Annotated in this window: 35 protein-coding genes, 10 tRNA genes, 9 rRNA genes and 1 riboswitch (2 of these 55 cut by a window edge); of the genes, 45 read left to right on the top strand and 9 right to left on the bottom strand. The window is 45.8% G+C overall.

The features are described 5' to 3' along the window. Positions 1-80: the 3' end of a thiosulfate sulfurtransferase GlpE gene (gene glpE, locus L0992_15365; protein ID XGB67036.1), read on the top strand. Its footprint begins 241 nt before the window's first position; only the last 80 of its 321 coding nucleotides appear in the window; the start codon falls outside the window, past its left edge; it ends in the stop codon at positions 78-80. Between the two features lie 49 nt (positions 81-129). Continuing rightward, positions 130-972, top strand: coding sequence for a rhomboid family intramembrane serine protease GlpG (gene glpG / locus L0992_15360; protein ID XGB67035.1), 843 nt, complete (start codon positions 130-132; stop codon positions 970-972). 80 nt (positions 973-1,052) lie between these two features. Here glpG and fliL read toward each other — a convergent pair whose 3' ends face one another. Further along, positions 1,053-1,460: a flagellar basal body-associated protein FliL gene (gene fliL, locus L0992_15355; GenBank protein ID XGB67034.1), complete on the bottom strand. Its 408-nt coding sequence runs from the start codon at positions 1,458-1,460 to the stop codon at positions 1,053-1,055. 162 nt (positions 1,461-1,622) lie between these two features. On the opposite strand from fliL, the gene L0992_15350 reads away from it, so the two are divergent. Further along, positions 1,623-2,162 (top strand): chorismate lyase, encoded by a 540-nt coding sequence (locus tag L0992_15350; GenBank protein XGB67033.1) that lies wholly within the window; start codon positions 1,623-1,625, stop codon positions 2,160-2,162. Then, the gene (gene ubiA / locus L0992_15345; GenBank protein XGB67032.1) at positions 2,163-3,017 is read left to right on the top strand and encodes a 4-hydroxybenzoate octaprenyltransferase; all 855 of its coding nucleotides are present in this window, start codon (positions 2,163-2,165) and stop codon (positions 3,015-3,017) included. Between the two features lie 99 nt (positions 3,018-3,116). Here ubiA and plsB read toward each other — a convergent pair whose 3' ends face one another. Further along, a complete protein-coding gene (plsB, locus tag L0992_15340; GenBank protein XGB67031.1) occupies positions 3,117-5,540 on the bottom strand; it encodes a glycerol-3-phosphate 1-O-acyltransferase PlsB in 2,424 nt (807 codons plus the stop codon). A 220-nt stretch (positions 5,541-5,760) separates the two neighbouring features. Here plsB and L0992_15335 point away from each other — a divergent pair, with 220 nt between their 5' ends. The 4 genes from L0992_15335 (at position 5,761) to dinF (ending at position 9,288) form a co-directional block, all read left to right on the top strand. Further along, positions 5,761-6,123, top strand: a complete 363-nt coding sequence (locus L0992_15335) for a diacylglycerol kinase (protein ID XGB67030.1) — start codon at positions 5,761-5,763, stop codon at positions 6,121-6,123. A gap of 94 nt (positions 6,124-6,217) precedes the next feature. Further along, on the top strand, positions 6,218-6,838 hold the full coding sequence (lexA, locus tag L0992_15330; protein XGB67029.1) for a transcriptional repressor LexA: 621 nt from the start codon (positions 6,218-6,220) through the stop codon (positions 6,836-6,838). A gap of 97 nt (positions 6,839-6,935) precedes the next feature. Further along, on the top strand, positions 6,936-7,814 hold the full coding sequence (locus L0992_15325; GenBank protein XGB67028.1) for a class I SAM-dependent methyltransferase: 879 nt from the start codon (positions 6,936-6,938) through the stop codon (positions 7,812-7,814). Positions 7,815-7,932: 118 nt separating this feature from the next. Beyond that, positions 7,933-9,288 (top strand): MATE family efflux transporter DinF, encoded by a 1,356-nt coding sequence (gene dinF / locus L0992_15320; protein ID XGB67027.1) that lies wholly within the window; start codon positions 7,933-7,935, stop codon positions 9,286-9,288. Positions 9,289-9,468: 180 nt separating this feature from the next. Here the strand turns inward: dinF and sthA are convergent, their stop codons facing one another. Then, positions 9,469-10,869, bottom strand: a complete 1,401-nt coding sequence (gene sthA, locus L0992_15315; protein XGB67026.1) for a Si-specific NAD(P)(+) transhydrogenase — start codon at positions 10,867-10,869, stop codon at positions 9,469-9,471. A 327-nt stretch (positions 10,870-11,196) separates the two neighbouring features. Here sthA and fabR point away from each other — a divergent pair, with 327 nt between their 5' ends. Continuing rightward, on the top strand, positions 11,197-11,838 hold the full coding sequence (gene fabR, locus L0992_15310) for an HTH-type transcriptional repressor FabR (protein ID XGB67025.1): 642 nt from the start codon (positions 11,197-11,199) through the stop codon (positions 11,836-11,838). Then, complete coding sequence (locus tag L0992_15305; protein XGB67024.1) at positions 11,838-12,209, top strand: YijD family membrane protein; 372 nt, start codon at positions 11,838-11,840, stop codon at positions 12,207-12,209. The genes fabR and L0992_15305 overlap by 1 nt, the downstream gene beginning before the upstream one ends. An 81-nt stretch (positions 12,210-12,290) precedes the next feature. On the opposite strand, the gene trmA is transcribed toward L0992_15305, so the two are convergent. Then, positions 12,291-13,400, bottom strand: a complete 1,110-nt coding sequence (trmA, locus tag L0992_15300; GenBank protein XGB67023.1) for a tRNA (uridine(54)-C5)-methyltransferase TrmA — start codon at positions 13,398-13,400, stop codon at positions 12,291-12,293. Positions 13,401-13,554: 154 nt separating this feature from the next. After that, positions 13,555-13,759: riboswitch (cobalamin riboswitch) on the top strand. A 39-nt stretch (positions 13,760-13,798) separates the two neighbouring features. Here trmA and btuB point away from each other — a divergent pair. Genes btuB through murI form a run of 3 tightly spaced genes read left to right on the top strand, consistent with a single transcriptional unit; the run spans position 13,799 to position 17,215 of the window. Then, the gene (gene btuB, locus L0992_15295; protein XGB67022.1) at positions 13,799-15,634 is read left to right on the top strand and encodes a TonB-dependent vitamin B12 receptor; all 1,836 of its coding nucleotides are present in this window, start codon (positions 13,799-13,801) and stop codon (positions 15,632-15,634) included. A gap of 48 nt (positions 15,635-15,682) precedes the next feature. After that, a complete protein-coding gene (locus tag L0992_15290) occupies positions 15,683-16,348 on the top strand; it encodes an adenine nucleotide alpha hydrolase (protein ID XGB67021.1) in 666 nt (221 codons plus the stop codon). 60 nt (positions 16,349-16,408) lie between these two features. Next, positions 16,409-17,215 (top strand): glutamate racemase, encoded by an 807-nt coding sequence (murI, locus tag L0992_15285; GenBank protein ID XGB68744.1) that lies wholly within the window; start codon positions 16,409-16,411, stop codon positions 17,213-17,215. Here the strand turns inward: murI and L0992_15280 are convergent. Next, positions 17,178-17,630 (bottom strand): RNA-binding protein, encoded by a 453-nt coding sequence (locus tag L0992_15280; protein ID XGB67020.1) that lies wholly within the window; start codon positions 17,628-17,630, stop codon positions 17,178-17,180. The genes murI and L0992_15280 overlap by 38 nt on opposite strands. Positions 17,631-18,250: 620 nt before the next feature. On the opposite strand from L0992_15280, the gene L0992_15275 reads away from it, so the two are divergent. The 15 genes from L0992_15275 to L0992_15205 all read left to right on the top strand — a co-directional run bounded on the left by L0992_15275 (position 18,251) and on the right by L0992_15205 (position 34,977). Further along, a 16S ribosomal RNA gene (locus L0992_15275) occupies positions 18,251-19,805 on the top strand. 401 nt (positions 19,806-20,206) lie between these two features. Next, positions 20,207-23,098: ribosomal RNA gene (locus L0992_15270) — 23S ribosomal RNA — on the top strand. A 128-nt stretch (positions 23,099-23,226) separates the two neighbouring features. Continuing rightward, positions 23,227-23,342 (top strand): 5S ribosomal RNA (rrf, locus tag L0992_15265). A gap of 390 nt (positions 23,343-23,732) precedes the next feature. After that, positions 23,733-25,287, top strand: a 16S ribosomal RNA gene (locus L0992_15260). 67 nt (positions 25,288-25,354) lie between these two features. After that, positions 25,355-25,431 (top strand) — tRNA-Ile (locus tag L0992_15255). A 14-nt stretch (positions 25,432-25,445) separates the two neighbouring features. After that, positions 25,446-25,521 (top strand) — tRNA-Ala (locus L0992_15250). Between the two features lie 345 nt (positions 25,522-25,866). After that, a 23S ribosomal RNA gene (locus L0992_15245) occupies positions 25,867-28,758 on the top strand. A gap of 128 nt (positions 28,759-28,886) precedes the next feature. After that, positions 28,887-29,002: ribosomal RNA gene (rrf, locus tag L0992_15240) — 5S ribosomal RNA — on the top strand. 390 nt (positions 29,003-29,392) lie between these two features. Further along, positions 29,393-30,947: ribosomal RNA gene (locus tag L0992_15235) — 16S ribosomal RNA — on the top strand. 89 nt (positions 30,948-31,036) lie between these two features. After that, positions 31,037-31,112 (top strand) — tRNA-Glu (locus L0992_15230). A 2-nt stretch (positions 31,113-31,114) separates the two neighbouring features. After that, positions 31,115-31,190: transfer RNA gene (locus L0992_15225), tRNA-Lys, on the top strand. A gap of 32 nt (positions 31,191-31,222) precedes the next feature. Beyond that, a tRNA-Val gene (locus tag L0992_15220) sits at positions 31,223-31,298 on the top strand. 414 nt (positions 31,299-31,712) lie between these two features. Further along, positions 31,713-34,604 (top strand): 23S ribosomal RNA (locus tag L0992_15215). A gap of 135 nt (positions 34,605-34,739) precedes the next feature. Continuing rightward, positions 34,740-34,855 (top strand): 5S ribosomal RNA (gene rrf, locus L0992_15210). Together the 16S, 23S and 5S rRNA genes with 6 tRNA genes alongside form the textbook arrangement of a ribosomal RNA operon. A gap of 45 nt (positions 34,856-34,900) precedes the next feature. Continuing rightward, positions 34,901-34,977, top strand: a tRNA-Asp gene (locus L0992_15205). A gap of 950 nt (positions 34,978-35,927) precedes the next feature. Here the strand turns inward: L0992_15205 and pssA are convergent. Together pssA and L0992_15195 are read right to left on the bottom strand one after the other, a co-directional pair. Beyond that, the gene (gene pssA / locus L0992_15200) at positions 35,928-37,268 is read right to left on the bottom strand and encodes a CDP-diacylglycerol--serine O-phosphatidyltransferase (GenBank protein XGB67019.1); all 1,341 of its coding nucleotides are present in this window, start codon (positions 37,266-37,268) and stop codon (positions 35,928-35,930) included. Positions 37,269-37,359: 91 nt separating this feature from the next. Then, on the bottom strand, positions 37,360-37,791 hold the full coding sequence (locus L0992_15195) for a GNAT family N-acetyltransferase (protein XGB67018.1): 432 nt from the start codon (positions 37,789-37,791) through the stop codon (positions 37,360-37,362). A 66-nt stretch (positions 37,792-37,857) separates the two neighbouring features. Between L0992_15195 and murB the strand changes: the two genes are divergently transcribed. Next, complete coding sequence (murB, locus tag L0992_15190) at positions 37,858-38,904, top strand: UDP-N-acetylmuramate dehydrogenase (GenBank protein XGB67017.1); 1,047 nt, start codon at positions 37,858-37,860, stop codon at positions 38,902-38,904. Then, positions 38,901-39,866, top strand: a complete 966-nt coding sequence (birA, locus tag L0992_15185; protein ID XGB67016.1) for a bifunctional biotin--[acetyl-CoA-carboxylase] ligase/biotin operon repressor BirA — start codon at positions 38,901-38,903, stop codon at positions 39,864-39,866. The genes murB and birA overlap by 4 nt, the downstream gene beginning before the upstream one ends. Before the next feature lie 7 nt (positions 39,867-39,873). Here birA and coaA read toward each other — a convergent pair whose 3' ends face one another. Further along, a complete protein-coding gene (gene coaA, locus L0992_15180; GenBank protein ID XGB67015.1) occupies positions 39,874-40,797 on the bottom strand; it encodes a type I pantothenate kinase in 924 nt (307 codons plus the stop codon). A 210-nt stretch (positions 40,798-41,007) separates the two neighbouring features. On the opposite strand from coaA, the gene L0992_15175 reads away from it, so the two are divergent. From L0992_15175 to rpoC, 13 genes are all read left to right on the top strand, one after another. After that, positions 41,008-41,083, top strand: a tRNA-Thr gene (locus tag L0992_15175). A 44-nt stretch (positions 41,084-41,127) separates the two neighbouring features. Then, a tRNA-Tyr gene (locus L0992_15170) sits at positions 41,128-41,212 on the top strand. Between the two features lie 39 nt (positions 41,213-41,251). Beyond that, positions 41,252-41,326: transfer RNA gene (locus L0992_15165), tRNA-Gly, on the top strand. Positions 41,327-41,339: 13 nt separating this feature from the next. Beyond that, positions 41,340-41,415 (top strand) — tRNA-Thr (locus L0992_15160). Positions 41,416-41,509: 94 nt separating this feature from the next. Further along, positions 41,510-42,694, top strand: coding sequence for an elongation factor Tu (gene tuf, locus L0992_15155; GenBank protein XGB67014.1), 1,185 nt, complete (start codon positions 41,510-41,512; stop codon positions 42,692-42,694). A gap of 223 nt (positions 42,695-42,917) precedes the next feature. Beyond that, positions 42,918-43,295 carry a preprotein translocase subunit SecE gene (gene secE, locus L0992_15150; GenBank protein XGB67013.1) on the top strand — a complete coding sequence of 126 codons (378 nt, stop codon included), beginning with the start codon at positions 42,918-42,920 and terminating at the stop codon, positions 43,293-43,295. Between the two features lie 13 nt (positions 43,296-43,308). After that, positions 43,309-43,857, top strand: coding sequence for a transcription termination/antitermination protein NusG (nusG, locus tag L0992_15145; GenBank protein ID XGB67012.1), 549 nt, complete (start codon positions 43,309-43,311; stop codon positions 43,855-43,857). A 212-nt stretch (positions 43,858-44,069) separates the two neighbouring features. Continuing rightward, positions 44,070-44,498 (top strand): 50S ribosomal protein L11, encoded by a 429-nt coding sequence (rplK, locus tag L0992_15140; GenBank protein XGB67011.1) that lies wholly within the window; start codon positions 44,070-44,072, stop codon positions 44,496-44,498. Positions 44,499-44,502: 4 nt separating this feature from the next. After that, positions 44,503-45,207, top strand: coding sequence for a 50S ribosomal protein L1 (rplA, locus tag L0992_15135; GenBank protein XGB67010.1), 705 nt, complete (start codon positions 44,503-44,505; stop codon positions 45,205-45,207). A gap of 250 nt (positions 45,208-45,457) precedes the next feature. Further along, entirely contained in the window at positions 45,458-45,952 is a 495-nt protein-coding gene (gene rplJ / locus L0992_15130; GenBank protein XGB67009.1) for a 50S ribosomal protein L10, read from the top strand. 57 nt (positions 45,953-46,009) lie between these two features. After that, on the top strand, positions 46,010-46,378 hold the full coding sequence (gene rplL, locus L0992_15125; GenBank protein ID XGB67008.1) for a 50S ribosomal protein L7/L12: 369 nt from the start codon (positions 46,010-46,012) through the stop codon (positions 46,376-46,378). Between the two features lie 235 nt (positions 46,379-46,613). Then, positions 46,614-50,642 carry a DNA-directed RNA polymerase subunit beta gene (rpoB, locus tag L0992_15120; GenBank protein ID XGB67007.1) on the top strand — a complete coding sequence of 1,343 codons (4,029 nt, stop codon included), beginning with the start codon at positions 46,614-46,616 and terminating at the stop codon, positions 50,640-50,642. Positions 50,643-50,733: 91 nt separating this feature from the next. Continuing rightward, entirely contained in the window at positions 50,734-54,936 is a 4,203-nt protein-coding gene (gene rpoC, locus L0992_15115) for a DNA-directed RNA polymerase subunit beta' (GenBank protein XGB67006.1), read from the top strand. Between the two features lie 267 nt (positions 54,937-55,203). On the opposite strand, the gene L0992_15110 is transcribed toward rpoC, so the two are convergent. Continuing rightward, positions 55,204-55,701 carry an Rsd/AlgQ family anti-sigma factor gene (locus L0992_15110; GenBank protein ID XGB67005.1) on the bottom strand — a complete coding sequence of 166 codons (498 nt, stop codon included), beginning with the start codon at positions 55,699-55,701 and terminating at the stop codon, positions 55,204-55,206. Positions 55,702-55,865: 164 nt separating this feature from the next. On the opposite strand from L0992_15110, the gene nudC reads away from it, so the two are divergent. Then, positions 55,866-56,675 (top strand): NAD(+) diphosphatase, encoded by an 810-nt coding sequence (gene nudC, locus L0992_15105; GenBank protein XGB67004.1) that lies wholly within the window; start codon positions 55,866-55,868, stop codon positions 56,673-56,675. A 299-nt stretch (positions 56,676-56,974) separates the two neighbouring features. Then, a protein-coding gene (gene hemE, locus L0992_15100) for a uroporphyrinogen decarboxylase (protein XGB67003.1) crosses the window boundary here: on the top strand, positions 56,975-57,671 show its 5' portion. It continues 371 nt past the right edge of the window; only the first 697 of its 1,068 coding nucleotides appear in the window; the start codon lies at positions 56,975-56,977; its stop codon lies off the right edge, out of view.

Below are 57,671 nucleotides of genomic sequence, written 5' to 3'. Positions count from 1 at the left end.
AAGGCTTTGAAGAGGTATATAGTGTAGATGGCGGTTTCGAAGCTTGGCACCGTGCTGAACTTCCTGTGATTGCTGGTTAATCACCTTTATCGCTTCAAGCATCTCTCATAGCATGAATAGGAAGTAACAATGATTAGATTGATGGTGTTAGACAACCCACGTCTTGCTCAAGCATTTATTGATTATATGGCGTCTCGTCAGATCCCTATTCAGATGTCTCCTGAGGGGGAAGGGCGTTTTGCGCTTTGGCTTATTGATGGTCAATTTCAGGTTGAAACCGAAGCTGAGCTCAATCGTTTCTTGTCGGAACCCAATCATAAGCGCTATCAAGCGGCATCTTGGGACATGGCAGAGACCAGAAAGAGCAACTTTCATTATCACACACCAAGTTTCATGGGCATGATAAAAGCCAAAGCTGGCCCTGTGACACTCAGTATTATGCTGGTATGTGTGGTGATTTTTGCTCTGCAGCAGATAGGTTTCGGGCAGGCGATTTTTAACGCCTTACATTTCCCAGCGGTTGATGGACAGCAGTGGCAATTGTGGCGCTGGCTCAGTCACGCTGTTTTGCATTTCTCGGTTATGCACATCGCATTCAACATCTTGTGGTGGTGGCAACTGGGCGGAGATATTGAGAAAAAGTTAGGCGGCCTTAAGTTACTGCAGATCTTTGCTGTCTCTTCTGCGCTTTCTGGCGCGGGTCAGTATTGGGTGGAAGGTGCGAACTTCGGTGGCTTATCTGGGGTTGTATATGCCTTGGTTGGTTACCTATGGGTAGTTGGCGCCAAAGCACCGCAACTTGGTTTGGGTATTCCAAGACAGATCGTCGGCTTTATGTTGGTGTGGTTAGTACTTGGGTATATGCAGCCGTTCATGGCGATCGCTAATACCGCTCACTTAGCAGGTTTGGTCGCAGGTGTGATTATCGGCTTTGTAGATTCAATGAAAGCGCCGAAATCTGCAACAAACTAGCGTGTTAGTTACCGAGAATCGATAGATACAAAAAAGCGGCCAGATGAGCCGCTTTTTTATTGGGATTCGTTTTTAGATCATTACTGATAAAGATACTTGGTAAACAGTAAGTCAGCGATCAGGGTTTTGCCCGTCTCAGGCAGCAGAATCTTGTTGAGATGTTCAACCAAGGTCTTTCTCAAATCTTCACGGCCAGACAGAGATTTAATCGTTTCTTCGTTTTGTTTACCAAGTAATTCAATCACGGCATCGCGAATTAATGGTTGGTGATGCTCAATGGCCGCTAGATCATTGCTGTTCGCAACCATGATATCGAGGCGAACCTGAATGTAGCCCAGTTTTTTACCTTTAGTGTAAAAATTGGTGGTCAGGTCTGGCTCTAGCGTGAAGTAGGCTAGTTTGGGTGCCGATTCCTCTTCAGCTAAACTTGATGCTGAAAAGAGTAGGGTAATCGCAAGAATTATTTGGGCTACATAACGTTTGTGCATATTTGTGACTTTTCTTTAGTTTATTCGCGATATTCGAAACGCATTAGTCTTGTTACAATGAGCGGTCTAAATCTAAATACGTTTACAATTCGAAGAACGCTTTAATTTTGTTCGAAAGTTGAAGCTTTATTGTACGTGTAAAGTCACCTATTGAATACTAGTATGAATCAGCCAATATCGCTGTATCTTAATTCGTTAATGAATGTAGATTGGCAAAGTACAGAAACATTTGATTTTCCTAACGAAACCACCAAAGAGTGGCTTATGGAGCAAGGTTCTCTTTCCCGCAAGTTGGGTAAGAGCTGTCAGCACCTGTCTGTTGAGTTGCTTCATAATCAAGTTGTAGAACGCTCAAGGCTACAACAAGACGAGGAACATCTTTTATCATCGTTTGATTGCTTACTGCGTAAAGTGATTTTAAAGGGTGACGGCGAACCGTGGGTGTTAGGTCGAACCTTGATTCCCCGAGTTACGCTAGAAGATCAGCATTCCGACCTTTCTCAACAAGGTAATGTCCCGCTTGGATTAACCGTTTTCAGTGCTGAGAACGTGGAGCGAGATGCGCTGCAAGTCGGTTGGGTTATCGCAGGCGATGAGCGATTGCTCGCACGTCGTTCTCGATTATGGATGAACCATAAACCGATGCTTGTGGCAGAACTGTTTTTACCAACATCACCCATTTACTCTAAGGAGAGTGTGTAAATGCTTGCCACCAAAGCGAAGGCGTATTGGCAATTAACGCGAATGAATCGCCCGATTGGTACCCTATTACTTCTTTGGCCTACGTTATGGTCGCTGATTATCGCCGCACAAGGCATGCCGGACTTGGATGTCTTGGTTGTTTTCGTACTCGGTGTGGTGCTGATGCGTTCAGCTGGCTGTGTGATCAATGATTTTGCCGATCGCAAAGTGGATGGACACGTTAAACGTACCAAGCAGCGTCCATTGCCTTCAGGTTTGGTCTCCAGTAAAGAAGCGATAATCTTATTTTTAGTGCTCGCTGTGGTTTCATTCTTGCTGGTACTCACCATGAACCCGTTAACCATCAAGCTCTCTTTTATCGGCGTTGGCTTAGCATTCATTTACCCTTTCATGAAGCGTTTTACGCACCTTCCACAGTTGTTCCTTGGGCTGGCGTTTAGCTGGGCAATTCCAATGGCATGGGCAGCACAAACCAATGAACTACCAAGTGTGGTCTGGTTTATCTTCGTGATTAATGCGCTATGGACGATTGCCTACGACACACAATATGCGATGGTTGACCGAGATGATGACCTTAAGATTGGCATCAAGTCGACAGCTATTTTATTCGGGCGCTTCGATAAGCTGATTGTTGGCTTCTTGCAGCTTGTGACACTGGCGATGTTGATTGCATTGGGTATGCATTACCAACTGGGTGATACCTTCTATTGGGCATTGTTAGTGGCAGGTAGCTTGTTTGTGTATCAACAACACCTGATGCGTCATCGTGACCGTGATTTATGTTTCCAGGCCTTCCTGAATAATAACTACGTTGGAATGGCAGTTACCGTTGGCTTGTTCATTACCTTTTGGTAAGCAGTAGTTAAAGCTAAAGAGAACAAAAGTAGAAAGGCACCCATTGGGTGCCTTTTTTGATCGTTTCAGTCTAGCGATTAAAGCGAGCTAGCCAAGCGGTTACTCTACTTGGTGAATACTCTCTTGAATCGTCAAGCGTACTTCTGGGTAAAGCATTGAGTAAAGAAGCTTAGCGAATTGCTGAGTTTTTTCTAAATCGCAGTTACCGTCGTTATCTAAGTACTGTTGCTGCTTTAGCGTTGCAAACATCGATGCGAACACACCTTTGTCGAAGAACTCCGGCGCATTGATACCTTGTAAACGCCCCAATCGTTGTGCGATGTCTTGGCTCTTCTTCTCTAGGTCAGACTTATCCAGTTCAGGATTTTCTGCCAATAGGTTGAGAGCTATAGAGTAGCGCTGCAGTGTTTCTGAGATCGTACGACCTAGTAGCATCAGTGCTTGGCTGTTCGACTGGTTGATGGTGACTTCGTTGTCCGACACCATCAGCATACCTTGGCTGACAAGCTCATCAATGATGTTCGCAACCACAGTCTCAAGCTGATCTTCGTCGTAGCTTAAGAACAACTCTTTCTTCAAGAACGGGTAGATAGCTGCAACGTTCTCTTGAATCGCATCAATTGATAAACCGCGCTGACGAATGGTCATCTGAGCAATTAACGACGGCAGAGCAAATAAGTGAATGATGTTGTTACGGTAGTAAGTCATCAGAATCGATTGGTGACGATCAAGTGAAATGATGTCGCCCATAGAATCGGATTCAATCAGGAACTTGTTCAGTGATTCCGCATGTTTCACCAACTCTTCTGCGCTGTCTTTTGGTACCGTGAATGTGTCTGAGTAAGGCACATTCTTAAGCAAAGAAAGGTAGCAGTTGATCTGAGAAACCAAAGAGTCACGAGATAATGCACGCTGGCGTGATGCAAGCAGAGCGGTCGCACACAGTGTCAGTGCGTTGGTCGCGGCCGCATCATTAATGTGCGTCATCATCTTGGTGGCTAGATCATTCACCACAGGAGCCATCCATTGTGGTTTGCTGGTGCCCATTGGATCGATGTCTTTAGTCCACTCTGGTGAGTGCTCGTTCAGATATTGGTTTAGCTGAATTGGCTCACCGAAGTTCACGTAACCTTTACCAAAGTTACGCAGTTTACGGATAGTGCGAATCACTAGGCTCGCGTTTTCTTTCTCTTTACGTTTACCACGCAACTCTTTCGCGTAAGTCGCTACTTCCATTACGTGCTCGTAACCGATGTACACAGGAACAAGAGTTACCGGGCGGTTCATACCACGCAGCATTGCTTGGATTGTCATCGCGAGCATGCCCGTTTTCGCCTGCAACAGACGACCAGTACGAGAACGACCACCTTCGCTGAAGTACTCTACCGAGTAACCTTTAGCAAACAGTTCTGCTAGATACTCACGGAAAATCGTCGAGTAAAGTTTGTTGCCCTTAAAGCTACGACGAATAAAGAACGCGCCACCGTGACGGAAAATAGGACCGGCAGGGAAGAAGTTCAGGTTGATACCAGCAGCGATGTGCGGAGGTACCATACCTTCGTGGTAAAGCACGTAAGAAAGCAGCAAGTAGTCCATGTGACTACGGTGACACGGGACATAAACGATCTCGTGACCATCTTGCGCCAGTTTACGAACTGTTGAAGCGTTGCTGATGTGCAAGCCTTGGTACAGTTTGTTCCATAGCCAGCCAAGAATTTTCTCACCACGCTTGATCAGCGAGTAAGAGAAGTTCGCAGCGATCTCGTCCATGATGTCTTGAGCTTCTTTGCTCGCTTTTTCGATCGAGATGTTCTTTGATTTCGCTTCGTCTTCAATCGCCTTCTTGATCGCTTCTGATTTTAGTAGGCGATCGAACAGTGCTTGGCGGCTTGGCAGGTTAGGGCCAGAGGCAGCAAGTTTTTGACGAGAGAAGTGGATTCGAGCCACACGCGCCAGTTTGTGCGCGATGGTGCTGTCAGTACCGTGTGAGTTAGCCATGTAACCTAGAGAAACCACAGGGCTAAAGCGCACTAGGCAGTCGCGACCTGCAAGTAATACCGCTTTAGACTTCTCTAAGCCGTTCATTGCTTGTAGGTAAGGTTTCTGGTTATTCTCTTTACCAGGTTTACGTCCCCACAGTACAGTGGCTGGGATAACTTGAACATCGAGCTCAGAATCTTCGGCATGCAGTGAAAGCAGCTCAGAGAAAACTTCAATAGAAGAGCTTGGTACATAATCATCGTCTTGCAGCAGTGTTTTGCGAGAAGAGATAAAAACGTAGCGTTGCAGTGATTTGCCACTTATTTCAAGCTTGCTTAATGGATCAGGTAAGCCTAATTCCAGCGCATGCTTTTGTAGCGTCAGCAGATCGACACTTGAGCGAAATGGTAAGGCGTATACAATCGGTTTGCCTAAATCAATGTTCAAATCCTCAACTGGGTTTGAAGGGATTGATGTGCCTTTTACCAAAACGGATAAAGGTAGCTTCATTAATGAACGTGAAAAAGATTGTCCAGAAGACATATAGGTTCACTGCCTCAATAGTTATTTCAATGTGCTTAAGCGTATCTCTATTTCTATGATGAAAAGGATAAAACCTATGAGTGAAATAGGGATAGGCCTAGGCGTAAATTTAATCGATGCAAGAATACCAGAAACTGGTCTAACCTTTTAATGGAAATAGTCATATTGCCGTTAAGTTTGTGGAAAATCATTCATCGACTGATTGAGTATAGGGTTAAAAATGGCGAAAAAATCAAACACCGGATTCAAACGTATCGTGAAAGCGGCAGGCTTTTCATGGCAAGGCATCACGAGTTCGTTTAAAAACGAGGCCGCATTTCGACAAGAAGTGTTTATGGCAGCGGTGCTTATTCCGTTGGCGTTTTACCTAGACGTGAGCCAAGTAGAGCGAATCTTGATGATCTCGTCGGTTGTGTTGGTGATGGTTGTTGAATTGATTAATACCGCGATAGAGGCGGTCGTTGATCGAATTGGCAGCGAACATCATGAGTTATCTGGGATGGCGAAAGATGTCGGTTCAGCGGCTGTTTTCATCTGTTTGGCGCTCGCGGGTTATGTGTGGTTAGAGATCTTGTTTTTGTAATTCGTTAAAAATGAACTAAAAACAACCAATTGCTTTGCTTTTGTGCAGTTACTGGATATACTCACAGTCAACTGTATAAAAAGACAGGTGAATCATGAAGCCGTTAACGCCCCGCCAGCAACAAGTCTTTGACCTTATCAAAGGTAAGATCGAAGATTCCGGTATGCCACCGACACGTGCAGAAATCGCGCGTGAACTAGGCTTCCGTTCTGCTAATGCTGCAGAAGAACATTTGAAAGCTCTTGCTCGTAAAGAAGCGATTGAGATTATCCCGGGTGCGTCTCGCGGTATTCGTATTTTGCTTGAAGATGCAGCAAACGAAGAGCAAGGTTTACCATTAATCGGTCAGGTTGCCGCTGGTGAGCCTATTCTGGCTCAAGAGCATGTAGAAATGCATTACCAAGTTGACCCTGGCATGTTTAAACCACAGGCTGACTTCCTACTTCGCGTAAATGGCGAAAGTATGAAAGACATCGGTATTATGGACGGTGATTTACTGGCTGTTCATAAAACTCAAGATGTTCGCGATGGTCAGGTTGTCGTAGCGCGTGTCGATGATGATGTGACGGTAAAACGCCTAGAACGTAAAGGTTCAACTGTGCTGTTACATGCTGAAAATGAAGAGTTTTCTCCAATCCATGTCGATCTTGAATCTCAACACTTGTCTATTGAAGGCCTTGCTGTTGGTATCATTCGTAACACCGACTGGATGTAGTCATTACAAACAGCTTATTGATATTTATTCTCAATAACTTGTTATTGTAATTGATATTCATTATCATCTTCTTTGTCGAGATACAAGGAAGATGATGATGCCAAACCCAACCAAACCTCAAATAAAGCCGCTTACTCGTAAGCCGCGCGCCTCTGATCAAAGGGCTCCTTCTGATCAAGGGTCTGCTCATCAAGAATTTCAAGTTCCGACGAATCTCGTTCAACACCTTTGGTTTCGCAGCCGCGAAAGCCTTGCCGACGATGGCTTAGTTTATGACCCTATTGCAGCACAAGCCTGCAAGCGTTGCCAACTCGCACCTGAATGCCTTACCGGTGAACTCGACCAACAACAACTTCTTTACGCGACACTCACTCAACTTTGTGACTCTCAAGTTCAACAGTTTTTATCTCATAACCCAGATGCTTGGATTATTAACGTGGGAGCAGGGCTCGATACCCGTTTCTACCGTTTAGATAACGGCCGCTGTCATTGGGTCGAGCTCGATGTAACCGAGAATCTGCTTTGGCGCCAACGCTTGTTCCACAAAAATGAACGCTATCGTTTAGAGTGTGGCTCTGTTGATGACCTAACTTGGTTAGATGAACTAAACATCCCAGAGCAAGCATCGGTGATGGTGGTGTGTGAACATGCTCTGCTTGATTGTAATGAACAGCAGACCGCGCACTTTATTCAGTCTCTGAGCCGCTACTTTACTCATGCGCATGCGTGTTTAGTATTAGCGGGAGACAAAAGCTCAAGCACACTAGGCAAAAAGCTGGGTTCTGGTGACTATGCACATGGCTTATCTTCCCCAGTTGATAGCATTTTAAATTGGTTACCATGGACGCAATGGGTAAAAGCCTTTTCTCCACTAGACCAGCAATGTAACCGCTGGAAATTGTGGCAGCGATTATTGTGCAAAATATCCCAGGTTAAAAAGCGTTTAACACCGCAATTGGTGCTGGTGAAGTGGTAGCGTAGGAGCTGCACTATTTACACATACTCGAAGCCATATCAGTAATAAGCAAAATCTCACAACATAGTGAAAGCACACTCACTAGGTTAAACTATCGCCTCTAATCAAAGAGGTGATCGTGAAGCTATTTAATCCCCAAACTATTTTCCAAACGCTATCCAATCAGGCGATGCACAAGCAAGTGCTGTTGCTCGCGATCCCGATGGTACTTTCCAATATTACCGTTCCACTCCTTGGCTTAGTTGATGCCGCGGTTATCGGTCACTTAGAGCATTCTTGGTATCTCGGTGGTGTGGCATTAGGTGGCACCATGATCAGCGTGACCTTCTGGCTGCTCGGTTTCTTGCGCATGTCGACAACTGGGCTCGCAGCACAATCTTATGGTGCAGATGATGGCAAACAGCTCGGTTTGGTGTTCGTGCAGGGTGTTACCATGGCTTTAGGATTTGCTGGTGTCTTCTTACTTTTGCATAGCTTGGTTGCGGATCTGGTTTTCTCATTGAGTAGCGCCAGTGACCAAGTGAAACACTACGGTCAGCAGTATTTCTCTATTCGAGCATGGAGTGCACCTGCGGCGCTCACTAACTTTGTGATTTTAGGCTGGTTGCTAGGAACTCAGAATGCCAAAGCGCCAATGTGGATGGTGATTATCACTAATATCACCAACATCGTTTTGGATATCGTATTTGTTATTGGTCTTGGGTGGCAGGTTGAAGGTGCCGCGTTGGCATCAGTAATGGCTGATTATGCAGGCTTAACGTTTGGCTTAATCTGCGTTTATCGAATCTGGATTAAGAGACAACTTCCTTCACCGTGGGATTTGCTTAAGAAAACCAGTCAAGGCTTGAGCCGTTTCGTAAAACTGAATCGCGATATCTTTCTCCGCTCATTATGTCTACAAGCTACTTTTACTTTTATGACTTTCCAAGGGGCAAGCTTTGGCGATGATGTTGTGGCGGCTAATGCGGTATTGATGAGCTTTTTGATGATCATCTCTTATGGGATGGATGGCTTCGCTTACGCGATGGAAGCCATGGTCGGTAAAGCGATTGGCGCGAAAGATAAAGACGAATTAAACCAATCATTGATTGGCACTTTTTTCTGGAGCTTCAATATTTGTTTGGTGCTCACTATCGTGTTCGCGATTGCCGGGTCTAGCTTGATTAACATGATCACCACAATCCCTGACGTTAAGAGCCAAGCAGAAGTGTTTCTGCCATGGCTGATAGCGATGCCGCTAGTTTCTATGTGGTGCTTTCTGCTCGATGGGATTTTTGTCGGGGCAACCAAGGGCAAGGATATGCGCAATAGCATGTTCGTGGCGACCTGCAGCTTCTTTGCGATTTTCTACTTAGCATCAGGTTTAGAGAACCATGCACTGTGGCTAGCGATGCTGAGCTTTATGGCGATGCGTGGGATTGGTCTGGGTGTTCTATTTGTTTCCCAGTGGAAGAAGGGAGAGTTTCTCGCTTAGATAGCTAAGTTCAGGGAGCAACAAATAGAGGCTGTACAGGTAAAGGGATATTTAGAACATCATGATCTAATTACTCTAGATGCTATATTTTTCAGTGCCTTAAATGAAAACAGCAAGCTCATGGCTTGCTGTTTATGTATTTGGCCTATGGGTGGTCAAATACTCCTGTTGGTTTTTTATTTAGAACAAACGGTTAAGTCCGTTAAGTGCTGCAACACGATAAGCTTCTGCCATCGTTGGGTAGTTAAAGGTGGTATTCACAAAGTACTCGATGGTATTTGCTTCACCTTTCTGCTCCATAATCGCTTGGCCGATATGGATGATTTCAGCCGCACGCTCACCAAACACGTGGATACCCAAAATCTCTTTGGTTTCACGGTGGAATAGGATCTTCAAGCTACCAATATCTTTACCTGCGATTTGAGCACGAGCTAAGTGTTTGAATGAAGAACGTCCCACTTCATAAGGTACTTTCGCAGCCGTTAGTTCTTGCTCGGTTTTACCAACAGAACTGATCTCAGGGATGGTGTAGATACCGGTTGGAATGTCTTCAATAAGGTGGCGTTCAGCTTCACCTTTGACAATCGCTTGTGCAACGAATCGACCTTGGTCATAAGCCGCACTCGCTAGGCTAGGGTAGCCAATCACATCACCTACCGCGTAAACATGGTCAACATTGGTTTGGTAATTGGTGTTTACGGATACTTGTCCACGAGAATCCGCTTCTAAGCCAACCGCACCAAGGTTCAACTTATCGGTATTACCGGTTCGGCCATTGGCATACAGTAGGCAGTCGGCACGCATTTTCTTGCCGGATTCTAAGTGAATGATCACGCCATCGTCCGTTCCTTCGATTTTCTCAAAGGTTTCGTCGTTACGAATCACTACACCGCTGTTCCAGAAGTGGTAAGAAAGCGCATCAGAGGTTTCATTGTCTAAGAATGATAGTAGGCGGTCTCGAGTATTGATGAGATCGGTTTTAACACCTAAACCGCGGAAGATAGACGCGTACTCACAACCAATAACACCAGCACCATAAATGATGATGTGTTGAGGGTCGTGTTTAAGAGAAAGAATCGAGTCACTGTCGTAAACACGCTCGTGTAAGAAGTCGACGTTGTCTGGTTGATATGGGCGAGAGCCTGTCGCGATAACAAATTTGTCTGCACTGTAATGTTCTTCAGTGCCATCGCTTTGCATTACCGAGACAGTGTTGGTATCGATAAAACGCGCAGTACCAAATACTAGTGTGCATTGGTTACGGTCATAGAAGCCTTGGCGTAGTCGAGTCTGTTTATCGATGACTGATTTCGCGTGCCCCAAAATGTTAGAGAACGTTGAGTGAATGCTTTTGTTGTTCTGACAAAACAGTGGGTTGTTATTGAATTCAATAATACGGCTTACGGCATGACGCAGTGCTTTGGAAGGAATGGTTCCCCAGTGGGTACAACCACCACCAACGCTGCTCTCTTTTTCAATGATTGCAACGTTCAACCCGGCTTTGGTTAACCCCATCGCTGCCCCTTCGCCTCCGGGGCCACTACCAATTACGATTACATCAAAGTGGTTGGAGTGTGGCATAGATATCTTCCTTGTTATATTTGATTAACATTGCTTTAGCGAGATTTTAACTGATTCTGTTCTTGGGTACATGAAAAGGGCATCAGAGAGTCGGTGAGATCACGCAGTGTTACCGAAAAAATAATATTTGGTATGTCGTATGTCTCCAAATGACAGTGTGGATATTGAAATTTTTTCTTCGAACGTATTTACTTCGGTACGTGAACAAAGAGGCGTGTTGAGTGTCTTATATAACCGGAGTGCCTTATATAAATAAGTGATTCGCGTTATATTGAAGAGAGTATTAGACATGCCTGTTTAGGCTGTAAAAGAAGAAATTGATAAAGTATGAAACCAATGGGCATTCGCGCACAGCAAAAAGAAAAAACTCGTCGCAGCTTAATCGATGCAGCATTTAGCCAACTCAGTGCCGATCGTAGTTTTTCCAACCTAAGCTTGAGAGAAGTCGCTCGTGAGGCTGGAATAGCACCGACTTCCTTTTATCGTCACTTCAAAGACATGGATGAGCTTGGCTTAACCATGGTTGATGAAGGTGGCTTACTACTGCGCCAGCTCATGCGACAAGCTAGGCAACGCATAGTAAAAGAAGGCAGTGTGATTCGCACATCGGTTGAAACCTTTATGGAATTCATTGAAAGCAGCCCAAACGTATTCAGACTGTTATTACGAGAGCGCTCAGGAACCTCGTTTGAGTTTCGTGCGGCGGTAGCTCGTGAGATACAGCACTTCTCTGCTGAGTTAACCGAATATTTGATAACAACCGGCATGACACGAGACGAAGCTTTTACTCAAGCTGAAGCCTCCGTTATCTTGGTTTTCAATTCAGGGGCAGAAGCATTAGATTTAGATCGACGTCAGCGAGATGAACTGGCTGAACGCTTGATCATGCAATTGCGAATGATGGCCAAAGGGGCTTTTTGGTATCGTAAAGAACGTGAACGTAACCGATTAAAAGGCGGGATTGAATAATGTCGAATGAAAATAATACTGTAAACCGTGGTTCAGAAAGAAAGACACTCGTACTTGCTGTTATTGCCGGTGTGTGTGGTGATGCTCTGTTATCTTGGGTAACAATGAGCGAAGTGGGCTTCTCTATTTTCCCACTGATTGCTTTAGTCTTGGCTGTACAAGCACTTTACCAAGAGTACCTAACTAACCCAGTATCTGAAGATATTCCATTAGTAGGTTTAGCTTGTTTCTTTGTCGGCGCATTTGGCCACTCGGCTTTTGTGAAGGCACAACACCCTGATGCTGGCTCAAACTTCTTTGCGATTATTGTCGCGATGTTGCTTCTTGCATGGGTAGGTAAGAAGCTAGGCTTTATCGGTAAAACCGCTTAAGCTGATTTAGAAATTAAAAAAACGAGCCAATGGGCTCGTTTTTTTGTATCTGTTGTTTGGCTTAGACTTAGAAAGCGAGACTTACGCTTTACGCTCTAGGAATACGCCAGCTTCCATGTGGTGCGTGTAAGGGAACTGGTCAAACAGAGCAAAACGAGTGATGTCGTGTGTTTCGCTTAGGATCTCTAGGTTCTCTTTCAACGTTTCAGGGTTACAAGAGATGTACATGATGCGCTCGTAACCTTGAACCATCTTACAAGTATCAACATCCATACCTGAGCGTGGTGGATCAACAAAGATAGTGTTGCAGTTGTAGCTCTTAAGATCGATGTTCGCTTGCTGTAGACGGCGGAACTCACGCTTGCCTTCCATTGCTACGGTAAAATCTTCCGCAGACATACGAATGATCTGAACATTTTCAATCTTGTTCGCTGCAATGTTGTATTGCGCTGACTCTACAGATGGCTTCGCTAGTTCTGTTGCCAGTACACGCTCGAAGTTTTGTGCCAATGCTAATGAGAAGTTACCGTTACCACAGTAAAGTTCAAGCAAGTCGCCTTTGCTATCTTGAGTACAGTCGACAGCCCATTCCAACATTTTCTCTGCTACTTTGCCGTTTGGTTGAGTAAAGCTGTTTTCTACATGTTGGTAGATGTAGCTATCGCCATTTACGTCTAGTTTCTCAATAACGTAATCACGGTCTAAAACGATCTTCATCTTACGCGCACGGCCAATCAGGTTTAGATTAAAACCTTCATCGTTCAATTGCTGTTTTAGCGCTTTAGCATCTTGAATCCATTGCTCACCCAACTGACGGTGGTAAAGCAGTGACACCAAAATCTCACCGCTTAGCGTAGAAAGGAAATCTACTTGGAATAGCTTGTGGCGTAGAGAATGGTTGTTCTTCATTGCATCAGTTAATAGAGGCATCAAGTCATTGATAAGACGACTAGCAGCGGGGAACTGGTCTACACGGTATTTTTCTTTGGTCTCTTGATTGAACATGACGTAATACATATCGTCACCTTCATGCCACACGCGGAACTCAGCACGCATGCGGTAGTGTTGTTCTGGAGATTCATACACTTCCAGCTCAGGCACATTATATTCTGAGAACATTTCAGTAAGACGCTCAGTCTTTTCTGCCAGTTGTTCTTGGTAGCGTTGCGGGTTTACATCTAAATTCGCCATTGTTATGCCTTTTGCTGTCGTGCTTTTAAATCAAGAGCGCAGATTTTATTCAATCACAGGCGCTTGTCCAGTGTTGAGAGCCAATCAGTGTAAATAGGCCATGAAAACTATAGCTTATAACTATCTTAGACTAGACAAATGATTCAGAGGTCAATACTATCTTCGGCAAGCTGGTGCCATTTAGATGTATAGATGGCTGAAGAGGGAATCTGGTGTGAATCCAGAACTGACGCGCAGCGGTAAAAGAGAACAAGTATTCATAAGACACTGCAAATAGCTTTTTGTGGGAAGTCGAATATAAGGTAACCATAAGGTTGTACTCTTGAGTCCGAATACCTGCCAGTAGCTAAACCATAAGATGTGGTTTGGTAGGAATTTACGCGATTTAGGATAACAACATGAACAAATCCCTTTTAGCGATAGCTGTAGCATCGCTGCTTTCACCTATCTCCAATTTACACGCCCAAGAAGCCTCTGCCGACGAAACCATGGTGGTTACGGCTAATCGTTTTGAGCAAAGCACGGAAAGTGTTGTCGCTCAAGTTGAAGTAGTAACACGCCAAGATATCGATCGAATTCAAGCTAAGTCTCTAACAGATGTTTTTAGACGATTGACGGGTATTCAGGTTTCACAAAATGGAGGGCGAGGACAGCAAGCTTCGATCTTTGTTCGTGGTGCTAACTCTGATCAAGTACTTGTTCTAATTGATGGTATTCGTTTTGCGCGGGCTGCAAAAGGTGGAGTCGACTTTAGCCAGTTACCAATTACATTCGTTGATCGAGTGGAATACGTTCGAGGTGCCCGTGCTGCTATGTATGGCTCAGAAGCTATCGGCGGTGTTATTAACATTATTACCGTTGCAAATTCCGACAATGAAAAAACGGCGGTAAGTGCTGGTTTAGGAAGCTTAGATTACCAAGAGCTGAGTTTTGTTAGTGGTACTAAGGTCGGTGAAAATGGTCACTTAAACGTATCTGTTGGTTATGATTCGGATGAGGGTTACAACGTTCACCCAATGCCAGGAATAAATGATGGTGACCGCCATGGTTTTGAATCGCGCAACGCACTAATTGGTTATGTTCATAATTTTGATCAGCAATGGAGTGGTTTTGCTAACTTCCGCATGTTCGAGACTATCTCTCAATATGATGGTTCATATGTTGATTTTAATACCGGCAACCCAGTCCATTCTTACAAAGAAGCAGAGGTGCAAAACTCTACCTTTGCTACTGGTGTTAAATATAGTGGCAGTGAACTTAAGTCTGATTTCCTAGTTAACTATCAGAATCAAGATAACTGGAACTACGAACAGTCTTTAGGCAAGAACTCTGCGTCAGCAACATCTGATGAGCTTGAACAGCTAAATGTTCAATGGGTGAATTCATACAAACTGACGTCGGTACTGACTCTTAGTGGCGGTGTAGATTGGCGTGATGAGGCTTATATTGTTAAGCCTTCGAATACTGAATACGACAGAACGAATGTTGCGTACTTCGCTGCATTAAACGCTGATGCGGATAAAGTGTTTGGCGAGCTGAGCCTTCGTGTGGATGACAATGAACAGTTTGGTACCGAAACCACTTACAACACAGGGTTAGGCTATCGTTATGCTGAGTGGCTTGTCGTGAAAGCAGCTTATGGCACATCCTTCAAGGCACCTAACTTATATCAACTATACAGCTACTACGGTAATGCACAGTTAGAAGCTGAAAAGGCAGATTCATTCGAGCTGACTTTTGGTGGCTTAATCAAGGATGTTGATTGGTCGATTACTGGCTATGACACGAACGTTGAAGACTTAATTGATTACAACTACGCGACAAATAAGTACTACAATACCGATGGCGAAAGCCAACTACGTGGTGTGGAAATGGTCGTTGGATTTGATACTAGCTTTATTAATCACCAAGTGAGCGCGAACTTCCAAGACCCAGAAGATCAATCTGGTGAGCAACTGATACGCCGAGCTAAGAAGATTTACAAGTATAATGCAGTGGCTAGTTTCGATGAGGTTGATGTTTCACTAGGTTACCAATATGTAGGTGAGAGACCGGACTTCTCTGAAGATCTCGCAGCGTATAGCTTGTTTGATGTTTCAGTGAACTACTATGCGAATGAAAACCTTACTTTAAATGGTCGAGTGGATAACTTAACTGACGAAGAGTACGAGACTGCTGGTGGATATCCATCACCAGAGCGTACATATTACGTGAATGCTACTTACCAATTCTAATTAACACCTAAACCGCCTTCGGGCGGTTTTTTCTTATCGGGTATATCAATGAAAAAGAAAGTCGTCATAAGCTGGTCATCAGGTAAAGACTCCACCTTAACCCTAGAGCGCTTACTTGAGAGTGTCGAGTATGAAGTTGTTGCTCTCTATACTACGTATGTTGGAGATGAAGTCCCTTTCCAAGTGACTCCGATTGATGTCGTGGCTATGCAGGCGCAATTAATCGGTTTGCCACTCATCACCATAGAGCTTCCCGAAGTGTTCCCAAGTAATGAGATTTACCAAAGTACGATTGTCTCAGCATTGAAAGGGTCTGGCTTATCAATTGATGCGGTCGCATTTGGCGATATGTTTTGTAACGGCATAGCCGACTACCGCAAAAGCTATATAGAACCGGCTGGCTGGGAGTGTGTGTTTCCACTAATGGGAGAGAGTAGTCAGGCTCTAGCTAGTGAGATAATAAACAGAGAAATCGAAACCTTTCTCGTCACGGTTGATAGCGACGCATTGGATAAGAGCTACTGTGGGCAGAAATACACGTTAGAACTAATAGACAGTTTACCGAGTTATGTCGATCCATGTGGTGAAGACGGTGAGTTCCATACCTTAGTGACGTCAGCACCGTGTTTTAAAGGAAAGCTTGAGATAGAGTTACAAAATGTAGAGCAAGGTGAGCGTTTTGTTCATCAACGCTATCAAGCTTGCATTATATAGAGTGAAGATTGGCGAAAACTAAGCGAAGGAGTATCATTGCAGCGAAACTTATTATAGGTAATCGCTGTGTCGGATAGTCTACAAAAAAATATATTGGTCTTTGATTCTGGAGTGGGTGGTCTATCTGTATATAAAGAGATAAGTCAGTTACTACCGAATCATAACTATATCTATGTATTCGACAACGAGGCTTACCCTTATGGTGAACTCGATCAGCAAGTGCTCATTCGCAGAGTTCAAAGCATCGTGGCCAGTTTTGTAGCTAGTCACGCGATTGATATTGTAGTGATAGCGTGTAATACGGCGAGCACGATTGTCTTACCGACACTCAGAGCTAATAACCTTATCCCTATAGTTGGTGTTGTACCGGCCATTAAGCCGGCATCCCTGCTTGCTAATAAAGCAGTTGGTCTTATTGCTACTCCTGCGACGATCACTCGTCAATACACGCACGACTTAATCAAAAACTTCTCGAGTAATAAAAGAGTCGAACTTTTAGGTTCTACTCGGCTGGTGGATATGGCTGAAGAGAAACTCAGAGGTGAGGTGATTAATCTTCAAGAGTTACAGCAAATCCTTCATCCTATGCTCAACACTATAGATGTGGCCGTTTTAGGGTGCACACATTTCCCATTGATAAAGTCCGAGATTCAACAGGTCTTAGGTAGCAATGTTTTATTGGTTGATTCTGGTAAAGCGATCGCTAAGCGAGTACAAGATTTATTGGATTTGGAAAGTGGCAATAAAGAGGGGGGAGTGCGTGAGGTTTTTTGTAGTGCACTTCCTAAAAAAGAAAGTGCACTAAATAGCATGTTAAAGCAGTTAGGGTTTAGCTCAGTTCAGATTCGTCCGCTTCAGGATGTTTAGGATCATTTGCAACGCGTACTTTTAAAGTTCGTTGCATGTAATCTTTATCATTAAGTGCAGAGATTGCATGATTCACATCATTACTTGCCATAACAACAAATCCAAAGCCTCTTCTTTTACCAGTGCGTTTGTCTTTCATTAAACGTACTGCAAAGACTTCACCATGCTCTGAGAATAATTCACGCACATGTGATTCGTTTGCTTTGTATGGAAGGTTACCCACATAAAGTGTTTTTGTTGAAGCCTTAGGTTCTGAATCTGATTTTGAGTCGGTGCTTGAAAAGTTAACAACAAAAGCGGAAGCCAAGACACCAAGGATAAAGGTAATTGCAGGCGATATATCTACCTGAGAGAAAACAATGCCGCCTAATACAGCCAGTGCGACAATTAACAACATCGATTTTTTTGAGTTCATATCGGAATACTACATATTAATAAACGAAATAGACGCATCTACCATTAACAAAATAGACACATGAATCTTACGTTCATGGCTTCCATTTTTCCAATGTATTGCTGTGATACGTCTCAAATGTTTAGTTTTTATTCGAAAAATGCGGATCTGGTGGCTTTTTAGGCGAACAAAACTTTTATTTCAAAAAGCCCTTGTGCTCCCCTTCAATCTCTCTATAATGCCGCCTCACCGACACGGAGTGAGGCGAAAGTCACACAGCGAAATCGGTAGAGAAAAAGAGTTTGAAAATAACCCTTGACTCTCAAAGTGGTGCAGGTATAGTACGCACCCCTAGCGACTGAGATGTGAATCACAAAACGCTAGAGCTCTTTAACAATTTAAACCTATCAATCTGTGTGGGCACTCGTTGATGAATATCAAAACGTTTTATCGTTAGATAAAACAGATTCTTCGGAATCAAAATTGATTTCAATGAACTGAGTGACCAATACAAATAACCTCGGTTATTTGGCACAGTCAATTCATTATCATTCTGTTGGAATGGTAATAGCTTTAGAATTACATGTTTACTTAGGTAAATATTAGTTTTGAAGTCAGTATTCGTTGAGTCACAAAATCTTAAATTGAAGAGTTTGATCATGGCTCAGATTGAACGCTGGCGGCAGGCCTAACACATGCAAGTCGAGCGGAAACGACACTAACAATCCTTCGGGTGCGTTAATGGGCGTCGAGCGGCGGACGGGTGAGTAATGCCTAGGAAATTGCCTTGATGTGGGGGATAACCATTGGAAACGATGGCTAATACCGCATAATGCCTACGGGCCAAAGAGGGGGACCTTCGGGCCTCTCGCGTCAAGATATGCCTAGGTGGGATTAGCTAGTTGGTGAGGTAATGGCTCACCAAGGCGACGATCCCTAGCTGGTCTGAGAGGATGATCAGCCACACTGGAACTGAGACACGGTCCAGACTCCTACGGGAGGCAGCAGTGGGGAATATTGCACAATGGGCGAAAGCCTGATGCAGCCATGCCGCGTGTATGAAGAAGGCCTTCGGGTTGTAAAGTACTTTCAGTTGTGAGGAAGGGGGTGTAGTTAATAGCTGCATCTCTTGACGTTAGCAACAGAAGAAGCACCGGCTAACTCCGTGCCAGCAGCCGCGGTAATACGGAGGGTGCGAGCGTTAATCGGAATTACTGGGCGTAAAGCGCATGCAGGTGGTTCATTAAGTCAGATGTGAAAGCCCGGGGCTCAACCTCGGAACTGCATTTGAAACTGGTGAACTAGAGTACTGTAGAGGGGGGTAGAATTTCAGGTGTAGCGGTGAAATGCGTAGAGATCTGAAGGAATACCAGTGGCGAAGGCGGCCCCCTGGACAGATACTGACACTCAGATGCGAAAGCGTGGGGAGCAAACAGGATTAGATACCCTGGTAGTCCACGCCGTAAACGATGTCTACTTGGAGGTTGTGGCCTTGAGCCGTGGCTTTCGGAGCTAACGCGTTAAGTAGACCGCCTGGGGAGTACGGTCGCAAGATTAAAACTCAAATGAATTGACGGGGGCCCGCACAAGCGGTGGAGCATGTGGTTTAATTCGATGCAACGCGAAGAACCTTACCTACTCTTGACATCCAGAGAAGCCAGCGGAGACGCAGGTGTGCCTTCGGGAGCTCTGAGACAGGTGCTGCATGGCTGTCGTCAGCTCGTGTTGTGAAATGTTGGGTTAAGTCCCGCAACGAGCGCAACCCTTATCCTTGTTTGCCAGCGAGTAATGTCGGGAACTCCAGGGAGACTGCCGGTGATAAACCGGAGGAAGGTGGGGACGACGTCAAGTCATCATGGCCCTTACGAGTAGGGCTACACACGTGCTACAATGGCGCATACAGAGGGCAGCAAGCCAGCGATGGTAAGCGAATCCCAAAAAGTGCGTCGTAGTCCGGATTGGAGTCTGCAACTCGACTCCATGAAGTCGGAATCGCTAGTAATCGTAGATCAGAATGCTACGGTGAATACGTTCCCGGGCCTTGTACACACCGCCCGTCACACCATGGGAGTGGGCTGCAAAAGAAGTGGGTAGTTTAACCTTTCGGGGAGGACGCTCACCACTTTGTGGTTCATGACTGGGGTGAAGTCGTAACAAGGTAGCCCTAGGGGAACCTGGGGCTGGATCACCTCCTTATACGAAGATATTCACGATAAGTGTCCACACAGATTGATGGTTTAGATTTAGTTAAAGCCAGAGCTTTAATTAATAACGCAAGTTATTGATTAAAGCTTTTTGCTTTATGCTCTTTAACAATTTGGAAAGCTGACTGATTGATTACTTACGAGTAATTCAATCAAATTTAAAAGTTCTCAATGTTTATCTGCTCTTAGTTAATAAGAACGGTATAAACACAACAAACACATTCAAGTGTCTTGTATTCGAATCAAACTTAGTTTGATTCACATTGAGTCCGGCAAACAGTCATTGAGAATTAACCCTTCTTAATGACAACCAAAAACCTTGGTTAGTTGCCATACTAGTTTGTTTTCACTTTTCAAAAGTGAAAGTAAAACAGAGACCCTTTCGGGTTGTATGGTTAAGTGACTAAGCGTACACGGTGGATGCCTTGGCAGTCAGAGGCGATGAAAGGCGTAATAACTTGCGATAAGCCCAGATTAGGTAGTAATAACCTTTAAGTCTGGGATTCCTGAATGGGGAAACCCACTTACATAAGTAAGTATCCTGTTGTGAATACATAGCAACAGGAGGCAAACCGGGGGAACTGAAACATCTAAGTACCCCGAGGAAGAGAAATCAACCGAGATTCCGAAAGTAGCGGCGAGCGAAATTGGATTAGCCCTTAAGCTTTTAATGAGACAGATGAAGGCTCTGGAAAGTGCCGCAATAAAGGGTGATAGCCCCGTAATCGACATCTCATCATCAGTGAAAACGAGTAGGGCGGGACACGTGATATCCTGTCTGAATATGGGGGGACCATCCTCCAAGGCTAAATACTACTGACTGACCGATAGTGAACCAGTACCGTGAGGGAAAGGCGAAAAGAACCCCTGTGAGGGGAGTGAAATAGAACCTGAAACCGTGTACGTACAAGCAGTAGGAGCACCTTCGTGGTGTGACTGCGTACCTTTTGTATAATGGGTCAGCGACTTAATTTTAGTAGCAAGGTTAACCGTTTAGGGGAGCCGTAGGGAAACCGAGTCTTAACTGGGCGTACAGTTGCTAGGATTAGACCCGAAACCAGGTGATCTAGCCATGGGCAGGTTGAAGGTTGAGTAACATCAACTGGAGGACCGAACCGACTAATGTTGAAAAATTAGCGGATGACTTGTGGCTAGGGGTGAAAGGCCAATCAAACCTGGAGATAGCTGGTTCTCCCCGAAAGCTATTTAGGTAGCGCCTCGGACGAATACTACTGGGGGTAGAGCACTGTTAAGGCTAGGGGGTCATCCCGACTTACCAACCCTTTGCAAACTCCGAATACCAGTAAGTACTATCCGGGAGACACACGGCGGGTGCTAACGTCCGTCGTGGAGAGGGAAACAACCCAGACCGCCAGCTAAGGTCCCAAAGTATAGCTAAGTGGGAAACGATGTGGGAAGGCTCAGACAGCCAGGATGTTGGCTTAGAAGCAGCCATCATTTAAAGAAAGCGTAATAGCTCACTGGTCGAGTCGGCCTGCGCGGAAGATGTAACGGGGCTAAGCTATACACCGAAGCTGCGGCTACGTACCTTAGGGTGCGTGGGGTAGGGGAGCGTTCTGTAAGCCGTTGAAGGTGGTCTGTAAGGGCTGCTGGAGGTATCAGAAGTGCGAATGCTGACATGAGTAACGATAAAGGGAGTGAAAAACTCCCTCGCCGGAAGACCAAGGGTTCCTGTCCAACGTTAATCGGGGCAGGGTAAGTCGACTCCTAAGGCGAGGCCGAAAGGCGTAGTCGATGGGAAACGGGTTAATATTCCCGTACTTCTTACAATTGCGATGGGGGGACGGAGAAGGCTAGGTGGGCCTGGCGACGGTTGTCCAGGTTCAAGTATGTAGGCGGAAAGTTTAGGTAAATCCGGACTTTCTTAACGCTGAGATACGATGTCGAGCTACTACGGTAGTGAAGTCATTGATGCCATGCTTCCAGGAAAAGCCTCTAAGCTTCAGATTGTAAGGAATCGTACCCCAAACCGACACAGGTGGTCGGGTAGAGAATACCAAGGCGCTTGAGAGAACTCGGGTGAAGGAACTAGGCAAAATGGTACCGTAACTTCGGGAGAAGGTACGCTCTTATCAGTGAAGTCCCTTGCGGATGGAGCAGACGAGAGTCGCAGATACCAGGTGGCTGCAACTGTTTATTAAAAACACAGCACTGTGCAAAATCGTAAGATGACGTATACGGTGTGACGCCTGCCCGGTGCCGGAAGGTTAATTGATGGGGTTAGACTTCGGTCGAAGCTCTTGATCGAAGCCCCGGTAAACGGCGGCCGTAACTATAACGGTCCTAAGGTAGCGAAATTCCTTGTCGGGTAAGTTCCGACCTGCACGAATGGCGTAATGATGGCCACGCTGTCTCCACCCGAGACTCAGTGAAATTGAAATCGCTGTGAAGATGCAGTGTACCCGCGGCTAGACGGAAAGACCCCGTGAACCTTTACTACAGCTTGGCACTGAACATTGAACCTACATGTGTAGGATAGGTGGGAGACTATGAAACCGCGTCGCTAGATGTGGTGGAGTCGTCCTTGAAATACCACCCTTGTAGTTTTGATGTTCTAACGTTGGTCCCTGAATCGGGATTACGGACAGTGCCTGGTGGGTAGTTTGACTGGGGCGGTCTCCTCCCAAAGAGTAACGGAGGAGCACGAAGGTGGGCTAAACACGGTTGGACATCGTGTGGTTAGTGCAATGGCATAAGCCCGCTTGACTGCGAGAATGACAATTCGAGCAGGTGCGAAAGCAGGTCATAGTGATCCGGTGGTTCTGAATGGAAGGGCCATCGCTCAACGGATAAAAGGTACTCCGGGGATAACAGGCTGATACCGCCCAAGAGTTCATATCGACGGCGGTGTTTGGCACCTCGATGTCGGCTCATCACATCCTGGGGCTGAAGTCGGTCCCAAGGGTATGGCTGTTCGCCATTTAAAGTGGTACGCGAGCTGGGTTTAGAACGTCGTGAGACAGTTCGGTCCCTATCTGCCGTGGGCGTTGGAAAATTGAAGGGGGCTGCTCCTAGTACGAGAGGACCGGAGTGGACGAACCTCTGGTGTTCGGGTTGTCATGCCAATGGCATTGCCCGGTAGCTAAGTTCGGAATCGATAACCGCTGAAAGCATCTAAGCGGGAAGCGAGCCCTGAGATGAGTTTTCCCTGACGCTATAAGCGTCCTTAAGGGTTGTTCAAGACTAGAACGTTGATAGGCAGGGTGTGTAAGTGCTGCGAGGCATTGAGCTAACCTGTACTAATTGCCCGTGAGGCTTAACCATACAACACCCAAGGGGTTTTGTGGACTCAAAGACAGACCTTGAATGAGTTTGAAGAGACACTTTTAAATACAGTTTTCCAGATTATTTTGCCTTCAGTTTTAAAAAACTGAAAGTAAAAGCAAAATTTGCTTGGCGACCATAGCATTGTGGACCCACCTGATTCCATGCCGAACTCAGAAGTGAAACACAATAGCGCCGATGGTAGTGTGGGGCTTCCCCATGTGAGAGTAGGACATCGCCAGGCTTTAATTTCGACTTTGTTTACTAAGTAGACAAGTCACCATAGAGTTCTAAGTTTTCTTAGTATTTTATGTTGACTTTCAAAGTAGAAAGCGTATTATACGCGTCCTGCTTAAGTGCTAAGGCACTGAAAGCAAAGCTCTTTAACAATTTAAACCTATCAATCTGTGTGGGCACTCGTTGATGAATATCAAAACGTTTTATCGTTAGATAAAACAGATTCTTCGGAATCAAAATTGATTTCAATGAACTGAGTGACCAATACAAATAACCTCGGTTATTTGGCACAGTCAATTCATTACCATTCTGTTGGAATGGTAATAGCTTTAGAATTACATGTTTACTTCGGTAAATATTAGTTTTGAAGTCAGTATTCGTTGAGTCACAAAATCTTAAATTGAAGAGTTTGATCATGGCTCAGATTGAACGCTGGCGGCAGGCCTAACACATGCAAGTCGAGCGGAAACGACACTAACAATCCTTCGGGTGCGTTAATGGGCGTCGAGCGGCGGACGGGTGAGTAATGCCTAGGAAATTGCCTTGATGTGGGGGATAACCATTGGAAACGATGGCTAATACCGCATAATGCCTACGGGCCAAAGAGGGGGACCTTCGGGCCTCTCGCGTCAAGATATGCCTAGGTGGGATTAGCTAGTTGGTGAGGTAATGGCTCACCAAGGCGACGATCCCTAGCTGGTCTGAGAGGATGATCAGCCACACTGGAACTGAGACACGGTCCAGACTCCTACGGGAGGCAGCAGTGGGGAATATTGCACAATGGGCGAAAGCCTGATGCAGCCATGCCGCGTGTATGAAGAAGGCCTTCGGGTTGTAAAGTACTTTCAGTTGTGAGGAAGGGGGTGTAGTTAATAGCTGCATCTCTTGACGTTAGCAACAGAAGAAGCACCGGCTAACTCCGTGCCAGCAGCCGCGGTAATACGGAGGGTGCGAGCGTTAATCGGAATTACTGGGCGTAAAGCGCATGCAGGTGGTTCATTAAGTCAGATGTGAAAGCCCGGGGCTCAACCTCGGAACTGCATTTGAAACTGGTGAACTAGAGTACTGTAGAGGGGGGTAGAATTTCAGGTGTAGCGGTGAAATGCGTAGAGATCTGAAGGAATACCAGTGGCGAAGGCGGCCCCCTGGACAGATACTGACACTCAGATGCGAAAGCGTGGGGAGCAAACAGGATTAGATACCCTGGTAGTCCACGCCGTAAACGATGTCTACTTGGAGGTTGTGGCCTTGAGCCGTGGCTTTCGGAGCTAACGCGTTAAGTAGACCGCCTGGGGAGTACGGTCGCAAGATTAAAACTCAAATGAATTGACGGGGGCCCGCACAAGCGGTGGAGCATGTGGTTTAATTCGATGCAACGCGAAGAACCTTACCTACTCTTGACATCCAGAGAAGCCAGCGGAGACGCAGGTGTGCCTTCGGGAGCTCTGAGACAGGTGCTGCATGGCTGTCGTCAGCTCGTGTTGTGAAATGTTGGGTTAAGTCCCGCAACGAGCGCAACCCTTATCCTTGTTTGCCAGCGAGTAATGTCGGGAACTCCAGGGAGACTGCCGGTGATAAACCGGAGGAAGGTGGGGACGACGTCAAGTCATCATGGCCCTTACGAGTAGGGCTACACACGTGCTACAATGGCGCATACAGAGGGCAGCAAGCCAGCGATGGTAAGCGAATCCCAAAAAGTGCGTCGTAGTCCGGATTGGAGTCTGCAACTCGACTCCATGAAGTCGGAATCGCTAGTAATCGTAGATCAGAATGCTACGGTGAATACGTTCCCGGGCCTTGTACACACCGCCCGTCACACCATGGGAGTGGGCTGCAAAAGAAGTGGGTAGTTTAACCTTTCGGGGAGGACGCTCACCACTTTGTGGTTCATGACTGGGGTGAAGTCGTAACAAGGTAGCCCTAGGGGAACCTGGGGCTGGATCACCTCCTTATACGAAGATATTCACGATAAGTGTCCACACAGATTGATTAGGTTTAGAAAAGTTAAGAGACGATATTGGGTCTGTAGCTCAGCTGGTTAGAGCGCTCGCCTGATAAGCGGGAGGTCGGTGGTTCAAGTCCACTCAGACCCACCAATATCGACCTAGATGGGGCTATAGCTCAGCTGGGAGAGCGCCTGCCTTGCACGCAGGAGGTCTGCGGTTCGATCCCGCATAGCTCCACCATCTTTAAGGGTTTTTCCCTAAGAATCTTTAAAAATGGTTTCGAAAGAAATCAAGCTCTTTAACAATTTGGAAAGCTGACTGATTGATTACTTACGAGTAATTCAATCAAATTTAAAAGTTCTCAATGTTTATCTGCTCTTAGTTAATAAGAACGGTATAAACACAACAAACACATTCAAGTGTCTTGTATTCGATTCAAATTCGTTTGAATCACATTGAGTCCGGCAAACAGTCATTGAGAATTAACCCTTCTTAATGACAACCAAAAACCTTGGTTAGTTGCCATACTAGTTTGTTTTCACTTTTCAAAAGTGAAAGTAAAACAGAGACCCTTTCGGGTTGTATGGTTAAGTGACTAAGCGTACACGGTGGATGCCTTGGCAGTCAGAGGCGATGAAAGGCGTAATAACTTGCGATAAGCCCAGATTAGGTAGTAATAACCTTTAAGTCTGGGATTCCTGAATGGGGAAACCCACTTACATAAGTAAGTATCCTGTTGTGAATACATAGCAACAGGAGGCAAACCGGGGGAACTGAAACATCTAAGTACCCCGAGGAAGAGAAATCAACCGAGATTCCGAAAGTAGCGGCGAGCGAAATTGGATTAGCCCTTAAGCTTTTAATGAGACAGATGAAGGCTCTGGAAAGTGCCGCAATAAAGGGTGATAGCCCCGTAATCGACATCTCATCATCAGTGAAAACGAGTAGGGCGGGACACGTGATATCCTGTCTGAATATGGGGGGACCATCCTCCAAGGCTAAATACTACTGACTGACCGATAGTGAACCAGTACCGTGAGGGAAAGGCGAAAAGAACCCCTGTGAGGGGAGTGAAATAGAACCTGAAACCGTGTACGTACAAGCAGTAGGAGCACCTTCGTGGTGTGACTGCGTACCTTTTGTATAATGGGTCAGCGACTTAATTTTAGTAGCAAGGTTAACCGTTTAGGGGAGCCGTAGGGAAACCGAGTCTTAACTGGGCGTACAGTTGCTAGGATTAGACCCGAAACCAGGTGATCTAGCCATGGGCAGGTTGAAGGTTGAGTAACATCAACTGGAGGACCGAACCGACTAATGTTGAAAAATTAGCGGATGACTTGTGGCTAGGGGTGAAAGGCCAATCAAACCTGGAGATAGCTGGTTCTCCCCGAAAGCTATTTAGGTAGCGCCTCGGACGAATACTACTGGGGGTAGAGCACTGTTAAGGCTAGGGGGTCATCCCGACTTACCAACCCTTTGCAAACTCCGAATACCAGTAAGTACTATCCGGGAGACACACGGCGGGTGCTAACGTCCGTCGTGGAGAGGGAAACAACCCAGACCGCCAGCTAAGGTCCCAAAGTATAGCTAAGTGGGAAACGATGTGGGAAGGCTCAGACAGCCAGGATGTTGGCTTAGAAGCAGCCATCATTTAAAGAAAGCGTAATAGCTCACTGGTCGAGTCGGCCTGCGCGGAAGATGTAACGGGGCTAAGCTATACACCGAAGCTGCGGCTACGTACCTTAGGGTGCGTGGGGTAGGGGAGCGTTCTGTAAGCCGTTGAAGGTGGTCTGTAAGGGCTGCTGGAGGTATCAGAAGTGCGAATGCTGACATGAGTAACGATAAAGGGAGTGAAAAACTCCCTCGCCGGAAGACCAAGGGTTCCTGTCCAACGTTAATCGGGGCAGGGTAAGTCGACTCCTAAGGCGAGGCCGAAAGGCGTAGTCGATGGGAAACGGGTTAATATTCCCGTACTTCTTACAATTGCGATGGGGGGACGGAGAAGGCTAGGTGGGCCTGGCGACGGTTGTCCAGGTTCAAGTATGTAGGCGGAAAGTTTAGGTAAATCCGGACTTTCTTAACGCTGAGATACGATGTCGAGCTACTACGGTAGTGAAGTCATTGATGCCATGCTTCCAGGAAAAGCCTCTAAGCTTCAGATTGTAAGGAATCGTACCCCAAACCGACACAGGTGGTCGGGTAGAGAATACCAAGGCGCTTGAGAGAACTCGGGTGAAGGAACTAGGCAAAATGGTACCGTAACTTCGGGAGAAGGTACGCTCTTATCAGTGAAGTCCCTTGCGGATGGAGCAGACGAGAGTCGCAGATACCAGGTGGCTGCAACTGTTTATTAAAAACACAGCACTGTGCAAAATCGTAAGATGACGTATACGGTGTGACGCCTGCCCGGTGCCGGAAGGTTAATTGATGGGGTTAGACTTCGGTCGAAGCTCTTGATCGAAGCCCCGGTAAACGGCGGCCGTAACTATAACGGTCCTAAGGTAGCGAAATTCCTTGTCGGGTAAGTTCCGACCTGCACGAATGGCGTAATGATGGCCACGCTGTCTCCACCCGAGACTCAGTGAAATTGAAATCGCTGTGAAGATGCAGTGTACCCGCGGCTAGACGGAAAGACCCCGTGAACCTTTACTACAGCTTGGCACTGAACATTGAACCTACATGTGTAGGATAGGTGGGAGACTATGAAACCGCGTCGCTAGATGTGGTGGAGTCGTCCTTGAAATACCACCCTTGTAGTTTTGATGTTCTAACGTTGGTCCCTGAATCGGGATTACGGACAGTGCCTGGTGGGTAGTTTGACTGGGGCGGTCTCCTCCCAAAGAGTAACGGAGGAGCACGAAGGTGGGCTAAACACGGTTGGACATCGTGTGGTTAGTGCAATGGCATAAGCCCGCTTGACTGCGAGAATGACAATTCGAGCAGGTGCGAAAGCAGGTCATAGTGATCCGGTGGTTCTGAATGGAAGGGCCATCGCTCAACGGATAAAAGGTACTCCGGGGATAACAGGCTGATACCGCCCAAGAGTTCATATCGACGGCGGTGTTTGGCACCTCGATGTCGGCTCATCACATCCTGGGGCTGAAGTCGGTCCCAAGGGTATGGCTGTTCGCCATTTAAAGTGGTACGCGAGCTGGGTTTAGAACGTCGTGAGACAGTTCGGTCCCTATCTGCCGTGGGCGTTGGAAAATTGAAGGGGGCTGCTCCTAGTACGAGAGGACCGGAGTGGACGAACCTCTGGTGTTCGGGTTGTCATGCCAATGGCATTGCCCGGTAGCTAAGTTCGGAATCGATAACCGCTGAAAGCATCTAAGCGGGAAGCGAGCCCTGAGATGAGTTTTCCCTGACGCTATAAGCGTCCTTAAGGGTTGTTCAAGACTAGAACGTTGATAGGCAGGGTGTGTAAGTGCTGCGAGGCATTGAGCTAACCTGTACTAATTGCCCGTGAGGCTTAACCATACAACACCCAAGGGGTTTTGTGGACTCAAAGACAGACCTTGAATGAGTTTGAAGAGACACTTTTAAATACAGTTTTCCAGATTATTTTGCCTTCAGTTTTAAAAAACTGAAAGTAAAAGCAAAATTTGCTTGGCGACCATAGCATTGTGGACCCACCTGATTCCATGCCGAACTCAGAAGTGAAACACAATAGCGCCGATGGTAGTGTGGGGCTTCCCCATGTGAGAGTAGGACATCGCCAGGCTTTAATTTCGACTTTGTTTACTAAGTAGACAAGTCACCATAGAGTTCTAAGTTTTCTTAGTATTTTATGTTGACTTTCAAAGTAGAAAGCGTATTATACGCGTCCTGCTTAAGTGCTAAGGCACTGAAAGCAAAGCTCTTTAACAATTTAAACCTATCAATCTGTGTGGGCACTCGTTGATGAATATCAAAACGTTTTATCGTTAGATAAAACAGATTCTTCGGAATCAAAATTGATTTCAATGAACTGAGTGACCAATACAAATAACCTCGGTTATTTGGCACAGTCAATTCATTACCATTCTGTTGGAATGGTAATAGCTTTAGAATTACATGTTTACTTCGGTAAATATTAGTTTTGAAGTCAGTATTCGTTGAGTCACAAAATCTTAAATTGAAGAGTTTGATCATGGCTCAGATTGAACGCTGGCGGCAGGCCTAACACATGCAAGTCGAGCGGAAACGACACTAACAATCCTTCGGGTGCGTTAATGGGCGTCGAGCGGCGGACGGGTGAGTAATGCCTAGGAAATTGCCTTGATGTGGGGGATAACCATTGGAAACGATGGCTAATACCGCATAATGCCTACGGGCCAAAGAGGGGGACCTTCGGGCCTCTCGCGTCAAGATATGCCTAGGTGGGATTAGCTAGTTGGTGAGGTAATGGCTCACCAAGGCGACGATCCCTAGCTGGTCTGAGAGGATGATCAGCCACACTGGAACTGAGACACGGTCCAGACTCCTACGGGAGGCAGCAGTGGGGAATATTGCACAATGGGCGAAAGCCTGATGCAGCCATGCCGCGTGTATGAAGAAGGCCTTCGGGTTGTAAAGTACTTTCAGTTGTGAGGAAGGGGGTGTAGTTAATAGCTGCATCTCTTGACGTTAGCAACAGAAGAAGCACCGGCTAACTCCGTGCCAGCAGCCGCGGTAATACGGAGGGTGCGAGCGTTAATCGGAATTACTGGGCGTAAAGCGCATGCAGGTGGTTCATTAAGTCAGATGTGAAAGCCCGGGGCTCAACCTCGGAACTGCATTTGAAACTGGTGAACTAGAGTACTGTAGAGGGGGGTAGAATTTCAGGTGTAGCGGTGAAATGCGTAGAGATCTGAAGGAATACCAGTGGCGAAGGCGGCCCCCTGGACAGATACTGACACTCAGATGCGAAAGCGTGGGGAGCAAACAGGATTAGATACCCTGGTAGTCCACGCCGTAAACGATGTCTACTTGGAGGTTGTGGCCTTGAGCCGTGGCTTTCGGAGCTAACGCGTTAAGTAGACCGCCTGGGGAGTACGGTCGCAAGATTAAAACTCAAATGAATTGACGGGGGCCCGCACAAGCGGTGGAGCATGTGGTTTAATTCGATGCAACGCGAAGAACCTTACCTACTCTTGACATCCAGAGAAGCCAGCGGAGACGCAGGTGTGCCTTCGGGAGCTCTGAGACAGGTGCTGCATGGCTGTCGTCAGCTCGTGTTGTGAAATGTTGGGTTAAGTCCCGCAACGAGCGCAACCCTTATCCTTGTTTGCCAGCGAGTAATGTCGGGAACTCCAGGGAGACTGCCGGTGATAAACCGGAGGAAGGTGGGGACGACGTCAAGTCATCATGGCCCTTACGAGTAGGGCTACACACGTGCTACAATGGCGCATACAGAGGGCAGCAAGCTAGCGATAGTGAGCGAATCCCAAAAAGTGCGTCGTAGTCCGGATTGGAGTCTGCAACTCGACTCCATGAAGTCGGAATCGCTAGTAATCGTAGATCAGAATGCTACGGTGAATACGTTCCCGGGCCTTGTACACACCGCCCGTCACACCATGGGAGTGGGCTGCAAAAGAAGTGGGTAGTTTAACCTTTCGGGGAGGACGCTCACCACTTTGTGGTTCATGACTGGGGTGAAGTCGTAACAAGGTAGCCCTAGGGGAACCTGGGGCTGGATCACCTCCTTATACGAAGATACTCACGATAAGTGTCCACACAGATTGATTAGGTTTAGAAAGTAAAAGAGACGAAGAACTCCCAAGTTCTTCAATCCAGTGTCCCGTTCGTCTAGAGGCCTAGGACACCGCCCTTTCACGGCGGTAACAGGGGTTCGACTCCCCTACGGGATACCATTGGGTCGTTAGCTCAGTTGGTAGAGCAGTTGACTTTTAATCAATTGGTCGCAGGTTCGAATCCTGCACGACCCACCATTCTTTCTCCGCGAAGGAATTAAAACTATCGTGGGCGATTAGCTCAGTTGGGAGAGCACCTGCCTTACAAGCAGGGGGTCACTGGTTCGAGCCCGGTATCGCCCACCATTCTCTAAATATTCTTGGAAGTTAAAACTCCAAACCACTTCTTATGTCGCTGGTTGGATTTTTCGACTGTGAGAGTCTTTAGAAAATGTGAATTTTAGAACACTGGTTCTTAAAGTCTCATGCTCTTTAACAATTTGGAAAGCTGACTGATTGATTACTTACGAGTAATTCAATCAAATTTAAAAGTTCTCAATGTTTATCTGCTCTTAGTTAATAAGAACGGTATAAACACAACAAACACATTCAAGTGTCTTGTATTCGATTCAAACTTGTTTGAATCACAATTGAGTCCGGCAAACAGTCATCAAGAATTAACCCTTCTTGATGACAACCAAAAACCTTGGTTAGTTGCCATACTAGTTTGTTTTCACTTTTCAAAAGTGAAAGTAAAACAGAGACCCTTTCGGGTTGTATGGTTAAGTGACTAAGCGTACACGGTGGATGCCTTGGCAGTCAGAGGCGATGAAAGGCGTAATAACTTGCGATAAGCCCAGATTAGGTAGTAATAACCTTTAAGTCTGGGATTCCTGAATGGGGAAACCCACTTACATAAGTAAGTATCCTGTTGTGAATACATAGCAACAGGAGGCAAACCGGGGGAACTGAAACATCTAAGTACCCCGAGGAAGAGAAATCAACCGAGATTCCGAAAGTAGCGGCGAGCGAAATTGGATTAGCCCTTAAGCTTTTAATGAGACAGATGAAGGCTCTGGAAAGTGCCGCAATAAAGGGTGATAGCCCCGTAATCGACATCTCATCATCAGTGAAAACGAGTAGGGCGGGACACGTGATATCCTGTCTGAATATGGGGGGACCATCCTCCAAGGCTAAATACTACTGACTGACCGATAGTGAACCAGTACCGTGAGGGAAAGGCGAAAAGAACCCCTGTGAGGGGAGTGAAATAGAACCTGAAACCGTGTACGTACAAGCAGTAGGAGCACCTTCGTGGTGTGACTGCGTACCTTTTGTATAATGGGTCAGCGACTTAATTTTAGTAGCAAGGTTAACCGTTTAGGGGAGCCGTAGGGAAACCGAGTCTTAACTGGGCGTACAGTTGCTAGGATTAGACCCGAAACCAGGTGATCTAGCCATGGGCAGGTTGAAGGTTGAGTAACATCAACTGGAGGACCGAACCGACTAATGTTGAAAAATTAGCGGATGACTTGTGGCTAGGGGTGAAAGGCCAATCAAACCTGGAGATAGCTGGTTCTCCCCGAAAGCTATTTAGGTAGCGCCTCGGACGAATACTACTGGGGGTAGAGCACTGTTAAGGCTAGGGGGTCATCCCGACTTACCAACCCTTTGCAAACTCCGAATACCAGTAAGTACTATCCGGGAGACACACGGCGGGTGCTAACGTCCGTCGTGGAGAGGGAAACAACCCAGACCGCCAGCTAAGGTCCCAAAGTATAGCTAAGTGGGAAACGATGTGGGAAGGCTCAGACAGCCAGGATGTTGGCTTAGAAGCAGCCATCATTTAAAGAAAGCGTAATAGCTCACTGGTCGAGTCGGCCTGCGCGGAAGATGTAACGGGGCTAAGCTATACACCGAAGCTGCGGCTACGTACCTTAGGGTGCGTGGGGTAGGGGAGCGTTCTGTAAGCCGTTGAAGGTGGTCTGTAAGGGCTGCTGGAGGTATCAGAAGTGCGAATGCTGACATGAGTAACGATAAAGGGAGTGAAAAACTCCCTCGCCGGAAGACCAAGGGTTCCTGTCCAACGTTAATCGGGGCAGGGTAAGTCGACTCCTAAGGCGAGGCCGAAAGGCGTAGTCGATGGGAAACGGGTTAATATTCCCGTACTTCTTACAATTGCGATGGGGGGACGGAGAAGGCTAGGTGGGCCTGGCGACGGTTGTCCAGGTTCAAGTATGTAGGCGGAAAGTTTAGGTAAATCCGGACTTTCTTAACGCTGAGATACGATGTCGAGCTACTACGGTAGTGAAGTCATTGATGCCATGCTTCCAGGAAAAGCCTCTAAGCTTCAGATTGTAAGGAATCGTACCCCAAACCGACACAGGTGGTCGGGTAGAGAATACCAAGGCGCTTGAGAGAACTCGGGTGAAGGAACTAGGCAAAATGGTACCGTAACTTCGGGAGAAGGTACGCTCTTATCAGTGAAGTCCCTTGCGGATGGAGCAGACGAGAGTCGCAGATACCAGGTGGCTGCAACTGTTTATTAAAAACACAGCACTGTGCAAAATCGTAAGATGACGTATACGGTGTGACGCCTGCCCGGTGCCGGAAGGTTAATTGATGGGGTTAGACTTCGGTCGAAGCTCTTGATCGAAGCCCCGGTAAACGGCGGCCGTAACTATAACGGTCCTAAGGTAGCGAAATTCCTTGTCGGGTAAGTTCCGACCTGCACGAATGGCGTAATGATGGCCACGCTGTCTCCACCCGAGACTCAGTGAAATTGAAATCGCTGTGAAGATGCAGTGTACCCGCGGCTAGACGGAAAGACCCCGTGAACCTTTACTACAGCTTGGCACTGAACATTGAACCTACATGTGTAGGATAGGTGGGAGACTATGAAACCGCGTCGCTAGATGTGGTGGAGTCGTCCTTGAAATACCACCCTTGTAGTTTTGATGTTCTAACGTTGGTCCCTGAATCGGGATTACGGACAGTGCCTGGTGGGTAGTTTGACTGGGGCGGTCTCCTCCCAAAGAGTAACGGAGGAGCACGAAGGTGGGCTAAACACGGTTGGACATCGTGTGGTTAGTGCAATGGCATAAGCCCGCTTGACTGCGAGAATGACAATTCGAGCAGGTGCGAAAGCAGGTCATAGTGATCCGGTGGTTCTGAATGGAAGGGCCATCGCTCAACGGATAAAAGGTACTCCGGGGATAACAGGCTGATACCGCCCAAGAGTTCATATCGACGGCGGTGTTTGGCACCTCGATGTCGGCTCATCACATCCTGGGGCTGAAGTCGGTCCCAAGGGTATGGCTGTTCGCCATTTAAAGTGGTACGCGAGCTGGGTTTAGAACGTCGTGAGACAGTTCGGTCCCTATCTGCCGTGGGCGTTGGAAAATTGAAGGGGGCTGCTCCTAGTACGAGAGGACCGGAGTGGACGAACCTCTGGTGTTCGGGTTGTCATGCCAATGGCATTGCCCGGTAGCTAAGTTCGGAATCGATAACCGCTGAAAGCATCTAAGCGGGAAGCGAGCCCTGAGATGAGTTTTCCCTGACGCTATAAGCGTCCTTAAGGGTTGTTCAAGACTAGAACGTTGATAGGCAGGGTGTGTAAGTGCTGCGAGGCATTGAGCTAACCTGTACTAATTGCCCGTGAGGCTTAACCATACAACACCCAAGGGGTTTTGTGGACTCAATAGAAATACCAAACGCTTGAATGAGTTTGAAGAGAGACTTTTAAATACAGTTTTCCAGATTATTTTGCCTTCAGTTTTAAAAAACTGAAAGTAAAAGCAAAATTTGCTTGGCGACCATAGCATTGTGGACCCACCTGATTCCATGCCGAACTCAGAAGTGAAACACAATAGCGCCGATGGTAGTGTGGGGCTTCCCCATGTGAGAGTAGGACATCGCCAGGCTTTAAATTATGAACGACTTGTCAGCGACGACAAGTAGTCCACTGCGGAGTGGTAGTTCAGTTGGTTAGAATACCGGCCTGTCACGCCGGGGGTCGCGGGTTCGAGTCCCGTCCACTCCGCCACTTATTAGAAAAGCCCTGCTAGAAATAGCAGGGCTTTTTTACATTTGAATCATTGTATATTCCATTCGGTCGAAAGAGTTCTACTCGTGCTTGAGTCTGATGGAATGCCGGCTCAGCTAATTATCAGAAAGCCTAGTCTTACGACTAGGCTTTCGTCGTTTACGACTATAGATCATTTAGAGTTCGGCCAATGAGTTCCGCTCGCTAGAGACCTCAGCCACAACGCCACTTATTAAGAAGCTTCGCTAGAAAATAGTGAGGCTTTTTTGCGTCTAAATAATAGTATTTTTCCTTGGGTAGAAAGAATTCCGTATAGGGTTTACCTCGTAGCCCTGGGCTTTGCCACTAATCAGAAAGCCTAGTCTTACGACTAGGCTTTCATCGTTTCTAGACTAGGGTGAACCTGTCACTGAGTGCGGTTCTGGATGGGTACAGTTCACATCAACTCATTACTTATGATGAACACTTCCTCGAACTTCCGAAGCTTGTTTGCTCTTTAAGAATATATGATTATCTTTATTCTGATCGTTATTGAAGGTGTGAAAATCCAACTATTCGGTTACCTATTAGAAAAGCTACTCCCGTCAGCATGCTCCAAGTTTTATATGTCTCCTATCTGTACATGTCGTCATAAGAGTTTCGTGATACTTAAGACCATCCTGATATCGATTGAGTCTACTTAGCGTTATTTAGGAGAGGGAGGAAATGGTTGATTCGGTCTGTTTGATTGGAGTTTGGGTCATGAGATGTGTTGGATGAACTTATGTTCGCTCTAATCATTCCCGAGACCGATGAAGGAAGGAGTATGGAGTCTCTCTAGATTAGGCGATTATTCGAGCCTTAGCTAACGTTTGATAGTTTGTACCGGCTCAGAAAATATATCTCGTATTATTGATACAAAAACGCCTAGCGTTTGCTAGGCGTTGATTAATCGTATGAGCAGCTATTCGCTATAGAATCTGTTTGAGGACTCTGTCGGCTTTGACGCGAGTGATCTTACGAATCAGCTTCTGAACTTCCGTTGGATAGCTATCTACTTTATCTAATTGCTTATAAGTACAGATAAGCTGAGTGTGTTGAAGAATGTTGTCTACTTCAGCTTGGAACTTATCAGTTAGGTGATGGTAGTGATCTTGGATAAAGATACCGTTCTCTAAATCGAGTTTCCATGCACGAGGGTTTAGGTTATTGCCTGTTAGGAGCATATAACGCTTATCGACCCAGATACCCTTCAGGTGGAAGCTATTAGAATCGTGTTGCCAAAGTCGAATCGATAGATTGCGGCTAGCAATGTGAGCTTCATTGGCTTTAGCGAAACGGCGCAAGTTCAATTCGTAAAGGTATGGCAAGCCACCGATCGTTTTAAACTCTTCTTCTGGTGAGATAAAGAAATCGTTCGCTGTTTTATCGCCGACAACAATACTGACTTTTACACCACGCTTAAGCGCTTTCTTCACTTCTTTAGCTAGGCTAGGTGGGAAGTTGAAGTAAGGTGTGCAGATAAAGATCTCATCTTTAGCTTGAGCGACAAGTTGATTGATGCCTTGATTCAGACGGTTACGTCGTTTACCAATACCAACTAATGGCGTTACGGCTACTTGCTCTGGCGAAACATCCTGACCATCGAATTGGTATTGAGAGCGTGCTAGTGACGCACGGAACTGGCGAATCGCTGGTTTCAGCTCTTTGGTTACGGGCTTGTTCTTATCTGCCAAGTCGTAAACAGCGCTGTCTGAGATCATTTGCTCGTGCACGTAGGTAAACATCGAGTCAGCAAGTGCTGCGTTGTTTAAAACATGATAGCGATCAAAGCGATAGCGATCATGGTAATTCAGATAGATATTGTTAAGGCTTGCACCGCTGTATATCACGCTGTCATCGACGATAAAGCCTTTTAGGTGCAATACGCCAAAGACTTCTTTACCGCGAACAGGGATGCCATAGACAGGAACAGAGTGCTGATATTTTTCAGCAAACTCTTTATACATTGCCGCGTTGCCTTCTGAGGACTCTGCGCCAATCAATCCACGTTGTGCTCTGTGCCAATCGACACATACACTCACGTCTAGTTCTGGATTCTTTTGCTTTGCTTCATATAAGGCAGTTAGGATCTCACGGCCAGCCTCATCATCTTCAAGGTACAAAGCGACTAAACTAATACGAGTCGTTGCGCGAGATATCTCATCAAGTAAGCGAGTTCGAAACTCTTGCGCAGATAGTAGTACTTCAAACTTGTCAGGATTCTGCGCTATGGTTGGCAACTGTATGAATGGATTCCTACTGGCAATCATATTGACTGTTTTACCTTAAAAATATGCAAAATTGCGAACCTTTAATTTTACCAAAGGGATAGACCCAAATACTAGATAATCGAGGCATTCTCTAACAATTTTGCTGATAATGCATAGGAATGAGATCTTTTCCGCTATTCGAATAGCGCTCGTATAAAACTCTTAAGCCATTGGGTAGCTGTTCTGGAGCGATCTGTACGAACTTATGTCGTGAGTAAAAGCCGGTGAGATGAGCGTAGGCGAAGCAGTAGTCGTTTTCTGTCAGCGTATGCTGAGCACAATAATCCATAAGCTGAGAGCCTAATTGCTTACCACGATGTTCTTTTGATATAGCCATACCGGTAAGTAAGCGAGTATTTTCTATCGTCCGAAAACGCACGACACCACAAAGCTCGTTATCCATCAGTAATGTATAGATAAGCTCACTCTTATTGGCTTTCCCCGTTGGATAATGTTCCTTGTAAAAACGTTTTACGAGGGGAACCTTTACCGGGTCTAATTGGGTAATGATGACATTGTTCATTCAGTCACTGCGCCACTGGTTTATCTGCTGTAGAATGGCTGCAGTGTAAGTTAATTGAATATCGTCATGCAATTCCATCTCAATGCTAGTTTAAAAAACGTTCATACTTTTTCCATCGATCAGACATGTGATGCGTTGGTTGAAGTCACGACTATCGAAGAACTGATTACGGTTTATCAAGACCTTAAATGGTCAACCTTGCCTAAGTTAATACTGGGTAAGGGCAGTAATATGCTTTTTACTGAGCACTTTGCAGGCTTGATTATTGTGAACCAGTTAGCTGGGATTACGCTAACCGAGACAGATAGTCATCACCATCTACATGTTAATGGTGGTGAGGATTGGCCTAGCTTGGTTAAGTGGAGTGTTGATAAAGGGCTTGGCGGCTTAGAAAACCTAGCCATGATTCCGGGTTGTTCTGGCTCTGCACCTATTCAGAATATTGGTGCGTACGGCGTTGAACTGCAAGACGTCTGTGAATACGTCGATATCCTATCTCTGGATACTTATACAGTTAAGCGATTAAGCAAAGAGGAATGCCTCTTTGGTTACCGAGATTCCATTTTTAAACACGCGCTTTATGGCAAAGCGATTGTTGTCGCGATTGGCTTAACTTTACCGAAAGCATGGAAGCCATGTAACCATTACGGTCCGCTTAAAAGCCTGCCAGCAGAAACACTTTCCCCTAGCACGATATTCGATGAAGTATGTGCTATTCGTTCGAGCAAACTGCCAGACCCTTCGAAACAGGGCAATGCTGGAAGCTTTTTCAAAAACCCCGTGATCACCAAAGATCATTTTGATCGCTTGTCAGAGCTGTACCCAAACATCGTTGGTTACGAGAGTAACGACATGATCAAAGTTGCCGCAGGATGGCTGATTGATCAATGCCAGTTTAAAGGTGTAACTGAAGGCGGCGCTCAAGTTCACCCGAATCAAGCACTGGTTATCATCAATTATGATCAAGCTTCTGCTATCGACATTCTTAAGCTTGCAGACCGAGTTCGTCAATCTGTCTTGAACAAGTTCGATATTCAGTTGGAACACGAAGTCCGCTTTATGGGTAGAGATAGCGAGACAAACCTAGATAGAGCTTTGGAGGCATTTGTATGAGGGAACACAGTACTAAGCTAGCCCTGTTAAAATGCCTTTCCGATGGCGAGTTTCATTCCGGAGAAGACCTCGGCGAGATGATAGGCGTCTCAAGAGCGGCTATCAGTAAGCACATTAAAGGGATTCAAGAGTGGGGCTTGGATATCTATCGAGTGCAAGGCAAGGGCTACAAGTTAGCTAACCAGTTGGACATGCTTGACCAAGAGAAATTGTCAGTTCCAAGTCCTGACGCTTCACTTGAGCTGATCCCAATCATTGGTTCTACAAACCAGCACTTGTTAGAGCGTACGAACACTCTTGAGTCTGGTTCGGTTTGTATTGCTGAGTATCAAGCTGCTGGCCGCGGGCGTCGTGGAACAGAGTGGGTATCGCCATTTGGTGCAAACCTTTACCTCTCAATGTACTGGAGGCTTGACGCCGGTATGGCTGCTGCAATGGGCTTAAGCCTTGTGGTTGGCGTAGCCGTTGTTGAGGCTTTGGAAGAGATGGGCGTTGAAGGCATCAAACTTAAGTGGCCGAATGACCTATATCACAATGACAAGAAGCTCGCGGGTATCTTGGTCGAGCTCTCTGGACAGTCAGGTGGCGCAGCTCATATTGTTATTGGTTTAGGGCTGAACCTATCGATGGACCCAACAACATCAGGTATTGGTCAACCGTGGACTTCTCTTAAAGAAGTGTGTGACGGGAAGGTACCAGATCGTAACCAATTAGCACAGGCTCTGATCAATGCTTGGGACAAGTCTCTTGTGGATTATGAATTGAAAGGGATGTCTAACTTCGTAGAACGTTGGAATCGCTTAGATAATTTCTTAGGTCGCAATGTTAGGTTGATTATTGGACCTAGAGAAATTGAAGGTGTCGTTCAAGGCATCGATGAACAGGGGGCTGTGTTACTCAAAACCGAGAATGGCATCGAGAGTTATATTGGTGGCGAAATATCGCTACGAAAAGGGGATTAAGGCGTTACTATTTTCTGAGTAACACTTCTTCAACCATGTGATCTGCGCCTTTTCGCAAAATCAGATGCGCTCTTTCTCTTGTTGGAAGGATATTTTTTTCAAGGTTCAAGCCATTGATTAAACTCCAGATACCTTCCGCTTTGTCCAGTGCTGCTTGGTTCGATAACTTAGTGTAATGACTAAAATACGAGCCAGGCTTAGTAAACGCGCCATCGCGAAACTTCATAAAACGATTGATGTACCACTCTTTGATCTGCTGGCTGTCAGCATCAACATAGAGTGAGAAATCAAGGAAGTCGGAAATAAACACACGATGCGGTTCGTGTGGGTAGTTCATGCCACTCTGTAAGACATTAAGCCCTTCAATAATAAGCACATCGGGTAGGTCGACACACTTAACATCATCAGTAATGTTGTAAGTTAGGTGTGAGTATACCGGTGCTGTGACATTTCGTTTGCACGCTTTAACATCCGAGACAAAATTCACTAGACGCTTGATGTCGTAAGACTCAGGGAAGCCTTTCTTACTCATCAACCCTTTCTCTTCCAACACTTCATTTGGATATAAGAAACCGTCAGTTGTCACTAGCTCGACCTTTGGATGGTTTTCCCAACGAGAGAGTAGGGCTTTAAGCAGTCGTGCAGTCGTGCTCTTACCAACAGCAACACTACCTGCAATACCGATGATAAAAGGTGGTGCTTTCTCTTTCTTATCTAGGAACTCATGAAGTACTGAGTTTCTGTTTTGTCTGGCTGCTACATAGAGATTCAATAGGCGAGAAAGTGGTAGATAGATCTCCACAGCCTCTTCCATTGTGAGTTTTTCATTGATGCCTTGAAGCTCTTTTAAGTCGCTTTCAGAAAGTGTCATCGGAACTAAATTCCTTAGCTCAGACCAGCGTTCGCGGTCAAATGACATAAATGGGCTCATACAAAACTCTATAGTGGATAACAAAACAAGTGCATGGAAAATACATCAAGCGATAGATAAATAAAATATCTTCCTGTGCTAGATGCGGGTTAAAGATGGAAACCTTGAGCTAAATTGCCGTATGTAGGAGTTTGGTAAGAGAATTTTGCACTTTTTTTCAATTTACTATTGCAAGGTGGAAAATCATTCAATAAAATGCGCCCCACTTGTGCCGACTTAGCTCAGTAGGTAGAGCAACTGACTTGTAATCAGTAGGTCACCAGTTCGATTCCGGTAGTCGGCACCACTTTCTCCCTTCCTTTGAGGAAAGCGAGAGAAAGCTCAAAATTTGGAGAGGTTCCCGAGTGGCCAAAGGGAGCAGACTGTAAATCTGTTGGCACTGCCTTCGATGGTTCGAATCCGTCCCTCTCCACCATATTCTAAAGGTTAAATAGCTCAAACAGAGTTACGTGTCGCGTGCATCGTATAATGGCTATTACCTCAGCCTTCCAAGCTGATGATGCGGGTTCGATTCCCGCTGCACGCTCCAACTCATTTTGTGTGCTGATATAGCTCAGTCGGTAGAGCGCACCCTTGGTAAGGGTGAGGTCCCCAGTTCGACTCTGGGTATTAGCACCAGTCTAAAGCTTCTTCTCCTTTAATAAAGAAAACCATTTTTTTGGTTGCGTGGTCTTATTTTAAGCCACCTAATCCGTACCTAGAGGGACACCCCATGTCTAAAGAAAAATTTGAACGTACGAAACCGCACGTAAACGTTGGTACTATCGGCCACGTTGACCACGGTAAAACAACTCTAACAGCTGCTATCTGTACTACACTTGCAAAAGTGTACGGCGGTGTTGCTAAAGATTTCGCATCTATCGATAACGCTCCAGAAGAGCGCGAGCGTGGTATCACAATCGCAACTTCTCACGTTGAGTACGACACTCCAGCACGTCACTACGCACACGTAGACTGTCCAGGACACGCGGATTATGTTAAAAACATGATCACTGGTGCTGCACAAATGGACGGCGGTATCCTAGTTGTTGCTGCGACTGACGGCCCTATGCCTCAAACTCGTGAGCACATCCTACTTGGTCGTCAAGTTGGTATCCCTTACATCATCGTATTCATGAACAAATGTGACATGGTTGATGACGAAGAGCTACTTGAGCTAGTAGAAATGGAAGTTCGTGAACTTCTTTCTGAGTACGACTTCCCAGGTGATGACCTACCAGTTATCCAAGGTTCTGCACTTGGCGCACTAAACGGCGAGAAGCAGTGGGAAGACAAGATCGTTGAGCTTGCAGAAGCACTAGATTCTTACATCCCTGAGCCAGAGCGTGCAGTAGACCAACCGTTCCTACTACCAATTGAAGATGTATTCTCAATTCAAGGTCGTGGTACTGTTGTAACTGGTCGTATCGAGCGCGGTATCCTACGTGTAGGTGACGAAGTAGAAATCGTTGGTATCAAAGAGACTACTCTTACTACTTGTACTGGTGTTGAAATGTTCCGTAAACTGCTTGACGAAGGTCGTGCAGGTGAGAACGTTGGTGCACTTCTACGTGGTACTAAGCGTGATGACGTTGAACGTGGTCAAGTACTTTCTGCGAAAGGTTCTATCAACCCACACACTAAGTTTGAGTCTGAAGTATACGTACTTTCTAAAGACGAAGGCGGCCGTCACACTCCTTTCTTCAAAGGTTACCGTCCACAGTTCTACTTCCGTACAACTGACGTAACAGGCGACATCACTCTACCAGAAGGCGTAGAAATGGTAATGCCAGGTGACAATGTTCAAATGACTGTTGAGCTAATCGCTCCAATCGCAATGGACGAAGGTCTACGTTTCGCAATCCGCGAAGGTGGCCGTACAGTTGGTGCTGGTGTTGTAGCTAAAATCTTTGCATAAGATTTGACGAACCACTAGTAAAAAGGGCATCATTTGATGCCCTTTTTCTGCGCTGAAAAAAGAGTTGAGCGATTTGACATCAATTTCAGCTCTTAGCAAAGAATTAAACGGTCTTTTTGACTAAAATGACTGTTAGATGTGTTGTTTTGCAACGCAAAGGAATGTGCCCTGCAACAGCGGGGTTATTGTCGTCTATATTTAAGACTTATCACAGGTTGGTTTTATGAAAGCAAACGCTGAAACTCCTGATAGCTCAAGTGCAGCAGATACAATGAAGTGGATTGTCGCTTTTGTTCTGTTGGCTGCTGCTGTTGTGGGTAATTACCTGTATGGTGAATTGTCTGTTGTAATTCGCGCTGCAGGTGTAGTTGTGCTGATTGCTGCCGCACTAGGCGTTGCAGCAACAACAACTAAAGGTAAAGCTGCGATCGATTTTGCAAAAGAATCTCGTATGGAGATTCGTAAAGTTGTTTGGCCTACTCGCCAAGAAACTATGCAAACTACATTGATCGTTTTAGCTGTATGTATTGTTATGTCTCTAGTGCTTTGGGGAATTGACGGCATTATGGTCCGTCTAGTTTCTCTAGCAACTGGGGTGTAGAGGGTTCTGATTCATGAGTGAAGCTCCAAAAAAACGTTGGTATGTAGTTCAAGCCTTTTCTGGCTTCGAAGGTCGTGTTGCACAGTCGCTACGCGAGCATATTAAAATGCACAACATGGAAGAACTATTTGGCGATGTGCTAGTACCTACTGAAGAAGTAGTGGAAATGCGTGCAGGCCAACGTCGTAAAAGTGAACGTAAATTCTTCCCTGGCTACGTATTAGTTCAAATGATCATGAATGATGAATCATGGCACTTAGTACGCAGCATTCCGCGTGTTATGGGCTTCATTGGTGGTACCTCTGATCGTCCTGCACCAATCACTGATAAAGAAGCTGATGCTATCTTGAACCGTCTAGAGAAAGCGAGCGAGTCTCCACGTCCTAAGACAATGTTCGAAGCGGGTGAAGTGGTTCGTGTGAACGATGGTCCATTTGCTGACTTCAACGGTACTGTTGAAGAAGTAGATTACGAGAAAAGCCGCATTAAGGTATCTGTATCGATCTTTGGTCGTGCAACACCGGTTGAGCTTGAATTTGGTCAGGTTGAAAAACTGGACTAATACTCTTACCTTTTGAGCAAGTTGTGGATAAATAGTTCATAAGCTGTTCAAAATTAAAGAGTATAAAAAATCACCTTTTTAGGGTTGTTAAAGGCGCGAATTATGATTATAATTTCGCGCCTTTTTGCTTCTATGGAAGTAAAAAGCGTTAATTGAAATTATGGGGAGCTCGCCTTACGGCTGGCGCATGTACCCAAATATTAGGAAATATCATGGCTAAGAAAGTTGAAGCTTATATCAAACTGCAAGTTGCAGCTGGTATGGCAAACCCAAGTCCACCGGTTGGTCCTGCTCTAGGTCAACACGGCGTGAACATCATGGAATTCTGTAAAGCGTTCAACGCAAAAACAGAATCTGTTGAGAAAGGTCTACCTACTCCAGTAGTTATTACTGTTTACAACGACCGTTCTTTCACGTTCGTAACTAAGACTCCACCTGCTGCTGTTCTTCTTAAGAAAGCTGCTGGCGTTAAGTCTGGTTCTGGTCGTCCAAACACTGAAAAAGTGGGCACAGTAACTGACGCTCAAATCCAAGAAATCGCAGAAACTAAAGCTGCTGATATGACTGGTGCTGACATCGAAGCAATGAAGCGTTCTATTGCTGGTACTGCTCGTTCAATGGGCCTAGTGGTAGAGGGATAAGATCATGGCAAAACTTACTAAGCGTATGCGCGTAATCCGCGACAAAGTTGACTCAACTAAAGAATACGAAATCAACGAAGCTGTTGCTCTTCTTAAAGAACTAGCGACTGCTAAATTCGTTGAGTCTGTAGACGTTGCTGTTAACCTAGGCATCGATGCTCGTAAATCTGACCAAAACGTTCGTGGCGCAACTGTGCTACCTCACGGTACTGGCCGTGACATCCGCGTTGCTGTTTTCACTCAAGGTGCAAACGCAGAAGCTGCTAAAGCTGCTGGCGCAGATATCGTTGGTATGGAAGATCTTGCTGAGCAAGTGAAAAAAGGTGAAATGAACTTCGACGTAGTTGTTGCTTCTCCAGATGCAATGCGTGTTGTTGGTCAACTAGGTACAATCCTAGGTCCACGCGGCCTTATGCCAAACCCTAAAGTTGGTACTGTAACTCCTAACGTTGCTGAAGCGGTTAAGAACGCTAAAGCTGGTCAGGTTCGTTACCGTAACGACAAGAACGGCATCATCCACACTACTATCGGTAAAGCATCTTTCGAAGCTAACCAGCTTCAAGAGAACCTAGAAGCACTTCTAGTTGCTCTTAAGAAAGCTAAGCCTTCTTCAGCTAAGGGTACTTACCTGAAGAAAGTAAGCATCTCTACTACGATGGGTGCTGGTGTTGCTGTTGATCAAGCTAGTCTTGATACTCAAGCAAACTAATTTGCTTAGGCGCAGATTTAGTGTATACTTCTGCGCCTAATATTTGTGGTTGGGTGGTTTTAAAGCAATTTGAAATCATCTATCCCAAGACCGTAGGCGCTGTCGATTTTCATTAGATTATTGATAGCTTAATAAAACCTACGTAGGCGATGTTGTGGTTTGAAGTGGATTTATTCATTTTTAAATGACATCGTAAACGCTCAATACATTTTGTATTGGGTGCTGTAATCACAACCAGAGGTTAATCCAAATGGCTTTAAATCTTCAAGACAAAAAAGCAATTGTTGCTGAAGTCAACGAAGCTGCCAGTGGTGCACTTTCTGCAGTTGTAGCTGATTCTCGTGGCGTTGAAGTTGGCGCAATGACTTCTCTACGTAAACAAGCTCGCGAAGCGGGTGTTTACATGAAAGTTGTTCGTAACACACTAGCACGCCGTGCGGTTCAGGGTACAGACTACGAGTGTCTAGTAGACACTTTCACTGGTCCAACTCTGATCGCGTTCTCTAACGAGCACCCAGGTGCTGCAGCGCGTCTTTTCAAAGACTTCGCTAAAGAGAACAAAGATTTCGAGATCAAAGCTGCTGCATTTGAAGGCGCAGTTACTGATGCTGAAGTACTAGCGACACTACCAACTTACGACGAAGCTATCGCACGCCTAATGATGTGCATGAAAGAAGCTTCTGCTGGCAAGCTGGTTCGTACTATCGCTGCACTACGTGACCAAAAAGAAGAAGCAGCGGCTTAAGCCTTGCTTTTCACTGGTTGCAAATTAAACTTATTGTTGACTTAAAAGAGAATTGTTATGTCTATTACTAACGAGCAAATCCTAGACGCAGTTGCAGAAATGTCTGTAATGCAAGTTGTTGAGCTTATCGAAGCTATGGAAGAGAAATTCGGCGTTTCAGCTGCAGCTGCAGTTGTAGCTGGTGGCGCAGCTGGCGGCGACGCTGCTGCTGAGCAAACTGAATTCGACGTAATCCTAACTGCTGCTGGCGCTAACAAAGTACAAGTTATCAAAGCTGTACGTGGCGCAACTGGCCTAGGTCTTAAAGAAGCTAAAGGTCTTGTAGACTCAGCTCCTGCAGCGCTTAAAGAAGGCGTTGACAAAGCTGAAGCTGAAGCTCTTAAAGCACAGCTAGAAGAAGCTGGCGCTTCTGTTGAAATCAAGTAATTATTACTTAATTTCATAGCCGCAAGGCTAATGGCTGGTGGTTTATTAACCACCGGCCTTTTTGCGCTGTAGGGCTATGACGAAATTTCCGCTGTTTAACCGTCATAATCCGAGCAAAAAAACAGTCATTTTTTCGAAATGATTGTTCACTACCACTAAACAGCTGTTTGTCACCACCCCCTCTGAAGAGTGTTTTGGGTGGTTTGGGTCACTTATCAGCGAGCTGAGGAACCCCATGGTTTACTCTTATACCGAGAAAAAGCGCATCCGTAAGGATTTTGGTACTCGTCCACAAGTTTTGGACATTCCATACCTGTTATCGATCCAGCTTGATTCTTTCGACAAATTCATCGAACAGGATCCAGAAGGTCAATACGGTCTTGAAGCTGCTTTCCGTTCTGTATTTCCAATTCAGAGCTACAACGGCAATTCTGAGCTGCAATACGTTAGCTACCGTCTTGGTGAGCCAGTTTTTGACGTTAAAGAATGTCAAATCCGCGGTGTTACTTACTCAAAGCCACTACGCGTAAAACTACGTTTAGTTATCTTTGATCGAGATGCACCAGCAGGTACTGTAAAAGACATTAAAGAACAAGAAGTCTACATGGGCGAAATTCCGCTTATGACAGACAATGGTACTTTCGTAATTAATGGTACCGAGAGGGTTATCGTATCCCAGCTGCACCGAAGCCCAGGCGTGTTCTTCGACAGTGATAAGGGTAAGACCCACTCATCAGGTAAAGTTCTTTATAACGCACGTGTAATTCCTTACCGTGGCTCATGGTTAGACTTTGAGTTTGATCCTAAGGATAACTTATTCGTACGTATCGACCGTCGTCGTAAGCTACCAGCATCGATTATTCTTCGTGCACTTGGTAAATCGACTGAAGAGATCCTTGATCTGTTCTTCGACAAAGTGAACTTCGAAGTGAAAGACCAAACTCTTCTTATGGAGTTGGTTCCTGATCGTCTACGTGGTGAAACTGCGTCATTCGACATCGAAGCAAACGGCAAAACTTACGTTGAGACTGGTCGTCGTGTTACTGCTCGCCATATCCGTCAACTTGAAAAAGATGGCGTTGAGCACATCGAAGTACCAGTAGAGTACATCGTTGGTAAAGTTGCATCTAAAGATTACATCAATGAAGCAACTGGCGAGATCATCGTTGGCGCGAACCAAGAGATTAGCCTAGAAGCACTTGCTAACCTGTCTCAAGCAGGCCACAAGGCTCTACAAACTCTGTTCACGAATGACCTAGATCACGGTCCATTCATGTCAGACACTCTACGTGCAGATAGCACAGTAGATCGCATCTCTGCATTGGTAGAAATTTACCGCATGATGCGTCCTGGCGAGCCACCAACGAAAGAAGCTGCAGAATCTCTATTCGAAAGCCTATTCTTCTCTGAAGAACGTTACGACCTATCAACTGTAGGCCGTATGAAGTTCAACAGCTCTATCGAGCGTGAAGAAGAAGAAGAGCGCGGTACTCTGGATGAATCAGACATCATCGAAGTGATGAAGAAACTGATTGGTATCCGTAACGGTATTGGTGAAGTGGACGATATCGACCACCTTGGCAACCGTCGTATCCGTTCTGTAGGTGAAATGGCAGAAAACCAATTCCGTGTTGGTCTAGTTCGTGTAGAACGTGCCGTTAAAGAGCGCCTAAGCCTTGGTGACCTTGATGCAATCATGCCTCAAGATCTTATCAACGCTAAGCCGATCTCTGCTGCAGTTAAAGAATTCTTTGGCTCTTCACAGCTTTCACAGTTCATGGACCAAAACAACCCATTGTCAGAAGTTACGCACAAGCGTCGTATCTCTGCTTTAGGTCCTGGTGGTCTTACTCGTGAGCGCGCAGGCTTCGAAGTACGTGACGTTCACGTAACTCACTACGGTCGTCTATGTCCGATCGAAACGCCTGAAGGTCCAAACATCGGTCTAATTAACTCGCTATCTGCGTTTGCACGTTGTAACGATTACGGTTTCCTAGAAACTCCGTACCGTCGTGTAGTAGATGGTGTAGTAACAGAAGAAGTTGATTACCTGTCTGCAATCCAGGAAGGTCAATTCGTAATCGCGCAGGCAAACACTGTTCTTACTGAAGAAGGTACGTTTGCAGATGAGCTAATCACAGCTCGTCAAAAAGGTGAATCTGGTCTTCACCCTCGTGATCACGTTGACTACATGGACGTTGCGACAAACCAAGTAGTATCTATCGCTGCTTCGCTTATCCCGTTCCTAGAACACGATGATGCGAACCGTGCATTGATGGGTGCGAACATGCAACGTCAAGCTGTACCAACACTTAAGGCTGACAAGCCTCTAGTAGGTACTGGTATTGAACGTAACATCGCAGTTGACTCTGGTGTTACAGCGGTTGCTAAACGTGGTGGTCAAGTTCAGTCTGTAGACGCTTCTCGTATCGTAGTTAAGGTTAACGAAGATGAGTTGGTACCTGGCGAAGCTGGTATCGATATCTACAACCTAACTAAGTACACGCGTTCGAACCAAAACACATGTATCAACCAACGTCCAACTGTACTTCCTGGCGAACCAGTTGCACGCGGCGACGTTCTTGCTGACGGTCCTTCAACAGACCTTGGTGAACTAGCTCTTGGCCAAAACATGCGTATCGCGTTCATGCCTTGGAACGGTTACAACTTCGAAGACTCGATCTTAGTATCTGAGCGCGTAGTTCAAGAAGACCGTTTCACGACTATCCACATCCAAGAACTATCTTGTGTGGCTCGTGATACTAAGCTGGGTTCTGAAGAGATCACAGCTGATATTCCAAACGTAGGTGAGTCTGCTCTGTCTAAACTAGACGAGTCAGGTATCGTTTACATTGGTGCTGAAGTTAAGGGTGGCGACATCCTAGTTGGTAAAGTAACACCTAAAGGTGAAACTCAACTGACTCCTGAAGAGAAGCTACTACGTGCTATCTTCGGTGAGAAAGCATCTGATGTTAAAGATACTTCTCTACGTGTACCAAACTCTGTTTCGGGTACTATCATCGATGTACAAGTCTTCACTCGCGATGGCGTAGAGAAAGACAAGCGTGCACTTGAAATCGAACAGATGCAGCTTAAAGAAGCTAAGAAAGACCTAACTGAAGAGTTCCAAATTCTTGAGGGTGGCCTTCTTAACCGTGTTAAAGCTGTACTTCTGTCTGGTGGTTACTCTGAAGCTAAGCTTGATACTATCGGTCGTAAGCAATGGCTAGAGCAAGTTCTAGAAGACGATGCGCTACAAACACAGCTTGAGCAACTTGCTGAGCAGTGGGATGAGCTAAAAGCAGACTTCGATAAGAAGTTTGAAACTAAGCGTCGTAAAATCACTCAAGGTGATGATCTAGCGCCTGGCGTTCTTAAGATTGTTAAAGTTTACCTAGCGGTTAAACGTCGTATCCAGCCTGGTGATAAGATGGCCGGTCGTCACGGTAACAAAGGTGTAATCTCTAAGATTAACCCTGTTGAAGACATGCCATACGATGAGAAAGGTCAACCTGTAGACATCGTACTTAACCCGCTGGGTGTACCATCGCGTATGAACATCGGTCAGATCCTAGAAGTTCACTTAGGTTTGGCTGCGAAAGGTATCGGTGACAAGATCAACCAAATGGTTAAGGAACAACAAGAACTGCATAAGTTCCGTGAGTTCCTACAGAAGGTTTATGATCTTGGTGATACTCGTCAGAAAGTTGATATTGCTGAACTGTCTGATGATCAAGTTCGTACACTGATCAAGAACCTACGTGGCGGTCTACCGATTGCTACTCCTGTGTTCGACGGTGCTTCTGAGACATTAATCAAAGAACTACTTAAACTGGGTGATCTGCCTGAATCTGGTCAGCTTAAACTGTTTGATGGTCGTACTGGTGATTCGTTTGAGCGTCCTGTAACTGTAGGTTACATGTACATGCTGAAACTGAACCATTTGGTTGATGACAAGATGCACGCTCGTTCTACTGGTTCTTACAGCCTAGTAACTCAGCAACCACTTGGTGGTAAAGCTCAGTTCGGTGGTCAGCGTTTCGGTGAGATGGAAGTATGGGCACTAGAAGCATACGGTGCTGCATATACTCTACAAGAAATGCTAACAGTTAAGTCGGATGACGTTAACGGCCGTACTAAGATGTATAAGAACATCGTAGACGGTAACCATAGCATGGAACCTGGTATGCCTGAGTCGTTCAACGTACTGTTGAAAGAGATTCGCTCGCTAGGTATCAACATCGAGCTAGAAGACGAAGAGTAATCCCTCCTCTTTTTAAAAGAAGATAGGATTATTTGGTAAAAGGGAGCCCGCTGCAGTAGCGAGCTCCTTTAACTCCTTACAGGAGCTGAATGTGAAAGACTTATTAAACTTTCTAAAAGCACAGCATAAGACCGAAGAATTTGATGCAATCAAAATCGGTCTATCTTCACCAGACATGATCCGTTCATGGTCTTTTGGTGAAGTTAAGAAACCGGAAACAATTAACTATCGTACGTTCAAACCTGAACGTGATGGTCTGTTCTGTGCGCGTATTTTTGGTCCAGTTAAAGACTACGAATGTCTTTGTGGTAAATACAAGCGCCTGAAGCACCGTGGTGTTATCTGTGAGAAGTGTGGCGTTGAAGTTACACAAACTAAAGTTCGTCGTGACCGTATGGGCCACATCGAGCTAGCTTCTCCAGTTGCTCACATCTGGTTCCTAAAATCACTGCCGTCTCGTATCGGTCTACTAATGGATATCCCTCTACGTGATATCGAACGTGTTCTTTACTTCGAAATGTACGTAGTAACTGAACCAGGTATGACTGATCTAGAAAAATCTCAGATGCTTACTGAAGAAGAGTATCTAGATCGTCTAGAAGAGTGGGGTGACGAATTCACTGCTAAGATGGGTGCTGAAGCGATCAAAGATCTGCTTGCAACAATGGACCTTCATCAAGAAGTGGAAGAAATGCGCGAAGAGTTGGAAACAACTAACTCTGAAACTAAGCGTAAAAAAGTTACTAAACGTTTGAAGCTAGTTGAAGCGTTCATCCAATCGGGCAACGACCCACAATGGATGATCCTGACTGTACTTCCAGTGCTACCGCCAGATCTACGTCCTCTAGTACCACTAGATGGCGGTCGTTTTGCGACTTCTGATCTGAACGACCTTTACCGTCGTGTTATTAACCGTAACAACCGTTTGAAGCGTCTTTTAGAGCTAGCTGCTCCGGACATCATCGTACGTAACGAAAAGCGTATGCTGCAAGAGTCTGTTGATGCACTTCTAGATAACGGTCGTCGCGGTCGTGCGATTACAGGTTCGAACAAGCGTCCTCTGAAATCTCTTGCTGATATGATCAAGGGTAAGCAAGGTCGTTTCCGTCAAAACCTTCTAGGTAAACGTGTAGACTACTCTGGCCGTTCTGTAATCACAGTAGGTCCATACCTTCGTCTACATCAGTGTGGTCTTCCTAAGAAGATGGCACTTGAGCTATTTAAGCCGTTCATCTACAGCAAGCTAGAAACTCGTGGCATGGCTACGACAATCAAAGCTGCTAAGAAGATGGTAGAGCGCGAAGAAGCTATCGTATGGGATATCCTAGACGAAGTTATCCGTGAACACCCAGTACTGCTTAACCGTGCACCTACACTTCACCGTCTAGGTATCCAAGCGTTTGAACCAGTACTAATCGAAGGTAAAGCGATTCAGCTTCACCCACTAGTGTGTGCGGCATACAACGCCGACTTCGATGGTGACCAAATGGCGGTACACGTGCCTCTAACTCTAGAAGCACAGCTTGAAGCACGTACACTGATGATGTCGACGAATAACATTCTGTCGCCAGCGTCAGGTGATCCGATCATCGTACCTTCTCAGGACGTTGTATTGGGTCTTTACTACATGACTCGTGAAAAGATCAACGTGAAAGGCGAAGGTATGTACCTTGCTGGCCCTGAAGAGGCTGAGAAGGCATACCGTACTAAGACTGCTGAGCTTCACGCTCGCGTTAAAGTTCGTATCACTGAGACCGTAGTAGACGAAGATGGTAACAGCACTACTGAAACGAAGATGGTTGATACAACTGTCGGCCGTGCAATGCTATGGCAAATCGTTCCAGCTGGCCTACCGTACAGCATCGTTAACCAAAAGTTAGGTAAGAAGCAAATTTCTACCCTTCTTAACGAAGCGTACCGTAAGCTTGGTCTTAAGGACACAGTAGTATTCGCTGACCAAATCATGTACGCAGGTTTTGCATACGCGGCACTTTCTGGTGTTTCTGTAGGTATCGACGATATGGTTGTACCTCAAGCGAAATACGATGAAATTGAATCTGCTGAAGAAGAAGTTCGTGAAATCCAAGAGCAATTCCAATCTGGTCTTGTTACTGCGGGTGAGCGTTACAACAAAGTTATCGATATCTGGGCATCTACGAATGACCGAGTTGCGAAAGCAATGATGGATAACCTATCTTCTGAAACAGTTATCAACCGTGACGGTGAAGAAGAACAGCAAGAATCGTTCAACAGCATCTACATGATGGCCGACTCGGGCGCACGTGGTTCTGCAGCTCAGATTCGTCAGCTAGCGGGTATGCGTGGTCTGATGGCGCGTCCAGATGGTTCAATCATCGAAACGCCGATCACTGCGAACTTTAAAGAAGGTCTAAACGTCCTTCAGTACTTTATCTCAACGCACGGTGCTCGTAAGGGTCTTGCGGATACAGCACTGAAAACAGCAAACTCGGGTTACCTAACTCGTCGTCTAGTAGACGTTGCTCAAGACGTTGTAGTACACGAACATGACTGTGGCACGCATGAAGGTATCGACATGATGCCTCACATCGAAGGTGGTGACGTTAAAGTTGCACTTTCTGAGCTTGCTCTAGGTCGTGTAGTAGCTGAAGACGTTCTTAAGCCTGGTACTGAAGATGTACTGATTCCACGTAATACTCTGATTGATGAGAAGTGGTGTCAAATCATGGAAGACAACTCAGTAGATAGCATGAAAGTGCGCTCTGTTGTTACCTGTGATGCAGACTTCGGTTGTTGTGCACAGTGTTACGGTCGTGACCTAGCACGTGGTCACCTAGTGAACCAAGGTGAAGCAGTTGGTGTTATCGCTGCACAATCTATCGGTGAACCGGGTACACAGCTAACGATGCGTACGTTCCACATCGGTGGTGCGGCATCTACTGCAGCAGCAGAGAACAGCATCCAAGCTAAGACAACTGGTACTGTGAAGCTTCACAACGCTAAGTTCGTAATCAACAAAGACAAGAAGCTAGTTATCACTTCTCGTGCATCTGAGATGACGATTATTGATGAGTTCGGTCGTACTAAAGAGAAGCACAAACTTCCTTACGGTTCTGTACTGAGCAAAGCGGACAACGACGCAGTGGAAGCTGGTGAAGTTGTAGCTAACTGGGAAGCGCACACTATGCCAATCATCACTGAAGTGGCAGGTCGCATCCAGTTCGTTGATATGATCGATGGCGTAACTGTTTCTCGTCAAACGGATGATCTAACTGGTCTTTCTTCTTCTGAAGTTACAGATGCAGCAGCTCGTCCAGCAGCAGGTAAAGATATGCGTCCAGCTATCAAACTTGTTGACGAGCAAGGTAACGATGTAATGATCCCTGGTACTGAAATGCCAGCTCACTACTTCCTACCTGGTAAAGCGATTGTAAACATTGAAGATGGCGCTGAAGTTGGCATTGGTGACACACTATCTCGTATCCCTCAAAAATCGAGCGGAAACAAAGATATCACCGGTGGTCTTCCACGCGTAGCTGACCTATTCGAAGCTCGTAAGCCTAAAGAGCCTGCGATCCTTGCTGAGCACACAGGTACTGTGTCTTTCGGTAAAGAAACGAAAGGTAAGCGTCGTCTAGTAATCACTCGTGAAGGCGGTGACGCTTACGAAGAGATGATTCCTAAGCATCGTCAATTGAACGTGTTCGAAGGTGAGAAGATTGAACGTGGTGATGTAATCGCCGACGGTCCTGAAACTCCACACGATATCCTGCGTCTACGTGGTATCCACGCAGTAACTCAGTACATCGCGAACGAAGTTCAAGAAGTTTACCGCTTACAAGGCGTTAAGATTAACGATAAGCACATTGAGACTATCGTTCGTCAAATGCTACGTAAGTGTACAATCACTCATTCTGGTGACTCTCAGTTCCTACCTGGCGAACAAGTTGAGTACCACAATGTTAAGATTGCTAACCGTAAGCTAGAAGCTGAAGGTAAAGAACTAGTACGTTTCGAACGTGATTTACTAGGTATTACTAAAGCATCTCTTGCAACTGAGTCATTCATCTCAGCTGCATCGTTCCAAGAAACGACTCGCGTACTAACAGAAGCTGCGGTTTCTGGTAAGCGTGATGACCTTCGCGGTCTGAAAGAGAACGTAATTGTTGGTCGTCTGATCCCAGCTGGTACTGGTTTCGCATACCACCAAGAGCGTCAAGCTAAGCGTGAAGAAGAGCAAGAAGGTCCTTCAGCTGAACAAGCTACTGACAATCTAGCAGCACTTCTAAATGCTGGTTTCTCTTCAGAAGAGTAGTCTCTAAGAGATAACAAAAAGGCACCTACGGGTGCCTTTTTTGTATCTGGCGTTTGGGTTATTGGTATGTGAGCTTAGGCGTGTTTTTACTGACGCTAGCCGGTGAATCATGAGCATTGATGGAAAGAGGATAATCGTGGATGAGTCGAGGGGACGGATTAGCAGTTTGCTGGTGGTACTTAGGCTTTAATAGAGTTGAGTGGTTAGGGGAGTTATAGGCAAAACAAAAAGCTTGCACAGAGGCAAGCTTATTAAGGGTTCAGCTAACTAAGCGCCTGGTGGAATCGCTAAACTGTCTGCAATAAGCTGGATAAGATTATCTTCTACTTCAAAACGTACTTCGAGTAGTTCACCTACTTTTGACATATCTCCTTCGAAGTTAGGCAACTCATCGTCTGCATTTACTTTAACGTACTTATCATTGAACTCTAGAAGTGGCTCGGTTGTGAGTACGATCTTCGCGTAAGTTGTATCAATCTCGTCATTGGTTTTAAAGCCTGTTGCTTGCCATTTTTTCATGACCATATCGTAGATCTTAAAATGACCCTCTGAGATATAATCGACAACATGATCGCAGAATGAGCTTATTTCTTTAGGAGAAGGGAGTTCAACAACGTTTGATTGCCCGTTGCTAGCTGGCTGCAAGGCACCTAGCTTACAATACTCAACGATTAGAGACTGTCGAGTTTCGAGCCAATGATCGATGACCTCATTAGAGCCACCCCATTGTTCTTGTATCTGTTTGAATTTATTTAGCATGACCATGTCCTCATGATCTGATCACAACCTTGTGATCAAGTAATTGCCTAAGCAGGGTCCGTTTATTGATAGCTACTAAAAGTAATAGCTTGAATTATTCTCTGCTACAACTCTAGTATGAAATTAGATTGCCAGTAAAATGAACGAACTGCAAGCAATGAGGCATAGGGATGTTAAAAAAAAGTGATAAGAAAATGACAGAGCAAGCTTATTGGTGCGTCGTTTCAGGTAGTGATATTTGGGTTAATAATGATCAGTTTCCTTACGGCTCAGCTGACGAGTTAGGGCTGAGTGTTGAACATGCGATTTGTATAGGCCAACATCAAGGTCGTAAGGTGTATTGGCTTAACGATTGTGATGTCGAGAGTGAACTGAGCATGGTTAACCTGCGAGAGTTACTGCACTGGCCTGAATCGAACTTTCTCATGGCAAGTAAGGCTATCCAATATGGGCACATGACCCAAAGTATGCGTTTCTGCCCGCAGTGCGGCGGTCGTAATCACCTGAATCACAATCAGGTTGCGATGCAGTGTGGTGACTGTAGAACTCTTCATTATCCACGTATCTTCCCGTGCATCATTGTCGCTGTGCGAAACGACAACAAGATATTGCTGGCACAGCACCCAAGACATAAAACGGGCATGTATACCGTGATAGCGGGCTTCCTAGAAGTAGGAGAGACCTTAGAGCAGTGTGTGGCGCGTGAAGTCAAAGAAGAAACTGGCATTGATGTGGGTAATATTCGTTACTTTGGCAGTCAGCCATGGGCTTTCCCATCGAGCATGATGATGGCCTTTCTGGCTGATTATGCGGGTGGTACTCTCAAGCCTGATTACAGTGAGCTATCCGATGCTCAGTGGTTTGACGTGACGGGTCTACCTGACGTGGCTCCGGTTGGTACTATTGCGAGACAATTGATTGAGAAAACAGTCGATGACGTGATGAAAGGCGAAGTGACAGAGCAGGTGCTAGAGCACTAAATGGCCTGCAATAGTATTTGGCCTATGGGTGGTCAAAAGCTAAAAAAAACCCTCCACAAGTGGAGGGGGTAAGTAAGATGTCGTTATGAGATGCTGAGTAGTGACTACTCAGGTGTTATAATTGTAATTTTCGCTAGCGAACAAATTTTTAACATGCTCCCTTAATTGGGTGCAAATTAAGCATTGATTTAAAAGTTAATAACTTGATCTAGGTTGCAAAGCACACAGCTTTTACCCCTCAATCAGTGTTAGAATACTTGCCATCAAAACTAGATAAGATTGAACTGGAATTTAACGGAATGACCGAATTAAAAAACGATCGCTATTTACGCGCACTTTTAAAACAGCCTGTTGATTACACACCGGTATGGATGATGCGCCAAGCTGGCCGCTATCTTCCAGAGTACAAAGCAACGCGTGCAGAAGCAGGCGACTTCATGTCTTTGTGCAAAAACGCGGAACTTGCATCAGAAGTAACCCTTCAACCTTTACGTCGTTTCCCGCTTGATGCGGCAATCTTGTTCTCTGACATCCTAACGATCCCTGATGCTATGGGTCTAGGTTTGTACTTTGAGACAGGTGAAGGTCCTAAGTTTGAGCGTCCTATCACGTGTAAAGCTGACGTAGAAAAAATTGGCCTGCCAGATCCAGAAGGTGAGCTGCAATACGTAATGAACGCTGTTCGTCAGATCCGTAAAGATCTGAAAGGCGAAGTGCCACTGATTGGTTTCTCTGGTAGCCCATGGACACTCGCGACATACATGGTTGAAGGTGGAAGCTCTAAAGCGTTCACTAAGATCAAGAAGATGATGTACGCAGAACCACAAACACTGCACCTGCTTCTAGATAAGCTGGCTGACAGTGTAATTGAATACCTAAACGCGCAAATTAAAGCGGGTGCTCAATCAGTAATGGTATTTGATACATGGGGTGGTGTATTGACTCCTCGTGATTACAACCTGTTCTCACTGCAGTACATGCACAAGATCGTTGATG

It is taken from the genome of Vibrio pomeroyi, from assembly GCA_041879425.1.
Classification (GTDB): domain Bacteria; phylum Pseudomonadota; class Gammaproteobacteria; order Enterobacterales; family Vibrionaceae; genus Vibrio; species Vibrio pomeroyi_A.
Note: the sequence above shows the minus strand (reverse complement) of the source record. Positions and strands in the feature narration are given on the sequence as shown.

Bases quoted from the DNA above. Each gene is read 5' to 3' on its own strand.
- glpG (XGB67035.1), top strand. From the start codon at position 130: ATGATTAGATTGATGGTGTTAGACAACCCACGTCTTGCTCAAGCATTT.
- fliL (XGB67034.1), bottom strand. From the start codon at position 1,460: ATGCACAAACGTTATGTAGCCCAAATAATTCTTGCGATTACCCTACTC.
- L0992_15350 (XGB67033.1), top strand. From the start codon at position 1,623: ATGAATCAGCCAATATCGCTGTATCTTAATTCGTTAATGAATGTAGAT.
- ubiA (XGB67032.1), top strand. From the start codon at position 2,163: ATGCTTGCCACCAAAGCGAAGGCGTATTGGCAATTAACGCGAATGAAT.
- plsB (XGB67031.1), bottom strand. From the start codon at position 5,540: ATGTCTTCTGGACAATCTTTTTCACGTTCATTAATGAAGCTACCTTTA.
- L0992_15335 (XGB67030.1), top strand. From the start codon at position 5,761: ATGGCGAAAAAATCAAACACCGGATTCAAACGTATCGTGAAAGCGGCA.
- lexA (XGB67029.1), top strand. From the start codon at position 6,218: ATGAAGCCGTTAACGCCCCGCCAGCAACAAGTCTTTGACCTTATCAAA.
- L0992_15325 (XGB67028.1), top strand. From the start codon at position 6,936: ATGCCAAACCCAACCAAACCTCAAATAAAGCCGCTTACTCGTAAGCCG.
- sthA (XGB67026.1), bottom strand. From the start codon at position 10,869: ATGCCACACTCCAACCACTTTGATGTAATCGTAATTGGTAGTGGCCCC.
- fabR (XGB67025.1), top strand. From the start codon at position 11,197: ATGAAACCAATGGGCATTCGCGCACAGCAAAAAGAAAAAACTCGTCGC.
- L0992_15305 (XGB67024.1), top strand. From the start codon at position 11,838: ATGTCGAATGAAAATAATACTGTAAACCGTGGTTCAGAAAGAAAGACA.
- trmA (XGB67023.1), bottom strand. From the start codon at position 13,400: ATGGCGAATTTAGATGTAAACCCGCAACGCTACCAAGAACAACTGGCA.
- btuB (XGB67022.1), top strand. From the start codon at position 13,799: ATGAACAAATCCCTTTTAGCGATAGCTGTAGCATCGCTGCTTTCACCT.
- L0992_15290 (XGB67021.1), top strand. From the start codon at position 15,683: ATGAAAAAGAAAGTCGTCATAAGCTGGTCATCAGGTAAAGACTCCACC.
- L0992_15280 (XGB67020.1), bottom strand. From the start codon at position 17,630: ATGAACTCAAAAAAATCGATGTTGTTAATTGTCGCACTGGCTGTATTA.
- pssA (XGB67019.1), bottom strand. From the start codon at position 37,268: ATGATTGCCAGTAGGAATCCATTCATACAGTTGCCAACCATAGCGCAG.
- L0992_15195 (XGB67018.1), bottom strand. From the start codon at position 37,791: ATGAACAATGTCATCATTACCCAATTAGACCCGGTAAAGGTTCCCCTC.
- murB (XGB67017.1), top strand. From the start codon at position 37,858: ATGCAATTCCATCTCAATGCTAGTTTAAAAAACGTTCATACTTTTTCC.
- birA (XGB67016.1), top strand. From the start codon at position 38,901: ATGAGGGAACACAGTACTAAGCTAGCCCTGTTAAAATGCCTTTCCGAT.
- coaA (XGB67015.1), bottom strand. From the start codon at position 40,797: ATGAGCCCATTTATGTCATTTGACCGCGAACGCTGGTCTGAGCTAAGG.
- tuf (XGB67014.1), top strand. From the start codon at position 41,510: ATGTCTAAAGAAAAATTTGAACGTACGAAACCGCACGTAAACGTTGGT.
- secE (XGB67013.1), top strand. From the start codon at position 42,918: ATGAAAGCAAACGCTGAAACTCCTGATAGCTCAAGTGCAGCAGATACA.
- nusG (XGB67012.1), top strand. From the start codon at position 43,309: ATGAGTGAAGCTCCAAAAAAACGTTGGTATGTAGTTCAAGCCTTTTCT.
- rplK (XGB67011.1), top strand. From the start codon at position 44,070: ATGGCTAAGAAAGTTGAAGCTTATATCAAACTGCAAGTTGCAGCTGGT.
- rplA (XGB67010.1), top strand. From the start codon at position 44,503: ATGGCAAAACTTACTAAGCGTATGCGCGTAATCCGCGACAAAGTTGAC.
- rplJ (XGB67009.1), top strand. From the start codon at position 45,458: ATGGCTTTAAATCTTCAAGACAAAAAAGCAATTGTTGCTGAAGTCAAC.
- rplL (XGB67008.1), top strand. From the start codon at position 46,010: ATGTCTATTACTAACGAGCAAATCCTAGACGCAGTTGCAGAAATGTCT.
- rpoB (XGB67007.1), top strand. From the start codon at position 46,614: ATGGTTTACTCTTATACCGAGAAAAAGCGCATCCGTAAGGATTTTGGT.
- L0992_15110 (XGB67005.1), bottom strand. From the start codon at position 55,701: ATGGTCATGCTAAATAAATTCAAACAGATACAAGAACAATGGGGTGGC.
- nudC (XGB67004.1), top strand. From the start codon at position 55,866: ATGTTAAAAAAAAGTGATAAGAAAATGACAGAGCAAGCTTATTGGTGC.